General features: G+C 45.5%; 59 protein-coding genes, 1 CRISPR repeat array and 1 riboswitch (2 of these 61 only partly in view). Of the genes, 15 read left to right on the top strand and 44 right to left on the bottom strand.

Features of this window, described 5'->3' with window-relative positions:
* A CRISPR array of direct repeats spans window positions 1-1,853; the repeat unit is 30 nt; unit sequence GTTTCCATCCCTCATAGGAAGTTCAAAAAC; it reaches 657 nt to the left of the window's first position.
* A 170-nt stretch (window positions 1,854-2,023) separates the two neighbouring features.
* Genes cas2 through cas6 form a run of 9 tightly spaced genes read right to left on the bottom strand, consistent with a single transcriptional unit; the run spans window position 2,024 to window position 10,411 of the window.
* Entirely contained in the window at window positions 2,024-2,275 is a 252-nt protein-coding gene (gene cas2, locus BUQ78_RS07795; protein ID WP_200779726.1) for a CRISPR-associated endonuclease Cas2, read from the bottom strand.
* Between the two features lie 39 nt (window positions 2,276-2,314).
* Window positions 2,315-3,313 (bottom strand): type I-B CRISPR-associated endonuclease Cas1b, encoded by a 999-nt coding sequence (gene cas1b / locus BUQ78_RS07790; RefSeq protein ID WP_074199822.1) that lies wholly within the window; start codon window positions 3,311-3,313, stop codon window positions 2,315-2,317.
* 6 nt (window positions 3,314-3,319) lie between these two features.
* Entirely contained in the window at window positions 3,320-3,841 is a 522-nt protein-coding gene (cas4, locus tag BUQ78_RS07785; protein WP_074199821.1) for a CRISPR-associated protein Cas4, read from the bottom strand.
* Window positions 3,816-6,107 (bottom strand): CRISPR-associated helicase/endonuclease Cas3, encoded by a 2,292-nt coding sequence (locus BUQ78_RS07780; protein WP_084532297.1) that lies wholly within the window; start codon window positions 6,105-6,107, stop codon window positions 3,816-3,818. The genes cas4 and BUQ78_RS07780 overlap by 26 nt, the downstream gene beginning before the upstream one ends.
* Complete coding sequence (gene cas5b / locus BUQ78_RS07775) at window positions 6,058-6,768, bottom strand: type I-B CRISPR-associated protein Cas5b (RefSeq protein ID WP_014807423.1); 711 nt, start codon at window positions 6,766-6,768, stop codon at window positions 6,058-6,060. Before cas5b ends, BUQ78_RS07780 begins: the two co-directional genes overlap by 50 nt.
* 6 nt (window positions 6,769-6,774) lie before the next feature.
* Entirely contained in the window at window positions 6,775-7,683 is a 909-nt protein-coding gene (gene cas7b / locus BUQ78_RS07770; RefSeq protein WP_014807424.1) for a type I-B CRISPR-associated protein Cas7/Csh2, read from the bottom strand.
* Entirely contained in the window at window positions 7,673-8,134 is a 462-nt protein-coding gene (locus BUQ78_RS07765) for a TM1802 family CRISPR-associated protein (protein ID WP_014807425.1), read from the bottom strand. Before BUQ78_RS07765 ends, cas7b begins: the two co-directional genes overlap by 11 nt.
* An 8-nt stretch (window positions 8,135-8,142) precedes the next feature.
* Window positions 8,143-9,633, bottom strand: coding sequence for a TM1802 family CRISPR-associated protein (locus BUQ78_RS07760; protein ID WP_074199819.1), 1,491 nt, complete (start codon window positions 9,631-9,633; stop codon window positions 8,143-8,145).
* A gap of 4 nt (window positions 9,634-9,637) precedes the next feature.
* A complete protein-coding gene (cas6, locus tag BUQ78_RS07755) occupies window positions 9,638-10,411 on the bottom strand; it encodes a CRISPR-associated endoribonuclease Cas6 (protein ID WP_074199818.1) in 774 nt (257 codons plus the stop codon).
* A gap of 535 nt (window positions 10,412-10,946) precedes the next feature.
* Between cas6 and BUQ78_RS07750 the strand changes: the two genes are divergently transcribed.
* The 3 genes from BUQ78_RS07750 (at window position 10,947) to BUQ78_RS10075 (ending at window position 12,679) form a co-directional block, all read left to right on the top strand.
* On the top strand, window positions 10,947-12,110 hold the full coding sequence (locus tag BUQ78_RS07750; RefSeq protein WP_404792234.1) for a DUF3798 domain-containing protein: 1,164 nt from the start codon (window positions 10,947-10,949) through the stop codon (window positions 12,108-12,110).
* A gap of 90 nt (window positions 12,111-12,200) precedes the next feature.
* Window positions 12,201-12,392, top strand: a complete 192-nt coding sequence (locus BUQ78_RS07745; protein WP_052312713.1) for a rhodanese-like domain-containing protein — start codon at window positions 12,201-12,203, stop codon at window positions 12,390-12,392.
* A gap of 149 nt (window positions 12,393-12,541) precedes the next feature.
* The gene (locus BUQ78_RS10075) at window positions 12,542-12,679 is read left to right on the top strand and encodes a hypothetical protein (protein ID WP_200779701.1); all 138 of its coding nucleotides are present in this window, start codon (window positions 12,542-12,544) and stop codon (window positions 12,677-12,679) included.
* A gap of 83 nt (window positions 12,680-12,762) precedes the next feature.
* On the opposite strand, the gene guaA is transcribed toward BUQ78_RS10075, so the two are convergent.
* The gene (gene guaA / locus BUQ78_RS07740; RefSeq protein WP_074199816.1) at window positions 12,763-14,307 is read right to left on the bottom strand and encodes a glutamine-hydrolyzing GMP synthase; all 1,545 of its coding nucleotides are present in this window, start codon (window positions 14,305-14,307) and stop codon (window positions 12,763-12,765) included.
* Window positions 14,308-14,336: 29 nt separating this feature from the next.
* A complete protein-coding gene (locus BUQ78_RS07735; protein ID WP_014807431.1) occupies window positions 14,337-15,749 on the bottom strand; it encodes a DegQ family serine endoprotease in 1,413 nt (470 codons plus the stop codon).
* Between the two features lie 249 nt (window positions 15,750-15,998).
* Between BUQ78_RS07735 and BUQ78_RS07730 the strand changes: the two genes are divergently transcribed.
* Complete coding sequence (locus BUQ78_RS07730) at window positions 15,999-16,487, top strand: chemotaxis protein CheX (protein WP_074199815.1); 489 nt, start codon at window positions 15,999-16,001, stop codon at window positions 16,485-16,487.
* A 66-nt stretch (window positions 16,488-16,553) separates the two neighbouring features.
* On the opposite strand, the gene gltS is transcribed toward BUQ78_RS07730, so the two are convergent.
* The gene (gltS, locus tag BUQ78_RS07725) at window positions 16,554-17,792 is read right to left on the bottom strand and encodes a sodium/glutamate symporter (RefSeq protein WP_074199814.1); all 1,239 of its coding nucleotides are present in this window, start codon (window positions 17,790-17,792) and stop codon (window positions 16,554-16,556) included.
* 276 nt (window positions 17,793-18,068) lie between these two features.
* On the opposite strand from gltS, the gene BUQ78_RS07720 reads away from it, so the two are divergent.
* Together BUQ78_RS07720 and BUQ78_RS07715 are read left to right on the top strand one after the other, a co-directional pair.
* On the top strand, window positions 18,069-18,935 hold the full coding sequence (locus BUQ78_RS07720; RefSeq protein WP_014807445.1) for a MurR/RpiR family transcriptional regulator: 867 nt from the start codon (window positions 18,069-18,071) through the stop codon (window positions 18,933-18,935).
* Window positions 18,936-19,223: 288 nt separating this feature from the next.
* The gene (locus BUQ78_RS07715; RefSeq protein WP_074199813.1) at window positions 19,224-20,552 is read left to right on the top strand and encodes a B12-binding domain-containing radical SAM protein; all 1,329 of its coding nucleotides are present in this window, start codon (window positions 19,224-19,226) and stop codon (window positions 20,550-20,552) included.
* Window positions 20,553-20,668: 116 nt separating this feature from the next.
* On the opposite strand, the gene BUQ78_RS07710 is transcribed toward BUQ78_RS07715, so the two are convergent.
* The 6 genes from BUQ78_RS07710 to BUQ78_RS07685 form a co-directional block, all read right to left on the bottom strand.
* On the bottom strand, window positions 20,669-21,352 hold the full coding sequence (locus BUQ78_RS07710; protein ID WP_074199812.1) for a metal-dependent hydrolase: 684 nt from the start codon (window positions 21,350-21,352) through the stop codon (window positions 20,669-20,671).
* A 104-nt stretch (window positions 21,353-21,456) separates the two neighbouring features.
* Window positions 21,457-22,353, bottom strand: coding sequence for a glycosyltransferase family 9 protein (locus BUQ78_RS07705; RefSeq protein WP_074199811.1), 897 nt, complete (start codon window positions 22,351-22,353; stop codon window positions 21,457-21,459).
* Window positions 22,341-22,628: a hypothetical protein gene (locus BUQ78_RS07700; RefSeq protein WP_074199810.1), complete on the bottom strand. Its 288-nt coding sequence runs from the start codon at window positions 22,626-22,628 to the stop codon at window positions 22,341-22,343. Before BUQ78_RS07700 ends, BUQ78_RS07705 begins: the two co-directional genes overlap by 13 nt.
* The gene (gene aspS, locus BUQ78_RS07695) at window positions 22,606-24,423 is read right to left on the bottom strand and encodes an aspartate--tRNA ligase (protein ID WP_074199809.1); all 1,818 of its coding nucleotides are present in this window, start codon (window positions 24,421-24,423) and stop codon (window positions 22,606-22,608) included. The genes BUQ78_RS07700 and aspS overlap by 23 nt, the downstream gene beginning before the upstream one ends.
* A gap of 17 nt (window positions 24,424-24,440) precedes the next feature.
* Window positions 24,441-25,709 carry a histidine--tRNA ligase gene (gene hisS, locus BUQ78_RS07690; RefSeq protein WP_143228361.1) on the bottom strand — a complete coding sequence of 423 codons (1,269 nt, stop codon included), beginning with the start codon at window positions 25,707-25,709 and terminating at the stop codon, window positions 24,441-24,443.
* A 182-nt stretch (window positions 25,710-25,891) separates the two neighbouring features.
* A complete protein-coding gene (locus BUQ78_RS07685; RefSeq protein ID WP_009200339.1) occupies window positions 25,892-26,152 on the bottom strand; it encodes a stage V sporulation protein S in 261 nt (86 codons plus the stop codon).
* 405 nt (window positions 26,153-26,557) lie between these two features.
* Here BUQ78_RS07685 and BUQ78_RS07680 point away from each other — a divergent pair, with 405 nt between their 5' ends.
* The 3 genes from BUQ78_RS07680 to BUQ78_RS07670 all read left to right on the top strand — a co-directional run bounded on the left by BUQ78_RS07680 (window position 26,558) and on the right by BUQ78_RS07670 (window position 28,045).
* Complete coding sequence (locus tag BUQ78_RS07680; RefSeq protein ID WP_014807452.1) at window positions 26,558-27,259, top strand: DUF1538 domain-containing protein; 702 nt, start codon at window positions 26,558-26,560, stop codon at window positions 27,257-27,259.
* Window positions 27,260-27,308: 49 nt separating this feature from the next.
* A complete protein-coding gene (locus BUQ78_RS07675) occupies window positions 27,309-27,635 on the top strand; it encodes a P-II family nitrogen regulator (RefSeq protein ID WP_014807453.1) in 327 nt (108 codons plus the stop codon).
* A gap of 131 nt (window positions 27,636-27,766) precedes the next feature.
* Window positions 27,767-28,045, top strand: a complete 279-nt coding sequence (locus BUQ78_RS07670; RefSeq protein ID WP_014807454.1) for a hypothetical protein — start codon at window positions 27,767-27,769, stop codon at window positions 28,043-28,045.
* Window positions 28,046-28,111: 66 nt separating this feature from the next.
* On the opposite strand, the gene BUQ78_RS07665 is transcribed toward BUQ78_RS07670, so the two are convergent.
* Together BUQ78_RS07665 and BUQ78_RS07660 are read right to left on the bottom strand one after the other, a co-directional pair.
* The gene (locus tag BUQ78_RS07665) at window positions 28,112-28,315 is read right to left on the bottom strand and encodes a cold-shock protein (protein ID WP_014807455.1); all 204 of its coding nucleotides are present in this window, start codon (window positions 28,313-28,315) and stop codon (window positions 28,112-28,114) included.
* Between the two features lie 125 nt (window positions 28,316-28,440).
* Window positions 28,441-28,779, bottom strand: coding sequence for a tRNA-binding protein (locus BUQ78_RS07660; protein WP_041460000.1), 339 nt, complete (start codon window positions 28,777-28,779; stop codon window positions 28,441-28,443).
* A gap of 111 nt (window positions 28,780-28,890) precedes the next feature.
* Here BUQ78_RS07660 and BUQ78_RS07655 point away from each other — a divergent pair, with 111 nt between their 5' ends.
* Window positions 28,891-29,070, top strand: a complete 180-nt coding sequence (locus BUQ78_RS07655) for a hypothetical protein (RefSeq protein WP_014807457.1) — start codon at window positions 28,891-28,893, stop codon at window positions 29,068-29,070.
* A 1-nt stretch (window position 29,071) separates the two neighbouring features.
* Here the strand turns inward: BUQ78_RS07655 and hisD are convergent, their stop codons facing one another.
* Together hisD and BUQ78_RS07645 are read right to left on the bottom strand one after the other, a co-directional pair.
* Window positions 29,072-30,322 (bottom strand): histidinol dehydrogenase, encoded by a 1,251-nt coding sequence (gene hisD / locus BUQ78_RS07650; protein ID WP_014807458.1) that lies wholly within the window; start codon window positions 30,320-30,322, stop codon window positions 29,072-29,074.
* Window positions 30,323-30,363: 41 nt separating this feature from the next.
* Entirely contained in the window at window positions 30,364-31,053 is a 690-nt protein-coding gene (locus BUQ78_RS07645) for a vitamin B12 dependent methionine synthase (protein ID WP_014807459.1), read from the bottom strand.
* Between the two features lie 81 nt (window positions 31,054-31,134).
* Between BUQ78_RS07645 and BUQ78_RS07640 the strand changes: the two genes are divergently transcribed.
* Window positions 31,135-32,313 carry a M20 metallopeptidase family protein gene (locus BUQ78_RS07640; RefSeq protein WP_014807460.1) on the top strand — a complete coding sequence of 393 codons (1,179 nt, stop codon included), beginning with the start codon at window positions 31,135-31,137 and terminating at the stop codon, window positions 32,311-32,313.
* A gap of 24 nt (window positions 32,314-32,337) precedes the next feature.
* Here BUQ78_RS07640 and BUQ78_RS07635 read toward each other — a convergent pair whose 3' ends face one another.
* From BUQ78_RS07635 to BUQ78_RS07610, 6 genes are all read right to left on the bottom strand, one after another.
* The gene (locus BUQ78_RS07635; protein WP_318259651.1) at window positions 32,338-33,432 is read right to left on the bottom strand and encodes a M48 family metallopeptidase; all 1,095 of its coding nucleotides are present in this window, start codon (window positions 33,430-33,432) and stop codon (window positions 32,338-32,340) included.
* 133 nt (window positions 33,433-33,565) lie between these two features.
* Window positions 33,566-34,204, bottom strand: a complete 639-nt coding sequence (thiE, locus tag BUQ78_RS07630) for a thiamine phosphate synthase (RefSeq protein WP_245529538.1) — start codon at window positions 34,202-34,204, stop codon at window positions 33,566-33,568.
* A 10-nt stretch (window positions 34,205-34,214) separates the two neighbouring features.
* Complete coding sequence (gene thiM / locus BUQ78_RS07625; RefSeq protein ID WP_014807463.1) at window positions 34,215-35,027, bottom strand: hydroxyethylthiazole kinase; 813 nt, start codon at window positions 35,025-35,027, stop codon at window positions 34,215-34,217.
* A 38-nt stretch (window positions 35,028-35,065) separates the two neighbouring features.
* Window positions 35,066-35,857, bottom strand: a complete 792-nt coding sequence (gene thiD, locus BUQ78_RS07620; RefSeq protein WP_143228359.1) for a bifunctional hydroxymethylpyrimidine kinase/phosphomethylpyrimidine kinase — start codon at window positions 35,855-35,857, stop codon at window positions 35,066-35,068.
* A gap of 38 nt (window positions 35,858-35,895) precedes the next feature.
* Window positions 35,896-36,990: a redox-regulated ATPase YchF gene (gene ychF, locus BUQ78_RS07615; protein WP_074200207.1), complete on the bottom strand. Its 1,095-nt coding sequence runs from the start codon at window positions 36,988-36,990 to the stop codon at window positions 35,896-35,898.
* A gap of 34 nt (window positions 36,991-37,024) precedes the next feature.
* Entirely contained in the window at window positions 37,025-37,441 is a 417-nt protein-coding gene (locus tag BUQ78_RS07610; protein WP_014807466.1) for a bis(5'-nucleosyl)-tetraphosphatase, read from the bottom strand.
* A 159-nt stretch (window positions 37,442-37,600) separates the two neighbouring features.
* Between BUQ78_RS07610 and BUQ78_RS07605 the strand changes: the two genes are divergently transcribed.
* The 3 genes from BUQ78_RS07605 to BUQ78_RS07595 all read left to right on the top strand — a co-directional run bounded on the left by BUQ78_RS07605 (window position 37,601) and on the right by BUQ78_RS07595 (window position 41,456).
* Entirely contained in the window at window positions 37,601-39,109 is a 1,509-nt protein-coding gene (locus BUQ78_RS07605; protein WP_014807467.1) for a DUF4139 domain-containing protein, read from the top strand.
* A gap of 154 nt (window positions 39,110-39,263) precedes the next feature.
* The gene (locus BUQ78_RS07600; protein WP_014807468.1) at window positions 39,264-39,539 is read left to right on the top strand and encodes a FeoA family protein; all 276 of its coding nucleotides are present in this window, start codon (window positions 39,264-39,266) and stop codon (window positions 39,537-39,539) included.
* Between the two features lie 6 nt (window positions 39,540-39,545).
* Window positions 39,546-41,456, top strand: a complete 1,911-nt coding sequence (locus BUQ78_RS07595; protein WP_014807469.1) for a ferrous iron transporter B — start codon at window positions 39,546-39,548, stop codon at window positions 41,454-41,456.
* 7 nt (window positions 41,457-41,463) lie between these two features.
* Here BUQ78_RS07595 and BUQ78_RS07590 read toward each other — a convergent pair whose 3' ends face one another.
* The 4 genes from BUQ78_RS07590 to BUQ78_RS10070 form a co-directional block, all read right to left on the bottom strand.
* Window positions 41,464-42,228 (bottom strand): ABC transporter ATP-binding protein, encoded by a 765-nt coding sequence (locus BUQ78_RS07590; RefSeq protein ID WP_074199807.1) that lies wholly within the window; start codon window positions 42,226-42,228, stop codon window positions 41,464-41,466.
* A gap of 40 nt (window positions 42,229-42,268) precedes the next feature.
* Entirely contained in the window at window positions 42,269-43,252 is a 984-nt protein-coding gene (locus BUQ78_RS07585; RefSeq protein ID WP_318259580.1) for a FecCD family ABC transporter permease, read from the bottom strand.
* Between the two features lie 14 nt (window positions 43,253-43,266).
* The gene (locus BUQ78_RS07580) at window positions 43,267-44,115 is read right to left on the bottom strand and encodes a LacI family DNA-binding transcriptional regulator (RefSeq protein ID WP_074199806.1); all 849 of its coding nucleotides are present in this window, start codon (window positions 44,113-44,115) and stop codon (window positions 43,267-43,269) included.
* Window positions 44,116-44,234: 119 nt separating this feature from the next.
* Entirely contained in the window at window positions 44,235-44,399 is a 165-nt protein-coding gene (locus BUQ78_RS10070; RefSeq protein ID WP_014807473.1) for a hypothetical protein, read from the bottom strand.
* 197 nt (window positions 44,400-44,596) lie between these two features.
* Between BUQ78_RS10070 and BUQ78_RS07575 the strand changes: the two genes are divergently transcribed.
* Complete coding sequence (locus BUQ78_RS07575; protein ID WP_074199805.1) at window positions 44,597-46,540, top strand: oxidoreductase; 1,944 nt, start codon at window positions 44,597-44,599, stop codon at window positions 46,538-46,540.
* A gap of 99 nt (window positions 46,541-46,639) precedes the next feature.
* Here the strand turns inward: BUQ78_RS07575 and BUQ78_RS07570 are convergent, their stop codons facing one another.
* The 12 genes from BUQ78_RS07570 to typA all read right to left on the bottom strand — a co-directional run.
* Window positions 46,640-47,296: a L,D-transpeptidase gene (locus BUQ78_RS07570; RefSeq protein WP_074199804.1), complete on the bottom strand. Its 657-nt coding sequence runs from the start codon at window positions 47,294-47,296 to the stop codon at window positions 46,640-46,642.
* A gap of 26 nt (window positions 47,297-47,322) precedes the next feature.
* Window positions 47,323-48,978: a nucleoside kinase gene (locus tag BUQ78_RS07565; protein ID WP_014807476.1), complete on the bottom strand. Its 1,656-nt coding sequence runs from the start codon at window positions 48,976-48,978 to the stop codon at window positions 47,323-47,325.
* Window positions 48,979-49,040: 62 nt separating this feature from the next.
* On the bottom strand, window positions 49,041-50,063 hold the full coding sequence (locus BUQ78_RS07560; RefSeq protein ID WP_074200205.1) for an ATP-binding cassette domain-containing protein: 1,023 nt from the start codon (window positions 50,061-50,063) through the stop codon (window positions 49,041-49,043).
* A gap of 6 nt (window positions 50,064-50,069) precedes the next feature.
* A complete protein-coding gene (locus BUQ78_RS07555) occupies window positions 50,070-50,768 on the bottom strand; it encodes an ABC transporter permease (protein WP_014807478.1) in 699 nt (232 codons plus the stop codon).
* Between the two features lie 151 nt (window positions 50,769-50,919).
* Window positions 50,920-51,771, bottom strand: coding sequence for an ABC transporter substrate-binding protein (locus tag BUQ78_RS07550; RefSeq protein ID WP_014807479.1), 852 nt, complete (start codon window positions 51,769-51,771; stop codon window positions 50,920-50,922).
* A gap of 76 nt (window positions 51,772-51,847) precedes the next feature.
* A riboswitch (molybdenum cofactor riboswitch) is annotated at window positions 51,848-51,967 on the bottom strand.
* 75 nt (window positions 51,968-52,042) lie between these two features.
* Window positions 52,043-53,497, bottom strand: coding sequence for a sodium/pantothenate symporter (gene panF / locus BUQ78_RS07545; RefSeq protein ID WP_074199803.1), 1,455 nt, complete (start codon window positions 53,495-53,497; stop codon window positions 52,043-52,045).
* A complete protein-coding gene (locus BUQ78_RS07540; protein ID WP_014807481.1) occupies window positions 53,494-53,787 on the bottom strand; it encodes a YhdT family protein in 294 nt (97 codons plus the stop codon). The genes panF and BUQ78_RS07540 overlap by 4 nt, the downstream gene beginning before the upstream one ends.
* A gap of 1 nt (window position 53,788) precedes the next feature.
* Window positions 53,789-55,456 carry a dihydroxy-acid dehydratase gene (gene ilvD, locus BUQ78_RS07535; protein WP_074199802.1) on the bottom strand — a complete coding sequence of 556 codons (1,668 nt, stop codon included), beginning with the start codon at window positions 55,454-55,456 and terminating at the stop codon, window positions 53,789-53,791.
* Window positions 55,457-56,602 carry an aminotransferase gene (locus BUQ78_RS07530; RefSeq protein ID WP_074199801.1) on the bottom strand — a complete coding sequence of 382 codons (1,146 nt, stop codon included), beginning with the start codon at window positions 56,600-56,602 and terminating at the stop codon, window positions 55,457-55,459. It abuts the gene before it with no gap.
* Between the two features lie 19 nt (window positions 56,603-56,621).
* Entirely contained in the window at window positions 56,622-57,083 is a 462-nt protein-coding gene (locus BUQ78_RS07525; RefSeq protein ID WP_074199800.1) for a CRISPR-associated protein Cas4, read from the bottom strand.
* Entirely contained in the window at window positions 57,059-57,307 is a 249-nt protein-coding gene (locus tag BUQ78_RS07520) for a PD-(D/E)XK nuclease family protein (protein ID WP_014807485.1), read from the bottom strand. Before BUQ78_RS07520 ends, BUQ78_RS07525 begins: the two co-directional genes overlap by 25 nt.
* A 67-nt stretch (window positions 57,308-57,374) precedes the next feature.
* Window positions 57,375-57,671, bottom strand: partial view of a translational GTPase TypA gene (gene typA, locus BUQ78_RS07515; protein ID WP_074199799.1) — the 3' portion only. 1,575 nt of this gene lie beyond the right edge of the window; 297 of the gene's 1,872 nt are visible here — the last part of the coding sequence; the start codon falls outside the window, past its right edge; the stop codon is at window positions 57,375-57,377.

The raw sequence follows: 57,671 nt of genomic DNA, 5'->3' as shown, positions 1-57,671 counted from the left end.
GAAAATGAAAAGGAGTTTCCATCCCTCATAGGAAGTTCAAAAACAAGTCCCTACTGAGCCTGACGCTGTCGCTGATGCTCTGTTTCCATCCCTCATAGGAAGTTCAAAAACAAGTCCCTACTGAGCCTGACGCTGTCGCTGATGCTCTGTTTCCATCCCTCATAGGAAGTTCAAAAACCAGCAAAAGCGTGGGCGAGGGCGGAATGGCATGGGCCTGCGCGTTTCCATCCCTCATAGGAAGTTCAAAAACACGTTGGGCATATCGAAGTCTGCGGTCGAATACAAGCGGTTTCCATCCCTCATAGGAAGTTCAAAAACAAGGGATCGGCCTTGTGTATGCCTACGGGGATGAAGGTTTCCATCCCTCATAGGAAGTTCAAAAACACTTGATGGCGAGATGGACTATGTCAGAAAGGTAATGCGTTTCCATCCCTCATAGGAAGTTCAAAAACTCGCTTGTTGCGTAACTTCACACGTGTCGCCAACCCGTTTCCATCCCTCATAGGAAGTTCAAAAACATGTCTTGCCGCTTCTGACTGCCCCGGATAGTATGTTCGTTTCCATCCCTCATAGGAAGTTCAAAAACGTGCTTGGTGATGAAGACGCGGCAATCGAGGAGGAGGAGTTTCCATCCCTCATAGGAAGTTCAAAAACGAGGAACAGGCGAGGCTAAGGAGGACGTTGGAAGAGGGTTTCCATCCCTCATAGGAAGTTCAAAAACCAGGGTACTGGTCATAGATGACCTCGGGATTGAAGAGTTTCCATCCCTCATAGGAAGTTCAAAAACTCGCGCTCCAGCCCCTCACGGAGCGCTTTGTTTTCAGCCTGTTTCCATCCCTCATAGGAAGTTCAAAAACTTTACGGGTACAGCTGGGACGCGTGGAAGGCGGAAGTGGTTTCCATCCCTCATAGGAAGTTCAAAAACGAGTTAAAGGTCAAACCGTTTCGGCGCCTGTAACGTGTTTCCATCCCTCATAGGAAGTTCAAAAACGGGAGTGGGTAGAGGACGGAAGGATATTTGGGACGAGTTTCCATCCCTCATAGGAAGTTCAAAAACCCGCCCTCTATTTCAAGGATTAACTCAAAGCATTCGTGTTTCCATCCCTCATAGGAAGTTCAAAAACTGAAATGAAATGTTCTATTTTGTCTTTTAGAAGTTTGTTTCCATCCCTCATAGGAAGTTCAAAAACACGCACGGAAACACAGTGACAGAAACATTGAGGAGAGTTTCCATCCCTCATAGGAAGTTCAAAAACTTGTGGAACGGGCGCGAGGTCTCGCTTGCGATTTCGGTTTCCATCCCTCATAGGAAGTTCAAAAACCCTAGCCGCTAGGCACGGGCACGAGGCCACTTGTGAGTTTCCATCCCTCATAGGAAGTTCAAAAACGGAGGTACGGGCGGCACAACAGGGCGTCTACATTCCGTTTCCATCCCTCATAGGAAGTTCAAAAACTTGGAGCTTATTTTGCAAGCAGCTCATACGAAGCGGTGTTTCCATCCCTCATAGGAAGTTCAAAAACTATTTTCATATGACATGAATGGCATATCGACATAAGATGTTTCCATCCCTCATAGGAAGTTCAAAAACTACGATCCGCAGTATCTCGAAACGCTGTTCGCAGCGGTTTCCATCCCTCATAGGAAGTTCAAAAACGAGGAGGAAATAAAATGAAAAGACTTTGGCAGAAACAGTTTCCATCCCTCATAGGAAGTTCAAAAACTCCTGTACATGTCGGCCCATTCGCTCACTGTGATCGTTTCCATCCCTCATAGGAAGTTCAAAAACCTGCCATCATATATAATCCTTCGCTTTCCTTATAAAGTTTCCATCCCTCATAGGAAGTTCAAAAACCCGTCGCATACATTGATTCTACCGTATTTTAGCCATGTAGGCTATATTGTGTCCTATTTATTTTTCAAGGTTCCATGAACACCAACATTTATGATGGTAACGATAAAATAGCCATTTTGTTAGGTTGTGTCGATCTCCCGGGATTTATGCACTATTGAATGTCGACACAGCTAAATAAAAATTTCACTTGACCCTTTCTCTTTACCTATAACCTCTCGGGAGGTGTAACGCTCGGATCTCCATGTATAAAATATAACACTGTCATAATCATCTTTTATAACTTTGCAAACCTCACGTTTAAGGGATGCAAACGTAGCAGGGGTAAGGTCTCCTTCTAATACGGAATTTTGAATCCAACTAAGGTATTTACGACCAATCTTTAGCACTTTATTCACGCGCTCTTCCCCAACATCATAAATCATCAATACAAAAATAAATGGCACCCCCATTTTTAACAACAGTTACCATCGCATCGAGAAAGGCTCATATTCTTCGTCATCAAGTATATGCTTTTCTAATTTATAAGCCTCCATTCTAAGTAAACTGCGATAGCTTACGTTTCTATTTAACCTGGGATGTTGTATTGTCGCCATCAACCGTTCTTCCCAGGCTTGTAATACGATTTGCACCCCCTTTTCGGACAAAAATATACCTCCGCCAGCTTGACCCGCAAAATGTTTGGCTTGAATTTGTTTTTTATTTATCAAAGAAAATATCAATCGGTCTACCAAAATTGGTTTGAATATCTCCGCAATATCAAGATTTAAACTAAAACGCCTAAAATTAGTCTCATGAAGGAACCCTATACGAGGATCGAGGTGTGTTTTATAGATTTGCGCCAAGGTCGTCACATAACATAAGGAATTCAAAAAGCTTATGAGTGCGTTCAATCTATTCTGAGGAGGTCTTTTGCTTCTATTTTCCATCGTAAAAGTACCACCACCTGTTATTACATCAAATGCAGAATAATATCTGTCTCGTGCGTTGCCCTCTATGGCCATTAGCTCAAGTATTCCGTTTTGTCTCTGACTTAATTCGTTAAAATTATCCATAGCTTCTATTGTTTGACCCAACGCTAAATCTGCGTGTCTAAAATAATACAGCAAAACTATCTTCATATTATTAATAGCGCCTGCTACAAATTTTTTTGCTAAAACTAATCTTTTTTCAGCATCAAGGCAATTTCTTGCTTGCGCTAAAATAACAGCACCGGAATTCATGTGTTCTCTAGGATAGTATGTCCCCTGATAGTAATGGTGATGATTAAAGAAGTGTAACATAATCTTGTTTGAAGTACAAAATTCAAGAAAACGCTTATTTAAATCTACTTCGCCAAATATAAATATCTCATCGGTGGTTTCTACTGGTACAAATTTTCTTTCATTCTCATTTTCAATTACAATTGTATTATCCTTACGCTTAAGGTTACCCGAAGAAAGGATGTAGATACATTTACCCATTACTTATCAGCTCCAGCATAGTTCTTTATAAGCACAGTGCTTGCAATACTTGCACTCTTGCGCTTTAGGGGGACAGGGTGATACCACAATGTCTTTAATTTCGATATAAATTTCATCAAGTTTCGATTGTAAATCTTCGGTTATGGAGACATCCTCGCGTCTTCTTTCCTCCGGGAAAAGAAGCTCGCCTCTTGCTGCAATTCCAGATTTTGCAAGTTCATAAAGATAATGGGCTAGCTGCAATCGAGCGGCTTCTATAGAGCGACTGCTCTTTTTTATCTCGCCTATTACCAAAACACCCTTCTCTTCTTTAAGAAGGTCAAATTTACTGTCCCCAAAGCTAACGCTGTGACGAACCCTCTCGTAGGAAGATTCATCGATTAACCTTCCAAGCTTAAGGAATTCATCTTCCTTATCAGCCTCAACGCCATGAGATATCAACCAGACCTGACGTTTACATATAAGACAATACCATACCAAAGTTCCGCCTATCCTTGGTAACTCAGAGAAAACAGGCACCTTCCTCATCCTCGCTGTCTTTAGTCAAGTTAAACCCACTAATGTGATCGTATACATGTTTCCTGCCTTCCTTAGTAAGAAACCAACATTGAAACCTTGCATTGAAATCAAGCGGAGGTAATTCATCTTGAAACGCTATGGTAGCCAGCTTATTTCGCCACGATTCGAGTGCTTTTAGAGGTACTTCAATCATGTATTGAAGCAATTTACGATGCAGATGCCTTTTTTCATTTAAGTTTTCTAGTGTCCACTTAGTGTTTATAAGTTTTTCAAACATTGGACGCACAGTGTTGTTTTGTTCCACATACACTTCAGCCGACAAGGGATCATAATGTTTGTCTATAAGGTTTGGTCTATCTTGAGGTCCCCACCTGCCATCGCATAAATTTTTCCATATACCCTTATCTTGCAGCCTCTCCGTGATGTCTCTGTAGTAACTGTCAACTTTTATCGGCGCCATGTTTTCTTCGAAGATGTTTATTCTGTCTTCCTGGCGAAGCGTCGACCGTGAGCTATCTAAAAGTATGTCATCGTAAACCATATTAGAAAAAGATTTACCCTGTTCGTTCATGAGCTCCGCAACAAGCACTAAACCACCCCTTTCGGACCTGCTGTGTCTGTTGCATCTTCCGGCTACCTGAACGACACTATCCAAAGGCCCCAGATCGCGAAATACCCAGTCGAAATCCAAATCTACTCCTGCTTCGACAACCTGAGTCGATACTAAATAATGTTGTATTTTTTTCTTTTCCAGATACCTTAAAAGCCTCATCGTTAAACGTCTGTGATGCGGAGTCATCCAAGTTGATAAAAAGTAAACAGGTGCACCCATGGCGTTTTTGATCATCCTATAAACTTCAACTGCAGATTTTCTGGTATTAAGTACAATCAGTCCTGATTTTTCATACAACCTTTCGATATGATCCTCAAGAAGACTGGGTAATTCATTCAATTGATACTTGTGAGGAAGTATTTTATATGTATGTCTATTATAAGGAAATGACAGCCCCTTGGGAGATAATTCGATTCCCTTTATTATATAAGGTTGGGTTGCCGTCATAAGGATATAGCTGGTGTGTAGTTTATCGCTCAGGTATTGTAAGGTTTCCCCAAAACCGTGCCAATATCTTGGATTTATCGTCTGTGGCTCGTCCATGATTACAACTGCATCGCTCAAACGATGAAAGTCAATTGTATCGTTGGCCTTCGGGCTGTAGATACTCTCCCAGAGTTGAACCATTGTCGTTAATATCACCGGCGCATCCCAATACCTGAAAAATGTCTTCATGCGAGTCATGGGATCCTGGTTTTTTTCGCTCGTCTCTACAAGTGTAGATAGACTATGATCTTCCTGCACATCTTCTTCTCCAAAAAGACCTTTTGCCACCAAGGAGTTTTGTTCAACTATACTGATAAAAGGTAAGGCGTAAATGATGGTTTTGCTGCCCAGTTTATGTGCCATCCTACGAGCAATATCCAGGCCTGTAATTGTCTTACCTGCTCCTGTAGGCAAGGTTAAAGTGAAAAGGCCCGGATGTTCAATGTCGTCCACCGATCTAATGCAAGCTTCGCGAGTCTGTTGTCTCCATGCATCCAATGGGCTGCTTTCTCGTCCCGAAAAATCCGGCTCCTTAAAAAGAGGCAAATGATGCATCTTGAGACCTCTCACGCCTATCGCATCCATACGATCAGCAGTTATAAGAAGAGAGTAAAGTAACCGATAAAACAACCACGTCTGTGCGTTGAGTATCTTCTTACGCTTTAGCATTAATGCTTCTGCGTAATCTTCCCATTGTTCTTCACTTAAGAAAATGTTCCAGGTGGGGACCAATTTCTTCATCGCATCCTTTTGTTCCTTAAAGGCCTGCTTATTATGCTGCACCCAAAAATCTAAAGCTTCGCCCCCATCGACCATATATGTATGATGTCGTCTTACTGCCTCAGCCAACCAAATATCAGAGAAACTATCTTCATTCGTGTGGAACTTTGATAGGTTAAGAGCAAACCAGGCAGAGGGCAAGGCATGATCTATGCCATCACCTCTGCCATTAAGGTAATCCTGAAACAAGGGATGCGCTTTCCCAAGATCATGGGTAATACCCGCTATTTCAATGTCTATATCGGGAAGGATCGACTTTAATCCATGATATTGAGCCATATCGCTCATCAGGCGATATGTACCGTTAAGATGATCCTTTAAAGGTCTCTCAGGGTGGCTTTTAAGCTCACCATCGAGGAAACCAGGCGACCACATCGTTCCCGCACTTTGTAACATCTCCCGCTCCTTTGTTTATCAAAAGCTTTTTTTGCGGAGACGGAGAATATAGAACCTCGATGCTTTCAATAAATTTTCTAGTCACATCCATCTTAAAGGGCATCTCTTCCTTAAACGTTCCACCGACATCTAGGATATTTAAGATCCTTACTTTTTCGTTCCACGGCACAACGCTATCAACGAAAACCTCATCTTCTGTCAGCGATTGATTGCTAAACTGGCCAATATAGACGACATTGGCTATAGCATATGCCGTACCCAGATAAGGGGTAAATTTAAAGCTATCCTTCTCTAACATACACCGTAGCTTATCCTCAATTCCACCGTCAACGAATATACGATACTTGGGATTAATCACAAATTGATGTTTTACCTGGATATGCGGACTTTTTTGTGGCTGTTTTACGTTCCAAAAATTTATGGCATGCCACATCCATGATATATCGCTCAGTAATGCTACTGAAACCTTAGTGCCAATGAGAGATTCCCAATATTTGGCATTACAGCCATCATCGTTGCTACCATTAGATATTCCAACTATTCCGGAAATTAAACCGGCTATGGCTGTGGGAGGCGGGAAGGCAAAAGATATTGATGAGGTCGTAGTATACGGTTTTCGAAACATCGCCATTTGCCCCGAAACATCAAATACAACTGGCATGTCCTTTCACCTGACCTCTATTTTCAGTTTGCCCCCAAAAATCTCCTCCAACTTATCTAGCGGTTCAACCTGAACAGCTGCATCCTTAACGATTCTTACTGATTCTATTTTGTCCTCTATAAGAGATGCCTTGTCTGCAACCTCGCTAATGTCCAACTTAACTTCATCAATGGACCTCAAGGCCAACTGTTCATCATCAGTTAAAGGATCTCCTTTTAATGATTTGAGCACAACTCTTTCATCTAAAGACCCTAAGGCTCCATCAAAACCTGCAACGTATTTAAATTCGATGAGAAGTCTAGGGGTATGCCCTATTTTGCTTCTTGTTATCAAATTGGCCGTACCTTTCCAAAGGGCCTCAAACAGGGCATCGAGATCGTCATCGGACGCGTTGGTCTGGCTAGAGGCATACTGATTGGCGATGCCGTAAACAGCTATCAATGCAAATGGTACAATGTATTCGTTGCGAAATGAGCGCTGCTCGCTGGCTTCCTTTGTAGCAAAGGCCGCTGTACCTTGGACAAATTTTGCCTCAGCCCTATGTAGCGATCGACCCCACTTGAATTGTACCGGGCCAGTCCATGAAAATGCCTCTTTACCAAGAGCATAGGTTGCTCCAAACAACCTGGTATCGATGCATTGCGAAAGTATCTCTCTTCCTGTATCGCGATTAAACCTTTCTTTTAACTCGCTTACACGATTTGCAAGTGTCTTAGCTTCTCCGTCAACAAAGATGTCCTTACCTTCCCTAAGCCATTGATCTCGAACAGTACGTTTAATCCTTACATCTGAAACCATTATTTGACCGGACTCTTCATCATATCTTGGATGATTGGCATCCAAAGGATCGCCGTTGGGATTGGCATCTTTGACCGAGTAAACAAACAAATACTCCCGCCTGTTTTCAAATGACATCTTGAGTTTCCTCCTCCATCGTAGGTTCTATCTCAGAAACATCTTTCTTACCAAAAATCGTCCAGAAGTACTTGCGAGCGTTCAAAAAGGCCACGGAGAACACGAAGTTGCCGTCCACGCCTAAGTCACGCCCTTTGTCATCTTTTTGCAAGATTAACTCTCCAGCCTTTGCACATAGGGATTCAATCATATCGGCATAATCGAGATGATAAGCCCTTACGAGCTCAGGGACCCTCGCAAGATGCTTAAACAGATCTCTTTTGTTCATACGTCCAAAATTAAGTTGTTTGAAAAGCGGAGATGTACTTATATCTTCAGGCGAGCCTTGAAAATCCCCCTTGACCTGAGATCTTGCTATAAAGCCCAACACAACCCCAGCTAAAAAAACACCCCTACCACTTTTAGTCTTAAGGTATGGATCCGTGAATTCATCGAAGAAATCCAGCTTCATAAATTAACTCACCTCCTACCGTTCACCTTACCTAAAAACTCCAATACCGCCATCATCTTTCTAAGCTCCCAGTGTCCATATCTGATCCATTGAGTATCTGCAAATAACCCGGCAAATCTAGAGACCATCAGCTGTTTAACGAATTCTACATCCACTGTTTTGCCGCCAAGTAATTTGCTAATGATGTTTATTATCCGCTTGCGCATGATGTTTTTGTCAGCTTCGTCTTTTCCAGATAGGGATATTAAGGTAGAATAAATAGTTCTAAATGCCTGATCAAGATCGACACCTATGTCTCCGGGTCGAAATTCAGTCTTTCCAGCATCCTTCCAAAGCAATACCTTATAAGTCTCCTGCCACAGCCTTTCCAGGCATTTTAACCTCGATGGAGGCACATCTTCCACCATTACGTGCAATCGCTCCTGGGCTTGGTTCTTTTCCCAAAAAATAAAATGGTAAACTAAAATTTCATCCTGCTTTGCAAGGTAGCTAAACAATCTCTCGGCTTTCTTGAGGCCACTTTTAATGAAGTTCTCCACGTTGACTGCAACGTCATCAAGGTCTGTATTCCCGAAGATCAGTTCAGGGACTACATATATGTTCATCTTTGGGATGGTTTGCCTGTCAAGAAAACGTCCATTCAAAACCTCCCTTCCCATGGACATGACCGATATGCAGTCATCGCATAGTGGAAACACTTTTTCGCGGACGCCACGGCCATCTTTAATCCCCGGAAGAAAGCTTTCCTTGTCGAACGTTGAAAATTTAAAGATTTTATCCAGGTTTGCTCCAGATTCAGCCTTTGCGTGACACAAACTGCAAGTCGCAGACATCTTCCCGCCAATGTTTTGCTCTAATCTTGACTTGAAATGATTACGAAAAATCTCTAGCTCACCTGGATACAAAAAATTGCCGTTATCGTTAATTCCAAAGACTAAAATGTATAATCTTTTTTTGTCCTTCCAAAGTTCGGCAATTCTGTCCGCTTTTTCTTCAAGCTCCGACATTATAAGGTCTGCGCTCCCACTTGAAAACACGCCAATGTCTTCAAGTGGTTTTAATACTGTCTTGTAAATCTTATAATACCTGGAGTCGTTATCGTCCCTCCATGTTCCGCTTTTCCCAAGCAAAGCACCATTAGGGTTTGTAGTTGCCTTTCCCAACTTATATACAGGAGAGTATCTCCACTGGGTACTGGAACCAGGTGGTTCCCTGTAAAGCATTTTTTGTTTTGTCTCATTAATTTTGTCCGAATCGTTACTGTTCAAATAGTCTTTTAGGTCTATCTTCGCTATGCCAGTAACTTCCAAACATTTAGCATTCCTATCCCTTACATTCAGCCATATCCTTATTTCTCTGCCTTGTCTTTGATCGTCTTCTATTATCGGCATGGGAAGTTGCAGGAAACTGTCGATATCAGAAAAATAAGATTCTGCATTCTTATTTTTCGACCCTAATTCGACTTTGCCAAGTTCATAAACGGCCTTTAAAAATCCCATATCTTCACCTCCTTCCTCTCTCATTTGATAGAAGCTCTATACATCCAAACCCAGCGCTGTTTTTCGCGCCAAGTCCAGCATCCAAGGCTACTTGAAGCAAAACTTTCGGGCCATAAAGCCTAAATTTGCCACTCCACCCCTTTATAGGGCGATTATCCTCGGGGCTAAAAAACTTAACTTCCTCCTTTGCTCTGCTGGTAAATTCAATTTTTATTGTACCGTCCGGAATATCTTCTTGGGGGGCTATTATCTGAAATTTCTTAATCAGATTGGCATAAATTTGCTCGCTAAACTCTCTTTCTTTAGGGGAATAATAGTAGGTGAAATTGCTTCTATCATATTTTTTTAGTGTAGAATAACACACTATCGGGGAAAGAGTATGACACTCAATCTCTTCGCTATCAACACAAGGAGATTCAATTTTTACTTCTTTGCATGTAAGTAAATTATTTCCCAGCTTTATCTCGCCTAGCGATAAAGCATTGGTGGCCAGTTGTTTTAGAATTGAGTTAACAGGAGATGTAATCACTAACCTTATTGGAGGTTGAAAAAATACCAAGTCATCTTTTAGTTTTATAGGGACACTACTATAAAGCTTAGAGAAACTAAACAATTTAAAGTGGCGCTTACCTTCGTAAACGAACCCTTCATTATGGAGAAAATCAGCATATTCCGGATCCAACAAATTGTAAACCATAGCTTGAAGTAAATATTGATTTTTCCTCCCCAAAACCAAGCTATCACTTGAAGTTACATTAAATAAAAGTGTTAATTTCATATAATAAACCTCATTTTAAATATTTTTAATAATTGTTATATAGCGCATATGTTTTTTATTAAACAAATAACTTATAAAATAATATCTAAGACAAGTTAACACGACATATTTGCGTGGCAATGACTAAGATAAATTAACTTTATTTATATAGAACGCAATAACTGGGCATACTATACTAAATTGCTATCACAATGTCAAGCTCTATCCACGGTTACAAAATAATCCTGTATGATACCTGAAACTATATATGTGAACATATTTCTTAGCCACTCTGGCCGCTCTGCTTGGATGCTATCCAATCAAGATTACAATAAAGCGACTTTAGCCTCCACCTGGAGGCTGCACCAATCGCCATTTTTACTATTTTTATACTATTATGTTGACTTTAACAATGTTTATATTTGATATAGGTATCTCTGAACATGATGTTCATTGACAAAGCAAACTCAAAAAAGTAACATGTTCCATATACCAAATACCGTATGGTCATATGGAGGTAATAATGATGAGAAGAGCTGTATACGTCGTAATTGCAATGCTTTTTATGTTTCTTCTAACAACATGTGATATTGTTTATGCTGCAGCACCATATCATATCGGAATTGTTACGGGAACTGTGTCACAGGGTGAAGACGAACTTCGCGGCGCAGAGAGAGTCATACAAGAGTATGGAGATGCAGCATCCGGAGGCATGATAGTGCATGTGACCTACCCGGATAATTTTATGCAAGAAATGGAAACGGTAATAAGCCAGATCGTTGGCTTAGCCGACGATCCCCTTATGAAAGCAATTGTAGTAAACCAATCTATACCTGGAACGACAGAGGCCTTTAGGCGTGTGAAGGAAAGAAGACCAGACATTTTATGCTTTGCCGCCGAAGCTCAAGAGGATCCTGGCGTCATTAGCTCCGTGGCGGATCTGGTCACGAGCGTTAACGACATCTATAGAGGGTATCTCATTCCAGTAGCGGCAAAGATGATGGGAGCAACCGATTTTGTTCATATATCCTTTCCACGCCACATGAGCTATGAGCTGCTCTCCAGAAGGCGTAACATCATGGAAGCCACATGTAAAGATATTGGTTTGAAATTTCACTTCGAAACGGCGCCGGACCCGGTGAGCGATGTTGGGGTGGCAGGAGCCCAGCAGTTCATTCTGGAGAAAGTGCCCGCTTGGCTTAAGAAATACGGTCCTAATACAGCTTTCTTTAATACCAACGTCGCTCACGTTGAACCGCTTATCAGACAAATTGTTACTTACGGAGGATATTACGTGGAGTCATCCGTACCATCACCACTAAGAGGTTATCCCGGAGCATTGGGGTTGGATCTGACGGCTGAAAAGGGCAACTTCCCCGCGATCATGAAAAAAATTGAAAATGTGATTATACAAAAGGGAGCCAGTGGAAGGCTTGGCACTTGGGCTTATTCCTGCGGATATGCAGAATCTGCAGGTTTAGTCGAATTAGCCAAAAGGGTTATTGATGGTAAAGCAAAAGCATCTATTGGAGACCTTATTAAGGCATACGAAAAATACACGCCAGGATCGCAATGGAACGGTAGCTATTACGTCGATCTAAACACCGGCATCGAAAAGACAAATTACATACTCGTCTATCAGGATACCTATGTCTTCGGGAAGGGATATCTTGGTTTGACGAAGCTTCAGGTACCTCAAAAGTACCTTAAAATTAAATAAATCATTTTCAACGTTTGTGTAGCTAAAACAATTTGAATTTGATATAATTTAGGCGTGGCTAATATATAGGTTTTAAAGGAGGGGATAGCTATGGCGAAAAAAGTCAGCCCGCAAGAGGCAAGACAAGCGGTGCAGTCCGGCAAGGCCTTGTTAGTCTGCGCCTATGAGGATGACGAGCGTTTTAATAAGGTGCACCTCGAAGGCGCCATATCTTTCGGTGAATTTCGCAGCAAAGAAAAGGACATAAGCAAGGATCAGGAGATCATATTCTACTGCGCCTGACATGACGACGCTACGTCTGCCCGTGTGGCAGCGTCATACGAAAATAAGGGCTTCTCTAATGTTAAGGTCTTGGCCGGAGGTGTAAATGCCTGGAAACAGGCAGGGTACCCGCTCCTTTAAACCGTATCAAACAAAAAGGAGGCATAATAATGCCGGAAGAAAAGAAAGTCGTCAATCCAATCGATAAAAAGAAAGAGCTCACCGATGAGGAAAAGGAAAAGCTCATGATGGATGCTTTTGAGCAGCTGGATGGATGCGAAGGCCGTCCAGGCTGTTGCCATGAATAAACATTAAGGTACAAAAAAGAGGAGGAACTTTCCTCCTCTTTTTTGTTTTAAGTAAAGCTTCGCCCGTTACTAAGCTCCTACAGCTATTCCCATTCTATTGTTGCAGGTGGCTTGCTGGTCACATCTAAGACTACCCTATTGATGCCGTGAACCTCATTGCATATGCGTCGAGCGACCTTGTCGAGTAACTCGCGATTAAGATAGGTCCAATCTGCCGTCATGCCGTCCAAGGACTCAACCGCTCGCAGCGCAATGGTATAACCGTATGTGCGCTCGTCTCCCATAACGCCAACGCTTCTTACTGGGAGAAGAACGCAAAACGCCTGCCACACCTTTTCGTAAAACCCTGCCAAGTCCAGCTCTTCAATGAATATGGCATCCGCCCGCCTTAAGAGGTCCAGCTTTTCTCGCGTTACCTCTCCTAGACACCGTACGGACAAGCCAGGGCCGGGAAAGGGATGACGCCGTAATATGCTTCGAGGAACTCCCAAAATTGCCCCAATGGCTCGCACTTCATCCTTAAAGAGGTCCTTCAGCGGCTCCAAGAGTTTAAACTTCATCTTTTCCGGCAATCCGCCCACGTTGTGATGCGTCTTAATCACGGATGCGCCTTTGCCCTTATGGCCGCTTTCTATAACGTCGGGGTAAAGGGTACCTTGCAGCAGCCACTGAGCATCGCCAAACTTTTCGGCCTCCTCCTCGAAGACCTCTATGAAGGTCCTGCCCACAGCTTTGCGTTTTTCTTCGGGATCCGTTATGCCCTTTAATGCTGCCAAAAACTTGTCCGAGGCATCTACATAATGCACGTTAAGGTCTAATTTATCGCGGTAAACGGAAAGCACGCTTTCTGGCTCGTTGAGTCGCAAAAGGCCGTTATTTACAAAGACACAATGAAGGTTATCTCCTATTGCCCTTTTGGTGAGCACGGCAGCCACAGTAGAATCTACGCCGCCTGATACGGCTGAGATCACCTTGCCGTCGCCAACCGTTCTGGCAATTTCCTTGATTTGCTCGTCGACCCAATCGCCCAAGTTCCATGAAGGCTCGCATTGGCATATATCGAACACAAAGTTCTTTAATATTTCGACCCCATGCTCCGTATGGACAACCTCGGGGTGAAACTGCAGGCCAAATATTTGTTTACCCTCGACAGCCATGGCGGCTATAAGCCCACCTTCGCTTTTCGCCAAGACGCGCGCCTTTGGCGGAAGCTTTACGACCGTATCGCCATGGCTCATCCATACGTTAAATTGCTTTGGAAGGCCTTTAAAGAGGCCCTCTCCTTCCCCTTGAATCTCAATGCAAGCACGTCCGTATTCGGCCAGCCCAACCCTTCCCACTTGACCTCCTAAAATATGCGACAGTAACTGCATGCCATAGCAAATGCCCAATACAGGTATGCCTAACTCCAAAAGCTCCTTCGATATCATAGGAGACCCAGGCAACAATATGCTTTTAGGACTACCTGATATTATTATCCCCTTGGGATTTTTTGACCGTATTTCCTCCAACGAAGCATCCCAGGGAAGGATCTCGCTGTAAACCTTTAGTTCCCTGATCCTTCTTGCAATGAGCTGCGTATACTGAGAACCACAATCCAAAACCACTACGACGTCTTTTGCCCTCAAAGGATACACCTCCAGCTGCCTTTTACAGTCTATAGACGCAGAGAAACGAAGAATGTCCGTCCGTCACGCCAAATTAGAAGTACGATGGTATCAGAGCCTTTCTTCAGAGCCTTTTTCAGATCATCGACAGTGTTAACCGACAATCCATTGGCTTCTAAGATGACATCGCCTTCTTGAATGCCTATGGTATCGCTAACGGAACCAGGCTTGACTCCGGTTACCACCAAACCGTCACCTTGCGGTAGGCTATACTTCTCCCTCAAGGCAGGGGTAATGGAGGCAACCTTTAGGCCCAAATTTTCCAAATCGGTTCCCTCGGCGCGAGGAGCCTCAACCTGTCCCGGCAGGTCTCCAAGAGTAACTGTTATGGTCTTGCTACCACTTTGAGTTACCACTTCCAGTTTTACCTTTTCTCCTGCATTGCGCTTTCGGATCTGAAATACCAAATCTTGCGGATCTTCGATATCTACGCCTTCAACTTTCGTTATGACGTTTCCCCTCTTTATGCCTGCTTTATCGGCTGGAGAGTTGGGAACGACATCAGCTACGACGGCTCCCTTATTCACCTTTAGCCCATATGCCTGTATGAAGTCCGGCGTGAGAGGCTGAGTGTAAACCCCGAGCCAACCCCTTCGCACCTTACCATAGTTTACTAGGTCATCTATGACCCCTTTGGCCATATTGACCGGTATGGCAAAGCCTATGCCCTGAGCGTAAGGTATGATGGCAGTGTTTATGCCCACGACTTTACCGTTGAGATCCAAGAGCGGTCCGCCGCTGTTTCCCGGGTTTATTGCGGCGTCAGTCTGCAGAAAACCGTCAAAGCTGAGGTTGCCGGCACGAACAGAGCGATTTTTCGCCGAGATTACGCCTACCGTGACCGTGTGTTCCAAGCCGAAGGGGTTTCCTATGGCCACAACCCACTCTCCGACTTGGACCGCATCGGAATCGCCCAACGCAAGGACCGGCAAATTACTCGCTTTGACCTTGATCACTGCTAGGTCAAAGGTTGGATCTTTTCCGACAACTTTGGCATCGAACTGCCTGCCGTCGGCAAGGGTAACGGTTATCTTGTCTGCGCCCTCTATGACGTGGTTATTGGTCAATATATAGCCATCCTTTGAAACGATAAACCCTGAGCCCTTGCCTTTCATTGGGATAACCTGCGTAAACTGCTGCAAATCTTCCCCGAAAAATTGCTTAAAGAACGGATCATCAGCAAAAGGAAAAAGCGGCTGCTTTACTAAAGCCTCAGTATCGATATTTACTACGGCAGGAGAGGCAACTTGTGCAATCTTAACAATCGGGTTTCCGGTAAAAGGATCGCCCTTGTCGGAACTACCAGCATTGCTTGATTTTGCAACCCTCGTTTCCAGGGGAAGAACTATTAAAAGCAATCCCAGCAAAACTAATACGAAAACGTTAGAAAATTTTTTTAGCAATTTCACCACCTCCGAAGATCTTCATACATCAAATCTTTACGCACCAACGATGTTGTATATATACTTGCAATGGGTCGAATGCATCGTAAATTATACCTAAGGTAACCCTTCCGTTCCTAACGCTATGCCCAAATTGTATCACAGTAAGTGGAACGGTATTTACACACTTTAAAATTCATATTTGGCATGTTATACTGATAGCAGTTTCGCTTATCGTAATTATACAAATAAAATGAAGGGGGTCATAAAATGACGGATACTGCTGTAGTCGCAAAAATTGTGAACAGCTTTGGTAAAGCACTTATAGATGTATGCAAAAGCATGGGGATCGAGGTGTCCTTGGACAAAAGCAACATTTCATCCGATTCTCGTTTTCCAAATAATCGTGCCGCGGCACTGATAGGCTTCGTGACCCCTACCATAAAGGGAACGATAGGGTTGCTTGTAGAGGAACCATCTTTTAACGAAATAGTTACTGTCATGTCCGGCGGTAGTATTGTGCCAAGCCTTAGCGACTCTCTAGCTCTGAGCGTAATAGGCGAACTCGCAAATATGACCAGTGGCCGTGCTTTTATACAATCCAATACAAGCGAAATATCCATTACCCCTCCACAGCTATTAACTGGCGAGCTAATAATGGCCGTACCGTCAGCAGAGGACACAGTGCGAAGCTTTACCCTTCCCTTTACAATGCGCAGCGGAAATAAAATTTATTTGGTATTGACCATAAATGCGTAAATGAATTATGTCCCCGAAGCTGCCGCTCCAGGGACACAATTCATTTACTATCAAAATAATATTTGGCTATTTAGCAAAATAGTTAATGAACCATACAATGCTTGGAATGCCCACTAGGTCAATTAACACCGCACCGCATAAGGGAACGATAAGAAAGGCCTTATAGGACATCACCTTATAGTGCTCGCAAACGGCACCCATATTGGCAACGGCATTGGGAGTTGCTCCAAGACCATGTCCCATCAAACCTGCACACATGACTGCTGCATCATAGTCCCTGCCCAATAAGCGGAAGAGCAAGAAAACTGTCCCCAATAGTAAAGCTATTGTTTGCAGCACAAGAATCACAACAAGAGGTACTGCAAGATCGTAAAGCTCCCATATGCGCAAGCTCATCATAGCCATGGTTAAAAATATCCCTAAAGACACATCTGCTATGAGGTCTATGGCCTTCCCTCGAAGTTTTATAATTGAGATGTGGTCGTTTATATTGCGGAACACAACGGCAACGAACATCGCTGCCACGTAACCGGGAAGGCTGAAATTGTACAATTCTTTAATTTTAGTTGTTATCAAACTACCTAAAGCCATTATGACGAGCACAAGCGCAAGCATCTTCATAAAATCAAAGTTGGAAAACGTTTCTTCTTTTTCGTCCTTGCCTTCCGTAAGATGCTTGGTATATAAATCGTCCTCGCTTGCTTTAATCGTAACCTTGTAATGCTCAATGAGCCAGCGTGCGACAGGACCTCCAAGAAGGCCTCCGGCAATTAGGCCATATGTTGCTGAGGCAATAGCAACTACCTGTGCGCCAACAACACCAAGCTCCTCCGCGACTGGACCGAAAGCCGCAGCAGCACCGTGACCCCCCTCTAAGGAAACTGCCCCCGCCATTACGCCTAAAACTGGATGTATGCCAAGTAATCTTGCCAACGTAGTACCAAAGGCATTCTGGAATATTGCCACTCCCCAACAAAAAACAAGATAAACTATAAGCGCCCTTCCGCCCCGTTTCAACAGCCCGAAACTACCGCCTATTCCCACGGTAGTAAAAAAGGCTATCATCAAAGGAGATTGAAGAACCGTATTGAACTTAAGTGCACTCCCTCCTTGATGATGTAGGGCTAAAGCCAAAAGAGACATTAAAACTCCACCAATGACAGGTGCTGGTATACAAAAAGTTTCCAAGAAATTGACCCTCTTGCGCAATCCATATCCCAACAATAGCAAGAGCGCTGCTAATGCTGTAGTCCATATGCCATCAAGACTGATAGTAAAAATACCGTTAGCAGTTTCCCAGGACATTTTTGTAGCCTCCCTTATTCTCTTTCCTCTGGACAGCTTCATGAAAGCATCGAACTAATATGTAATATTCTTTCTGTAGCACCCCCTAAAGGTTCTTTATTGTTTGCGAAAGCCAAAATACCGCTAGCCCAACTATATTACAGGAAGGAAACCCTGAGGCGCAATGATCAACATAACGCGATCGCATCATTGACAATCGTACAGTTAACCTATAAACTCACTTTGTTAATTTTGAACAAAAATATCTTATTTGTCAGTTTGAAGGTGGTGCGCAAAATGACTCGAGAAGAGCTTGAATCCCTTTTGCGGGATAAGATACCAACTTTGCCAAAAAAGGCCAGAAGGGTGGCGGAATATTTACTGTCGAACATGCGAGAAGTGGCATTCAACTCGATCGGACAGGTAGCCCAAGAGCTTCAGGTATCAAAGGCTCAATTGGTACGAGTGGCCAGGATCCTTGGTTTTCAAGGGTATGCAGAGCTGAAATCGGCCTTCCAAAAGGCCATACTGGAGCAGATCAACCCTGTCACGATGCTGGTCAAAGCAAAAGAAAGCGGCGAAGGACTGGCTCCAAATATATTTGACACGGAACATGCAAACTTGGATAACACCTGGAGAATGATCAGCAAAGAAAAGATTAACGCCTTCATCGACCTGGTCAAAAAGGCAAATAACATTTATTGCATGGGGTGGGGCATATCTTCTCTCGTTGCGGAGACCTTTTACATGCGTTTAAGGGTCATGGGCCTACCCGGACACCTGATCAAAAGGGGATCCCTTGCGATTGTTGAACAGGTTCGTTGCATCAAAGAAGGAGACGTAGTAATCGTATGTGAACTTCCAAGTTACGTGGTGGAGGTAACGGAGGCAATCGCAAAGTGCGCAGCACAAAAGGCCAGCATAGTTACCATAACCGATACTGCTGCCGCTCCGGTTTGCCCCATGGCGACGCTTCAGTTTTACGTCAGTGCTCTAAGCCCTACATTCGGTAGCAGCATCATAGGGCCGTTGTTTTTGGCGCACATCTTAACCTCCATACTCTCTGTAGAGCTCGGGGAGGCTGCTCAACATGCCCTCGAGGACCAGGTGCAGTTTTTACACGATGAAAGGATATTTCACCCTGTCTTTGGTTTAAGATATTGAAATACTCACCAGCAGTTATAAATTTGAGGGCAATCAAAAGCACAAAATTACAGCATATATGAAATATTAAGAGTTATAATAAGAGTTGTAATAGGAAACACATAATAACAACACTTCAAAGGACTGAAACCTTTGGTAGTTTTACCGGGAAGGCAAATACATACGGTTGTTTCGGTTAGCCAAACAGCAGCTAGATTTCTACGCTAAATTGCAAACATTCTTAGAGGACTCGGTTAATACGCCTTCAGGTTTTATATGAATTTTTTGATGCAAAGGTGGTATTCTAATATGAAAGTAGCTTTGATATCTCCAGGCAAGGACGATTACTACGCCAAGCGGTTAAAAAGCGCGTTGAAACTCCCTCCCTTAACCTTAAGCACCATAGCCGCTTTAATTAAACCAGGCATAGAGGTCGCATTAGTCGATGAACATGTCGAACCCATAAACTATGATGACCCCTACGATCTGGTCGGCATAACAGTTATGACCTCCGTGGCCCCAAGGGCATACAAAATCGCCGACGAATTCAGAGCCCGAGGAGCCAAAGTCATATTGGGAGGCCCGCATCCTTCCGCGCTTCCTCAGGAAGCGATAAAACACTGCGATGCGGTAGTCATTGGAGAGGCCGAGGGTGCCTGGCAGAGGCTCATCGATGATTTTGAAAAGGGTGACCTAAAGCAATTTTATTCTAACGAACATCTTCCAAGCCTGGAAAATTTACCTGAACCACGAAGGGATCTGTACAAAAAAGGAGCCTACTACCTCGAAAACACAATCCAGATCAGCAGAGGTTGTCCCTTTGGATGCTCCTTTTGTTCTGTTTCGAACTTCTTTGGCAATACCTACCGCCACAGACCCGTAGGAGATGTTGTTCGGGAGATAAGCCACATGAAGGGAAAATTGATCGCATTCATGGACGACAACATCATCGGTGATCCCAAGCATAGCAAGGAGCTGTTCAAGGCCCTCATCCCCTACGGCAAAAAGTGGGTTGGGCAAAGTTCCTTTAACATCGTCGAGGATAAAGAATTGCTGGGGCTCGCACAAAAAAGCGGTTGCGTGGGGCTTTTCATCGGCCTTGAGAGCATTTCGGAAGCAAGCATGAAGGAGATAGGCAAACCTCAGAACAAAATTAAAAAATTTAAGGAAGGGTTAAAGATATTACATGATCACGGAATAATGGTCATGGGAGCCTTTATCTTTGGCTTCGACAGCGACGACAGGGACGTCTTTAAAAGGACACTGGATTTCGCACTTGATTCCAAGCTGGACTTAGCTCAATTCAGCGTCCTGACGCCCTTGCCCGGAACCAAACTATACGAGAAGCTGTCCCTCGAAAACCGCATCATCGACAAGGACTGGTCCAAATATGACTTTGGAAATGCTGTTTTCAGGCCCGCCCAGATGACGGCAGAGGAGCTTGAGAAGGGCAATGGATGGGCATGGAGACAATTTTATTCTCACGGCTCGATCTTAAAGAGAGTTTTTGGAATGAAGTATGAACTTCATAGATATTTACTCTATTTTGTACCGATTTTAACGCTCAACCTTAGCTTTAGAAAGGCCCTTAATTTTGAAGCAAAAATGTCCAAACTATCGCTTGGATCATTGAATTGATCATATGTTGCTAAGCCAACCAAGGTAAACCCCTCCCGATTGTCGTAAAACCATCGAGAGGGGTTTACCTCAAAAGAATAAACGGATAAGCTTACGTATTTTGCGTTTACGAATGGCTAAATTTCGTAGCTTTGGCCCGGCTCTAAGATTATAACCTCGGCCAAAGATCCAACTTTCGCCTTAAACTCCTGCGGATCTGCCTTTATCACCGGAAAAGTCCCGTAGTGCATCGGGATTACCTTTCTAGGTTTAATGAACTCGACGGCTCTGACGGCATCGTCTATGTCCATCACGTAGTTTCCGCCTATGGGCAACATGGCAAGGTCTACTTTTTCATGCTCAAGAAGCTTCATCTCCATGGTAAGACCTGTATCGCCCGCATGGTACAACTTTTTCCCCTCCACCTCTATCAGAAATCCGCAGGGAGTCCCCCCGTAAAGCATCTTATCGCCTTCGGCTATTCCGGAGCCATGCCATGCCGGAGTAAGCTTGACACGTCCAAATGGAAAGGCAAACCTGCCTCCTATGTGCATGCTGTGACACTTCAGTCCCTTCGAGGCTAAATAGGTCGATATTTCGGCGTTTGCTATAACGGTTGCACCGGTATTTTTCGCAATTTGAACGGTATCGCCTATATGATCATCATGACCATGGGTTACGAATATGTAATTTAAATCCGTGATGCTTGCCGGCTTCCACGCACTGGATGGATTACCGGACAGAAAAGGATCAATTAAAGCCTTAATGCCCTCTCCTTCTATATAAAAAGCAGCATGTCCTAAATATGTCACTCTGGCCACTTTAAACACCTCCTCTTCGATAAAGAAATTTCCTACCTACTATTATACTAAAATATATAAAATGACCATGCATCAAGTTGATCTATTCACGCTAAATGGGCATATTACTTGTTTGATAGTGATATATCATATTGCCCCTTTATATAACCGCCCCTGATAGCCCCCAGGTAGTTTCTCGCGACATTAAACACCCTATCTACGGAGTGAGCCATTTTACCGGAACGTTCCCACAGCCAAAGGCCCACTCCCCACCTAGGTATTTCCGTAGGGTATGTCGGACCAAAGAGCCCGATTACCGGGACTCTCCCCCCCAGTGCTATATGAAGGCCTAGAGTATCCACGCTTATCAGTAAATCCAAATCGTAAATCCAATCGACATAACTTTGCATGGTGCCACCCGGTTGCCACGTTACTTCATAACCTTGATTTTGAAGTTTTTTGGCTAAGCTCCACCATCGTTCCATAGGCCATGCCTTTTGGGACCACTTGAGCCCCACCCTTGGATTTAACCCTATAAGCGGAACCTTGCGCCTCTCGCCCACACCTATGCGCAGGTAAGACCAGTAAGGTTCCCCACTCCACGTCATGCCGCAAAGCTTGTAAAGCCAATGAGCATGGGAAAGGCGGACTTTTCTCCCCGTGGAGTAAATGATATCTTCCAGTTCTGGTACCCGTGGATTGGTGCGCCAATGGTCTCCATCCAAATAAAAGCCCCGCACTTTTGATTTCCACTTATCTGGAAGGGGTATATCTGTCCTTTCCAGATAAAATACAACATCTGGCTCCCCGATGTCTTCGAAGGAATCTACGAAGTGCAAGTTGTGTTGTGGAGGAAAGAGGGCTTGAAGTTTCTTGGGAGCCCCATACCAATATACATCATGTCGCTGCAGTAGGCGCGAAAGCAGCACCCCGCTCCTAAATACCTCCCCATCGGAGATGCCCTCGATCTTTGAATCCCGCAATAACTCCGTTTCCCCCGTCTTTACGATTAAACAACGCATTCCGCTATCACCTTTACCCGCGATGAGCTGTAATGTCCCGACTCATCGTATTCTATTCCAACAAGGCGTATCTTTAGATTGCAATTAAGAACCCTTACAAATACTGGATTACCCCGATTTCTTTCATACCATGCCCTCATAAATTTGGCCTCCTCCCATCCATCGACGAACAAATACCCGTTCATGACGGCGTCTCCCTCTAGATCGTAAAGCCAGCTTTCATATGTACCATCAATAGTAAGGCCACGACCTTTAAGATGTTTGAAGGCCATCATCCTCATCCTCTTCTTCCGTTGCCGTAACCTTGATGTGCAGCTCATCCAGCTGCTTTTCATCGACATAAGAAGGAGCGCCCGAAAGAAGGCATTGGGCCTTTTGTGTCTTAGGAAAAGCAATTACATCGCGAATGGACTTCGCCCCGGCTAGTAACATCACAAGCCTATCGAACCCAAGAGCTATTCCTCCATGAGGAGGTGTTCCATAAGAAAGGGCAGTTAACAAGAACCCAAAGCGATTCAAAGCTTCCTCTTCGTTTAAACCCAGGACCTTAAACACGCTTTCCTGAACCCTGGGATCGTGGATCCTTATCGAACCTCCCCCAACTTCATTTCCATTTAATACTATATCATAAGCGCGCGATCTGGCCTTCCACGGCTCGCTTTCAAGAAGATGGAGATCTTCGTTTTTAGGAGCGGTAAAGGGATGATGGACAGAAACGTAACGGTTCTCCGTATCGCTCCATTCGAACAAAGGAAAATCTACAACCCATAGGAAAGCCCACTTATCTCTTTCGATCAGGTCATATTTTTTTGCAAGCTCCAGGCGAAGTTGACCCATGACCTCACATACCTTGCGCTTATCTGTATCCGCCATGACGAAAAGAGCTTCGCCCTGCGATAGCTTTGAGCGCTCTATCAAAAGCTCCTTACCCGCTTCGTCCAAAAATTTGACTAAAGGACCCTTTAGATCTTCTCCCCTTTGGAAACAAGCCAACCCCTTAGCTCCAAGCTCTTTTGCCTTCGCCTCGATGTTGCCGACCTCTTGTCGCGACAGGTTAGCCCCGCCAGGTAGGACAAATCCCTTAATTGCTCCGCTATCTCCTACTTCGAAGGCTTTGATGCCCTTGCCAGAAAAGACCTCTTTTAAATCCATAAGCTCAAAGGGTATTCTCAAATCCGGCTTATCGGAACCGAATCGTTCCATGGCTTCCGCATAACTGAGCCTGGGAAAGGGTGTTTGAATATCCAGCCCAATCGTCTCCTTGAACAACCCTTTCATATAATCCTCGACCAACTCAAAAATATCTTCCTCCGTTAAAAAGCTCATCTCCACATCGATCTGGGTAAACTCAGGTTGCCTGTCAGCCCTTAAATCCTCATCGCGAAAACATCTGGCTATCTGAAAGTACCTATCCACTCCGGAGATCATGAGGATCTGTTTAAAGATCTGTGGCGACTGAGGAAGGGCATAAAATTTGCCGGGGTTTACCCTGCTTGGAACCAAGTAGTCCCTCGCACCCTCAGGCGTCGATTTTGTCAGCATTGGCGTTTCTACTTCAATGAAGCCCTCGCCGGTAAAAAACGATCTGGTGTACTGTGCAGCCTTGCTTCTAAGGCGCAAATTCCTTTGCATGGCCTCTCGCCTTAAGTCCAAATATCTGTATTTAAGCCTTATATTCTCATCGATCATGCCAGCATCGTTGGGATCGAAGGGAGGCAAAACAGCCGGTGAAAGCACTAAGAGGTCTTCGGCAATTAATTCAAAATTTCCCGTCGCAAGCGAGGGATTTTCTGTCCCAACAGGTCTTCTTTTGATCGTGCCCTTTATTGATACCACGTATTCGCTCCTAAGTTGCTTTGCCCTCTCATGTACGGAAGCGTTATTCTCCGGATTGATCACGACCTGAACCATGCCGGTGTGATCCCAAATTTCGAGGAATATTATCCCGCCTAAGTCCCTTCGCTTTCGTACCCATCCGTTAATCGTGACGGGTTTATCCGCATAGCTTTGATTTATATTGCCACAATAAACCGTCCTCTTCCAATTTTTGTCAAATACTGCGTCAAACAATTCCTTCGCCTCCAAATCTAATGTGCAATACTATGTCTAATGTAATCTACCAAAGAATCTCGGGAAACCTCCTCTTGCGAACCACTGGCTAAATCCTTCACGGTCACTACGCCCTTTTGCAATTCGGTGCCCCCCAAGATGCAGGCCAGCCTCGCTTCCTTATTTGATGCCATCTTAAGCTGGGATCCTAACGACTTGCCGGAATAATCCATATCAACGCTGATACGGTTTTGCCGTATTTCGTAAAGCAACTTCAATGCTGCCCGCTTGGCAGAATCATCTGCAGTTACCACAAACACGTCGATGGCGGGCTTGGGGCCAAAATCGCATCCCTGCCCCTCCATCGTCAAAACGATACGCTCGATACCGGCAGCAAAGCCGACGCCGGGGACGTGAGGACCTCCGATTGCTTCGGCCAGATTATCGTACCTTCCGCCTCCACAAACGGCATTCTGTGCCCCCAATTCACCGGAAAGGACCTCGAATGCGGTCTTTGTATAGTAATCTAATCCACGAACGAGGTTTTTGTCCTCTTTATAGTGGATGCCTAGCAGCGACATGCCCTCCTTGACCCTATGAAAGTGCTCTTTACACTCGTCACAAAGATAATCCGTCATGCCTGGAGCTTCCTTCATGATTTCCCTGCATCCCTCATTCTTGCAATCCAATATTCTCAGCGGGTTTCTATCGAACCTATTTTGACAGGTCGGACAAAGCAGCTCGAACTTTGATCCAACATAGTCCTTGAGAGCCTGTCTGTAAGTGGGCCTGCATTCCGGACAACCTACCGAGTTAACTACGACCTCTAAATTCGAAAGACCGAGCATGTCAAAAAGGTAGATGGCAAAGGAGATGATCTCCAGATCGACTTCCGGAGCATCGGAACCCAACGCTTCGACGTCTAGCTGCCAAAATTGGCGATACCTTCCCTTTTGCGGACGTTCATAGCGAAACATGGGGCCTGCGCTCCACATCTTAACTGGCTGCACCTTTTGCGACATACCGTGCTCCAAGTAGCATCTGACCATGGAGGCCGTGAGTTCAGGTCGCAAGGTTAAGCTTCTGCCGGATCGATCCTCAAAGGTATACATCTCTTTTTCAACTACGTCCGTAGAATCGCCTATCCCCCTGGCAAAAAGCTCCGTATGCTCAAAAATAGGCAGATGCACTTCGCTATATCCAAAAACGTTCGATACTTTCCTTGCCGCATCCATGACATAAGCCCATTTCCACGATTCATCGGGAAGAACATCCCTCACTCCTCTGGGTGCCTTGATGATATCCATGATGTATCGTTGCCTCCTGTTTTTACGATCTTATTATTTATTAATGATAGTTCACAAATAACGACAGCAAAAAATATGATATCAAAAGATCTGTATAGTAAAAAGCGCGGCCTTCCAAATGCCGCGCTTTCTGTTCTTGCCTGTCGGGGATTTGCCTATGAACGTCTACGAAAGATTATCCCTTATCTTGACTCTAGTTGAAACTTAATTGCCGTCCTTTCTTCACCGTCAATGCTGATCTTAGCGAAAGCAGGGATGCAGATCAAATCAATACCATTGGGTGCCACATAGCCCCGTGCAATCGCTATCGCCTTTACAGCTTGGTTAACCGCCCCTGCACCTACCGCTTGCACCTCCACTGCACCCTTCTCTCGCATGACTGCAGCTATAGCTCCTGCAACAGATTTTGGCTGAGAGTTTGCGGAGACCTTGAGAACTTCCATTCCATTCGACCTCCCTGTAAATTAGGCTCTACATTTTAATATATAATCCCCCGACCTTTAACTTACAACGCCAATCATAGTATAGCGACATATCCCAAGAATTTGCAAGCTCGAATTATCCCAAAAACCAATAATTAGTGTAGTTCGCTAATTCTTCTTCACGTCTTTGCTTGCTTCTTAAACCTTCTCCTATAGCCATTCTACGGAAATATGTGTTTTTCATTTCAATAGTGCAGGTTACCTTTATTTATTTTGCTTTAAATGATAGGATGTAAATGGATCAACTTGCATTTTAAGCGCACACCATGCTTTGTAAGATACACCTAAAAATAAAATATATTTTGCCGTCTTGCAACTTAAAGTCCCCTTTCCTAGACAAATATTATAGAGGAGGGTCATAGAATCGTGAGAATACTAGCAAGCTTAAATGACCTATTTGAAACAATCAGAAGCGTACTTCCATTAGCGATCATACTTGTCTTGTTTCAGCTTATAGTGCTTAAGAAGCCCCTAAGAAACACAAGGGAATTTGTAATAGGAATCTTGCTGTGTGTCTTTGGACTACACTTCTTCCTAAAGGGCGTTTTTATGAGCCTCCATCCTCTGGCCGATTCGGTAGGAGGCAATTTGGTAGTCCTAAAGCATAAATGGTCGATCATAGCTGCGGTATTTGCCATAGGATATTGCGGGACCCTTGTAGAGCCGGCATTAAAGACTTTGGCTTTAGAGGTCGAAGAGGTATCAATTGGAGCTATCCCGCATAAAACCCTAATTCATGCCGTTGCTATAGGTTTCGGCATTGGGATGGGCATAGGTATATATAAAATCTTAAACAACATATCCTATGCAAAGGTCATAATACCCTTGCTTTTGCTGATATTAACACTGATTTTCTTTACACCCGATGAGTTCATATCGATAGCCATGGATTCAGCCAGCGCTACTACCGGGCCTGTCAACATTCCAATCAATATGGCCATAGCAATAGGCTTGGCAAAAATGCTCGAAAATGTCGACCCGCTTGCATACGGTTTCGGCATCATAGGTCTCACTTCTACTGGAGCTGTAATTTCTGTATTAATATTAGGGATATTGACGAAATTATAGACTATCAATTACCGCCTTTTAAATAAAGCACAAAAGGAGAGACATTACTATGGATGTTAAATGTATCGTTGCCATCGTAGAAAGGGGAAAAGCTGACAAAGTAGTCGAAAAGGCAAAAAAGGCAGGTGCAAAGGGAGCGACCATTCTTTATGGGAGAGGCACGGGACAATCCGAAGCACTAAAATTTTTCAACTTACACATAGAAGCGTCCAAAGAGATAATTCTAATACTTAGCGATATTAACGAATACAAGTCAATATACGATGCCATCGTCGAGGCCGGCAAACTTAATGAACCTGGAACGGGCATAATATTCACATTTTTAGTATCCGAACTAACAGGCTTACGACATAGAGAGCACATAAAAAACAACTAAATTTCCCCTAGTTAAAAAAGTTCATATTGCATATAATATGATTTTTTTATATTTCAACAAAAACTAATGGATTTTAATGATTATTGATAGTATAATGAACTTCAAATTTGAGACGAAAGGAGGGAACTAAATTGCCAGAAAATAAGGGTAGACGAAGGAGAAGAAGCACAATAGAGGAAATGATACTTAAGACACAAGAAAAACTGGAAAAAACCAAGAAGAGATTCATCAATAAACATACTGACGAGATCATAGACATGTTTACTCAAATCGTAGAAACTGCCCGACTAGATACTTTTGATGTTCTTAATGATTATATAAATATTGCCAATGAAAATGAGCGTAAAAAATTTGTTCGTGATCTGATCATTAATGCCGCCCGCAACATCGATGCCAATACACCGCAGTAGACAAAATTTATGGGGCATCTCTAAGAGATGCCCCCCTCGATAGGCTATTAAGTATTATTCTCTAATTTATAGAGCCGTTACTTCAGAAGCCTGTGGCCCTTTGGTTCCCTGTACTATCTCGAAAGAAACCCTTTGACCTTCTGCCAATGTCTTAAATCCATCCTGCTGTATAGCGCTGTAATGAACGAAGACGTCCTTGCCGGTGTCTGCAGTGATGAAGCCATATCCCTTAGACTCGTTAAACCACTTGACTGTTCCCTGTGTTTTCACTAATGTTGCCTCCTAAATACTTGTTTTGTAAATTTTATTATTGTCGATGGCGCCTATCGACACAAGATATAATACACCATATTGTTCAAAAGTCAAGCACTTTTTATATTTCAAATCCAAAAAACTTAGAATACCCTACCCCCCAAAGGGGGATCATCGTCTACCGATAATAACACAACATCTCCGTCTTTGTTTGGCACTCCAAGAACTAAAACTTCACTTTTAAATCCGGCAACAGTCTTCGGCGGAAAGTTAAGTACGGCAATGATCAACTTGCCCTCTAGGGAACTTGGAGAATAAAGCTTCGTTATCTGAGCGCTCGATTGCTTTACTCCAATTTCATCGCCGAAATCGATCCAAAGCTTATAGGCTGGCTTCCTCGCCTTTTCGTTGATCTCTGCCTTTAAAATTTTTCCCACCCTCATGTCCACAGCATCAAACTGTTCGTAAGTTATAGTAGCCACCTTGAGCACCTCCGCCCATTCAAGTTTATCTATGGCCTTTCTATTTAGTTTTATACCTGCTATGCTGCAATTAATCTTATTAAATCCTTTTTTCAAACAGGAGGTCCGACCATGGGTAAAATGCTGAGGATATTCGGGATTATAGGCATCGTCCTTGGAATCATTATAATGATTCCCGTCGTGACAATCCCATCGGGGCTTGCGGTCACCATTAACGGGATTGTACTTTATGCCATAGGAAAAATTTACGACGACGTGCGGACGATAAAGGATAAACTGAATATCCCTTAAGTTACATGTGCCGCAATTTCATGGCAATTTCATGAGCAGCCAGACCTTCCGCCCTGGCTATCGTCGCCCCATGCAAGGCAAGCATCGCTGCGGCTTTAGGCGACAAATGCAGGTGTTGCATCGGACGAAGAAAAGTTCCTACCCCTAGGCCACCTTGAAATCTCGCAGACCCACCCGTGGGCAACACGTGATTTGTGCCAGCGATGTAATCTCCGAAGGGCACTGAGGAGTATTTCCCCAAAAAGGCAGCGCCGTAGCATGAGAAAAGTTGAAGCTTGCCTTGGGGATCCTTCAACGCCAATTCCAGATGCTCAGGGGCAAGCTTATCTGCATACTCTGCTATCTCCTGCAGGCTGCCCACTGCAATCGTCGCCCCTTTTTCCCATGAAATTGAAGCTATTGAGGCCGTCTCAAGATTTGAGAGAATGTTTAAGGCTTCTTTTATTGTCTTTTCTGCAATTGTCTCGTCGGTGGCAAGCAACGTAGCTTTGGCATTGGGATCATGTTCAAGCTGGGCAATCATATCAGCTGCAAGGAATTTCGGATCTGCGCTTTCGTCTGCCACGATCAAGACCTCACTTGGACCTGCTAAACCGTCAATGCCCACGGTACCAAAGACCTGCCTTTTCGCCTCCGTCACAAAGACATTTCCGGGCCCTGCTATAAAATCTACAGGCTTTATATCGCCCGCTCCAAAAGCCACAGCTGCAACGGCTTGTGCACCCCCGATCGCCCATGCCTCCTTAACGCCGAGCAGGCCCATTGCTGCAAGCGTAACCGGATTAGGGTTACCTTCCTTTCCCGGAGGAGTTAACACCACTACCCTTTCAACGCCGGCCTCCTGGGCGGGAATCACCCCCATCAAGACGCTGCTTGGCAACGGATATCTGCCCCCGGGAACGTAAATGGCGGTGCTTTTTACGGGGATAAATCGTATTCCAGCTTTTATGCCATCCGCTACGTCGCACTCAAAGGTCTTGAATATGTCCCTTTGCGCCCTATGAAAAGTTCGAATGTTTTTTTCAGCCATCTTTAATGCGTCCTTTAGATCTTGAGACAAATCTCGCCAGGCTTTCGTCATGTCTTTGGGGTTAATCCTAAATGGTGCTATGCCGTCAAGGGATTGGCATATATTTACCAAGCTCTCCCATCCCTTTTTCTTTATCTGACTTAAAATATCCTCAACCTTGTCAGACACTTCGCGCATTAAGTCCTCGCCAATTACAACTTCCGGACGTTTGATAAAACGCATGACAAATTTTCACTCCTTCATCGAAGTCTTAGAAAACCAAGCTATTTGTTCCTCCAGGCACAGCTGTCCTTTCTGGAACAACCGGGGCACTTTGGAAGCAGTTCGTCGCGAGCATAATTAGATCCCATGCCAACCATGAAGGTAACGGAATAGAAGGGCTTAATTATATCGTGCTCGTTTACGGTAATCCCATAAGCCCTCCCATTTAAACCCTCGACTATCAAAGGTTGCAGGGACAAGGGCAGGCCCGGCGTAGAACCTGGTATGTGGACCAAGCTTACGCCATATCCCCTTTGACGTGCTATATCAAGCAATAAATTCTTTATTTTTTTGATGACCTGTCCCATAACAGCCACGCTAAGCTCGCTTAAGATATAAGAGACGAGAAGTTCGTTTCTTGAGTTATATATTTCAATTTTTTCTTCTATGGCAGGTCCAATCGTGGCTAAACCAACGAAAACTTCATCCGCCGCTTTGAGGTCTGATAACCCATCCTCAGGGCTAAAGGCCAATTTTTTCCCGTCGAAGGTAAGAACTAAGCCGCGTTCATCAAAGCAGGGTTGGCAAAATTCGTATAAAAGCGTCGGCGTCACAAGTTCCTTTATGTCCAAAAGAAGCCTTCTTGCTTGCCCCTCAATCGTCTCTTGGTCAGGGTTTGACTTGGTTTGATGAGGGATCAGTGCATCTAGCTCAATTTCAGTTACGTCCAGCTTTAATTTTATAACTTCCATTATAAAAGAGCTCCTCCGTCATTAAAATATATAATATTCTAGCATTGATGATGATTGATCTAAAAAGGAGCGTAGAAAGTCATGTCGGAAATGACGGTAATTGAAAGGGCACTAAAGATAAGTGATTGGATGGTAAACATCAGAAGGGATTTTCACAGACATCCTGAGCTTTCTGGGCAGGAAAAGCGCACGCGCGACATGATAATAAAATATCTGGAGGAGCTAAAAATACCGTATAAAACATTTAATCATCACTACGGCGTAGTGGGGTTGATAGAAGGAAGCGGCAATTTAAGCGTAGCCCTGCGAGCCGATATGGATGCTCTCCCAATCCAGGACAAAAAAACAGTAGAATACGCGTCGCAAAACAAAGGCGTAATGCATGCCTGCGGACACGATGCCCACATGGTAGTGCTCCTTGGAGCTGCCAGGCTATTGGCCGAGGAAAGAAAATCGCTTAAGGGAAATGTCTTGTTGGTTTTCCAGCCTGCAGAAGAGACAACAGGTGGAGCCAAGCAGATGATAGAGGACGGTATCTTTGACGAAAACACGAAGGCCATCTTTGGCCTTCACGTATCGACCGAGTTAACTACAGGCAAAATAGGCATCAGATATGGTCAAATGAATGCAGCCTCAGACATGCTGACGCTAAAAGTTATGGGCAAAAGCACTCACGGAGCTTACCCACACGAGGGGATAGATGCCATAGTAATAGCAGGACAGCTTATCTCTGCCCTGCAAACGATAGTAAGCAGGGCTACGGACCCAAGGGACTCCGCAGTCTTGACCTTTGGCACCATAAAAGGCGGCAGCCAGAACAACATCGTCGCCGACGAAGTGACCATGACGGGAACTCTTCGAACCTTATCCCCCGACACTCGCGAAAAGCTCAACGAAAAGATAAGGCAATACGTCGAGTTAATTCCCAAGGGCATGGGAGGCCAAGGAATTTTAGAGAGGATAAAGGGATATCCTGCTCTGACTAATCACTCTCAATGGGTGGATTTTGTCATCAATACAGCAAATGAGCTTCTTGGTGAAAACTCAGTGGTCTTGCTTGAAAAACCCAGCCTTGGGGTGGAAGATTTTGCATACTTCCTTGAAAAAATACCAGGAGCATTTTATCAATTAGGCTGCCGCAATGAGGCAAAAGGAGCTATCCATCCTGGCCATAACGATTTGTTTGACATAGACGAGGATTGCCTTCCCATCGGAGCAGCCCTACAAGCCGCCTGTGCTCAAAAGGCTTTGTCAATGTGAAACAGGCTAGTACTTGACAAATTGCTATTGATTTAATATTGTTATGCGCTCAAGGATAGAGGGATGCGTTGAATACCACATAGCATATATTTTGCTGGAGGGCAACCAGCTCAAGTTGTCACTCGATATCTTGGATAAAGCCTGGATCACGCTTTCTCGATCCAGGCTTTCTGCAGCAAACCGGTCAGCCTCCAGCTCGTGTTTTCTAGAAACATGCAATATCAAGGGTTGAAACGCCAAGGTCATGAATGCGTTCAAGAACACGAAGACATACACGGCAAAGGCTTGAGGGCTTTGGATATGCAGAGCTTGGACGAACCCAAAGCTCCACATTAGATAGGCACAAAGGATCAAGGTGGCCTGTACAGCCCATAGAAGGACCAGGCGTTTCCCGATATGGCGAAGCTTCCAATGCCCTAACTCATGCGCTAAGACAGCACATACTTCATCGGCTTTCAAGCGCGACAACAACGTATCAAAGAGCACTATCCTCTTGACCTTTCCCATTCCCGCGATAAAGGCGTTGCCGTGTAAGGTTCTTCTCGATGCATCGGCGACATAAATGTTGAAATTCCTAATGCCTAACTTATCGAGCAAGCCCCTTATTTTAAACGCCAGATCTTCGTCCATAAGAGGTTGAAGTTTAAAAAATAACGGCAAGATGATCACGGGGACGACTAGCATAATAATGAATTCAAATAGAAATAAAGTAAGCATCAAATAAAGTGGCCATAATGGATATCGAAATATCAAGGCAAAGTAGAAAAGCGAAGCGAAGGAGACGGATGTCAATAAAATCAGCCCAATGAGCTTATCTCTGGCAAACGTCATTTTCGTAGTGAGGTTAAAGCCATATTTGCGCTCAACGCGGAACGTCCTCAACCATGCCCACGGCAAATTGCATGACCAAAATAGGAAGCATAATACAAGGCCCGATAACCCTGCTATCAGGCCCTGTGAATTTACAACATTGCCAATCAATTGGCTGATCCGGTCGGGAACCCCATATGCCGCGATTGCCACACACAGGATATAATTCGTCAACGTCTCTCCCAGGGATAGTTTCACGCGATTCCTTGCGTATGCAATGCTATTGTCTAAATTGCCGAAAGAAGGCATGGCTTGCGGTAAACCAGGAAATGGGAAAAGGCCTTTTTGCATTTTCCCTAAGTGTCTCAGCTCTAGTAAATGAAGGGAGACCTCCCACACCGCAGCCACATAGAGGGCTAACCAAAACAGGAATTCGCACATGCTATGGAATCAAAGCCCTCAAAGCTTTTGCTGCGGCAACTATGTCTTTCTGAGACACCACCGCAGATATGACGGCCACGCCCACGACCCCTGCCTGCAAGGCAATCCTAACATTACCTACGTTAATACCGCCAATGGCAACGCAGGGAAGGGGTGTACTTTGACACACCTCTCGCAATCCCACGACACCGATCGTTTTGGCATCAGGCTTGCTTGAGGTGCCAAAGACATCTCCTACGCCCAAATAATCAGCTCCTCCCGCTTGAGCCGCCTTAGCTTGAGCAGGAGTCCTCACCGAGATGCCTACTATGAAACCTGGCGGAATTATCTTTTTAGCAGCCTCTAAGGGCAAATCCTCCTGCCCCAAATGTACGCCGTCAGCCTCGGCAGCTAAGGCCACATCAAGCCTGTCGTTAACTATAAAAAGTACCCCTTGTTCCCTGCAAATTTCACCTACGGCCAAGGCGGCCCTGTAAAAGTCCCGGCCCTGCATCTTTTTATCGCGCAATTGGATGGCCGTTGCTCCGCCCATTATGGCAAGTCGGGCTTGTTCGCATAAAGGGACGCCCTTGCCAAGAAACCTGTCCAATATGACATAAAGCTTCAACTTATCTTTTAAGTTGGAAACCAACCGGTTCACCACCCAAAGGCTATATTTCAAGTTTTTCCCATATTGGCATATCAAAAGAGCTTGGATTTAGGGAAAAATCGTGAAGGATATCAAAAAGATTTGCACGAAATGTACCAGGACCGTCGGATTTCATGGCTGCCACTTCGGATGCGACGCTCATTAAGGCTAATGCAGTCATTGCTGCTATCAACGGCTCAGTTACGCTCATATATGCGGCCATCATGGTGCCAACATAACATCCAGAGCCAGACAGGAGCGTCAACCACTCGTGACCGCGCCTTAATGCATAAACATCCTTGCCGTCGGAGACGTAATCAGTAGGCCCCGTAGCCACTGCTATGCAATCGTGCTTTAGGGCCAATGTCTTAACTGCCAGGGCCGTCCGAGGAGAATCCATGGAATCGACGCCGCGCACTTGGGCTTCTTGACCACCAAGCAGAGAAATCTCTGCTCCGTTGCCCTTTATGACACGAAAGGCCTTTGTATCGAGCAATCTATTCACGAGATCTACTCTCATCTTCGTTGCCCCATATCCTACAGGGTCTAAAATGGCGGGCTTACCCAATTCACGGGCTTCTCTCACAGCGACGAACATCGCCTCGATTCCTTCTCTGGAAGGAGTACCTATGTTTACAAGCAAAACGTCGGCTACAGAAATCAACTCTGCTGCTTCTCCTGGATAAAGTGACATTACAGGAGAAGCCCCTATTGCCAAGGCCAGATGAGCCTGTTCGCTCATGGCAACACCGTTAGTCATGTGATATATCAAGGGCTTGCGGAGGGTCACGTCCTTCAAAACCTTTGAAAAATCAACCCGTTTGAGATCAAACATCACAATGCCTCCTAAAGAGCAATGAAAAATTAAAGGCCTCAATTAGCAGGCTTAAGCCACTCAATATCGAACACATGGCCTACGCACCCATAGCCTTTCCCGCCTTTAAACCTATGCTCTATGGCCAATCTGGTATAATCGTGAGCCCTTTTCACTGCCTCAAAAACGCCTGTCCCTGCAGCAAGTTCTGCGGCAATTGCAGCCGATAGAGTGCAACCTGTGCCGTGATGATCATTTGTGTCTATTCTATCCTGTTCAAGGACGGAGAATTTGCCTTCATAGTAGAACAAGTCAGTGACTTTGGGACCTTCCAAGTGCCCTCCCTTTATAAGAACACCCCTAGGCCCCAATTCGGCTATAATCTTTGCAGCCTCCTTCATTTCCTGCATCGACGTTATCTTCATGTCGCTCAGTTTTTCAGCCTCAGGAACGTTAGGAGTGACGATGAGGGCCAGTGGCAAAAGCTCGCATTTTAATGCATCTAAGGCTGCCCCGAACATCAAGGGATCGCCGCTTTGTGCGACCATCACCGGATCAACGACCAGTTTTGTGATCCTGTGGGCCTTTATCCCCTCAGCCACCTCGGAAATGGTCTCCCTCCGCGATAGCATGCCCGTCTTTACAGCTCCAACGGTAAAATCGGTCAACACCGCACGCATTTGCGCCCTTATGATCTCGGTCGGAACATCGAAGACCTCATGAACCCCTAAACTATTTTGGGCTGTAACGGCCGTAATTGCCACAGTGCCGAATACCCGCAGGTGTAAAAAAGTCGCCAGATCGGCCTCGATGCCGGCCCCTCCGCCAGAATCGCTACCAGCTATTGTCATCGCAATTCCCCTATAAGTCACAACCATCACCCCAAGTCTTATATGTTAAAGCGTATCTCTATAATGTCTCCGTCACGAACGATATAATCCTTGCCCTCCAACCTAAGAAGGCCCTTCTCTCTGACTGCTGCCATCGAAAAGCCGTGTTCTTTGAAATCATCGAAATGGACCACCTGGGCTCGCATAAAGCCCCTTGCCATATCCGTATGGATGGCTCCAGCTGCATCAATGGAAGTGGAATTTAAGGGTATCGTCCAGGCTCGCACTTCGTCATGCCCTACGGTAAAAAAGGTAATTAATCCAAGCATTTTATAGGCTTCACGTATGAGCCTTTCTCTGCCAAGCTCATCTATACCCAACTCTCTCATGAATTCCCTTTGATCTTCCGGGGAAAGGTCGCTCATTTCCATTTCTATCCTTCCGTACACCTTGACCAACGAAAGCCCTCCGCTGGAAGTCAGATGCAACATCTCTTCGTAGCCAGGAATGGCCTTATCCGACGTTTGGGTTTCATCTAAATTTAACACTATCAGCTCAGGCTTTAGGGTTAAAAAGGAAAAACCCTTGATCCTTCTAAGCTCCTCAGGCGGAAGCTGTAGCTCGCGTAAGGGTCGCTCCGAAAAAAGATGCGATCGATATTTCTCGAGCAGCTCCTTTTCTTCGCTCTCCTCCTTTTGTAAGACCTTCTTTTTGGAAAGCCTTTCCAAACGATTTTCTATGACCGACAGGTCTCGAAATATCAGCTCCATCTCCACAATGCCGAAGTCCCGCACTGGATCTATGCTTCCTTCCGGATGTGGAACCTCCGGGTTATCGAAGCATCTGATCACGTGTATCAACGCATCGGAATCCGCGACGAAGGACAAAAAGGCATTGCCCAACCCTGCGCCTTTGCTTGCATCCCTCGAAAGCCCTGCAAGGTCAACGAACTCGATTTGAGCAGGAGTTACTTTTTTAGGCTTATAGACTGCAGCTAGTTCCTCCAGCCTCCTGTCTGGAACATTTACGACGGCCCTGTTTGGCTCTGTCTTTCCGCTGGAATAAGATTTGACTTGAGCGCCTGCTCCGGTCAAGACATTAAAGATCGTCGTTTTTCCCGATAAAGGCAGGCCAATTATTCCGCAATTTAGCAAGGTCATCACCCCTTTCTCGCATGCCCCCTACATTTTAACCCATATTACAGATCTTGCGATGAGCCCAATCGAGGACAGATCTTAACCGATCGTTCAAGATTGCCCTTGCCTCGTCGTACATCATCCATCTGTATTCATGATGTTCAGGACGTCCGAGCTCGGGCGAAACAGGGAGAAAAACCTCCTTGCTCTTCGATTTGGCAATGTAAAACCTAGCGACCTTGCCCTTACCGTAAGGCGGCGTTTCGATGTAATCTTCAAAGAACTCCAGATCAGTCAAGCCTGTCTCCTCGGCTACTTCGCGCTTGGCAGCACTTAAAGGATCTTCTGTTGGTTCTATCTCCCCCTTAGGAAAGTCCCAATTCCTAAAAGCTCTAAGGACTAGGTATAAAGGCTTGCCATCCTCGATAAAGAAGACAACTGCGCCAGAACTTACGCTTTTCACCTTCACCTCTTAACCTGCCTCCATTCTCCATGGGCGCTGTATTTTTATTTTATATTTTAATATAATGTCATTGAATTAGCGACTACGCACGAAATGCCCCTTTTAATAGATTCTTTAAGACGAGAACGTTTTCGACAAAAACAATGCTTAAAGGAGCTGAATGGCATGACAAAAAGACGTGTTATTTTGCAACTGACGATGATAATGTTATTGGCATTCATGGGCGGATGGATATATGCTGCCTACGGAAACGAGCAATCCCCAACATCTCCCGTTAAAGTGGATGTATTTCCGGAAGGCGCTTACCTTTACTTTGAAGTGCCAGCTGGAGAGGCAAACGTAGTTCTTCCTCCGTCGCTGGACCCCAACAGCATATCCGTACACCCAGATCAAGGCGTGCAGATCACAAAAATAGAAAAGAGCATGGTCCTCTTGGACCAATGGTTGCCAGAGGAGTTAATTGCTCTAAATCGTCAGATCAATTCAAAAAAGGCCCAGATAGCGGAGATTCAATCCCAGATAAATACCCTCACACAATCTGCAAGGATACTCGAAAATACCATATTGCCTGCCGATACAACGAAGTCAAAGGAAATTCTTAGCGATCTACGGCAGGAAAGATATGCCATCGAACGCCAACTTCGCGATTTCGAACTCGATTTAGAAAAACAAAGGACAAGCTTAAAATCCCTACAAGATCAATGGAACGAGCTTTGCCCCAAAGAGAACTTCGCTACCAGCATCAACATGTCTTCTTCTGGAAAGGGAAAGATCAGAATTCGAGCCTTTAGCAAGAATGCCGGTTGGCAACCACTTTACTACGTCAACTACAGTTCCAAGAAGGGAGAACTTACCCTTGACCTAAAGGCTGAAATTACGCAGAAAACGGGGATACCATGGATGGGCGAAATCAAGCTCTACTCTAATGCAGCCCAAGGGGATGTGGCTATGCCCGAATTGCCACCTTTGGTCGTGGAGTTTAGGGAACCGGTCACCCTAAAGAGCTTTCCCGTCGAAGCGGCAAGACTCACCCTAGACGCTGGCGGAGCAAGAAGGATTGAGTCGCTTTCGGGGCTAACATATAGCGTAAAGGGTCAAGTTTCAGGGATTGGCATTCCCACTACACTGCCACTTGAAAGGAATGTTGAAAAAATCGATCTAGAGATAATTTGTTTGCCGCAAATAGACGTACAAGCCTGGGCAGTCGCTCGCACAAAACCCCTTGGCAAAGCTACCTTAAGCGGCAAGGCCCATGTATCCATTGACGATGTCCCTACGGGAACGACGACCATAGAAGAAAAAAGCCCAGGAGAAAGCCTTGTCATTTCCTTAGGTAGAGTGCCACTGGTGATGGCGACAAGAGAGGCATTAATACCCGCTAAATCCGAGGAAAAACCTGACAAGGGAATTTTTGTGGACGGATACAGCATTCGAGTAGCAAACGGACTTTCAAGCGAAGCTTCCGTAACCGTCATAGATAGGATACCCGTTAGCACCCACCAAGACATAAAGGTAAACACCATAACCCTGGATCCCAAGCCGGTGGAGATTACCCAAAAGGGACTGTGCACCTGGAAATTGAAATTAAAACGGGGAGAAGAGAAGGTCATATCGGTCAAATACGAGATAACCTATCCTAAAGATAGGGAAATCGTGATACATCCTATGTTTTAGCGCTTTTCTTTCCCGCTCTGCCTCGGTTTCCTTGACAAGTCGAGTGTTAGGGTATAAATTTGGTTAGGCTAACTTTTATGGTTATGTTTTAAGCGTTAAACATCAGGAAAAAACGAAGGCGCTACATTCATTATGAAGGGATGTATTTATTGAGATGATGGCAAAAAGGACGGACGGGGAAGCGCAACCCCTAATTTTCTTGGATAACAGCACCTTTGCAGAGGTCATTTCCCTGCCCCCTGGGCAGTGCGGGAAAAGGTTAGAGGCCCTTGGACTTAGGCCCGGCAAAATTATAAAAAAACTATACGGCATGCCCTTCTGTGGTCCTGTTACTTTAGAAATAGACGGAAGACAGATCGCCATAGGATATGGCGCTGCATCGCGAATTATTGTAAAGACCTTGAAACAAGAAAATGTGGCCTTGGAGTGATCACAAATGTCCTGTCACGGTCTGTTTGGTAAATTATTCGAAAAACACGGAAGAACAAAAGAAAATACTGTTCCTCGCGATAACGAGATTTTTCACTGCGGGGAATTTCATTGTAGCGAATGTCCTTTGGCATCGCGATGCAGCATGAAGAGCGAAGGAAACCCGCCGAATTCTACGTTAATGGACAAAAAACTCAAAAGAGTGCTTTTAATGGGCAACCCGAACGTGGGAAAGAGTGCAATATTTTCTCGTTTGACGGGACTTCATGCCATCTCTTCCAATTATCCCGGCACTACAGTGGGTTTTTTGGAAGGATCGGTCGTAATAAATGGCGAGACTTACAAGCTCATAGATGTACCTGGCGCTTACACCTTGGATCCGACAAACGAAGCCGAGGAGGTTGCCCTGCGCATTTTAAACGAGGGAGCAGATATAGTAATAATAATCTTAGATGCCACGGCGCTAGAGAGAAATTTATATTTGGCCCTTCAAGTACTGGAAAAGGGCTACCCTTCAGTGATAGTACTGAACATGATTGACGAGGCCAGACACAAGGGCATACAGATTGATCTAAAGGCCTTAGAAAGGGAGCTAGGCGTTCCCGTCGTGTCAACGGTAGCGCTTACCGGGGAAGGAATTGCAGCCCTCAAGGCAGCACTTCCCAAGGCACGCCCCTCATTTCTGCTTCCGATGACCAAGGACGAACGTTGGCGTTTCATAGGCGACATAGTGATGCGCGTCCAGATGGTGACGCATAGACACCACACGTTTAGAGATAGACTTGAAGACATAAGCGTTCATCCCCTGTCTGGGATGTTTTTAAGCCTTTTAGTGATAATTGCCAGCTTTTACGCCGTAAGGATTATAGGTGAAGGCCTGATAAATTACCTCCTCGATCCCTTTTTTAATTCAATATGGGGCCCTTTTTTGAACGTCATATCCAACGTCTTGGGCGGATCGGGTTTCATACATGACATTCTCATAGGTCATCTGATAGATGGGAGCATAAACTGGGAGCAAAGTTTCGGCATATTGTCGACGGGCATTTACGTGGAATTCGCCATGGTCTTTCCTTACATCATCTCTTTTTATCTGGTTTTATCGCTCCTTGAGGATATCGGCTATCTGCCAAGACTAGCCGTACTGTTCGACGCACTGCTTCACAAGATAGGCTTACACGGATTTGCCATAGTACCTACACTGCTGGGATTGGGATGTAACGTCCCGGGAATTCTGGCCACCAGGGTGTTGGAATCCGAGCGAGAACGCTTTATTGCCGCGACGCTGATCTCCGTTGCAGTGCCCTGTGCGGGGCTTCAGGCCATGATATTTGGCGTCATAGGTTCGCTTGGCCTGGTTTATATCGCGATCGTATATGCTTCGCTTTTAGGAGTATGGTTGATATTGGGTTACATGCTCAATAAAACTCTCTCCGGACAAAGCCCCGAGCTTATAGTGGAAATACCGCCCTACAGGCTGCCATCGCTTCGCAACTTGGGCTTCAAGCTATGGTTTCGCATATCTGGATTCCTGCTCGAGGCCACACCGCTAGTTTTGCTTGGAATACTGATAGCCAATTTACTATATTCCAGCTCGGTCTTGCCCTTTTTATCCAACATCTTAAGCCCTTTAGTCAAATTGCTTGGCCTTCCACCCCAGGCCATGGGTGCTATATTACTTGGATTTTTGAGGAAGGACGTGGCGGTGGGATTGCTTCTGCCTTTGGGGTTGACCCCACGTCAGCTTGTGGTAGCTACGGTAGTCCTGGCAATGACATTTCCATGCATAGCCACCTTCGTCGTGCTTTTCAAGGAATTGGGCTTAAAGAGGCTGATTCAAAGCGTTTTAATCATGATATCCATCTCGCTTATAACCGGCATTGCTCTCAACTATCTACTTTCATATTTAGCAATATGATCATAGGCTATAAAGGAAGAGCTATACGTCCGCCTTGCCACTCCTCTATATGCCACGGCACATCAAACACATCGCTTAGCATGCTTGCATCTACTTCGCTTGAACCACAAATGTATCTGATGGATCCCTCCTTCATAAGTGCTACTCTGTCGGCAAATCTAAGCGCCAGATTTACGTCGTGCATGACACAAAGAGCAGCCCTTCCGTTCTTGACGTAATTTCGCAGTATCCTCATTACAGCTATCGAATACTTTGGGTCCAACGCGCTCGTTGGCTCATCAAGCAACATGATGGCCGCGTCCTGCGTAAGACATTGGGCAATCATAACCCTTTGCACTTCGCCCCCCGACAGGGTAGTAATTATTCGATCCTCAAAGCCAGTCATGCCAACCTCATCTAAGTTATGTCGGGCAAGATTAAGGTCTTTATCGCTATAATCTCCAAGAAATGAAATCCATGGATATCGCCCGAGCAACACGACATCCATCACCTTGAAAGGCATGACCACCTGAACCTTTTGGGGCATATATGCTGCAGCCCTGGCTAATGTCTTGCGGGTAAAGCTCTCCATGGGCAAATTTAATATCCTTATATCTCCTTCTTTGTCCGCCAATCTGACGAAGGCCTTCACCATAGTGCTCTTTCCGCTGCCATTGGGGCCAAGCAGTGCAAACACTTCCCCGCTTCGCATGTCAAGCGAAACGTCATAAACGACCTTTTTACTGCCATAGTATACCGAAACGCCGATAGCGCTCAACAAAATAGGTCTCATGTTGCCCTCATGTGCCAAAGCCAAACACCATCCGTCTCGATCATGATTTCCAAAGAAACAAGCAAAATATTGGGCCTCCCACAAGGGCAGTCAATACCCCAACCGGCAGAGATCCTATAGCACGAGCCGTCACATCCGCCCAAAGCAGCATCAAACCTCCACCCATCCAGGAAGCAAAGAGCAACCTGCCATGGGAATGTCCGACCATCATCCGAAGCAAGTGAGGCACTATTAACCCCACGAAGCCTATGACACCACAATAGGACACAACTACCGACGTGATCAAGGAGGCCGCTAACAGCAAGATCCATCTCATGCGCACTATGTTCATTCCCAGGGTCTCGGCCTTCCCTTCTCCAAGGGATATGATGTCCAATTCCCTATGTAACAACAAAAATAAAAGGGCTATGCATGACGCAATAAGGCATCCCGGTAACCACCTCCAGCTTGCCGAATTAAAACTTCCCATGACCCAAAAAAAGAAAGCCCCTAATTTTTCGGGGAACAAGGTCTGAAGAAGCATCATCAAAGCTTGAAGGATGCTGCCGACAACCACTCCCGAAAGGATGAGCCGTGTAGGATCAACGGAACGGGATCTATGGCTTAAAGCCCACACCCCCAACAAAGTTAAGGCTCCTCCGAGGAATGCAAAGAGTCTGACTAAATTGACGTTGAAGGCGATGGCGATGGTTGCTCCCAAGGCTGCCCCTGAGGCAACTCCCAGGGTATAACTTTCGGCCAAGGGATTTAACAAAAGTCCCTGATAAACAGCTCCTGTAACTCCCAAAACCGATCCGACGAAAAAGACCATGAGAGTCCTTGGAAGCCTTACGAATAAAAGAATCGTGTCATAAACACCTGAGGCACCTGCCCCCGAAGAAGGAAATCCCACCTTGCCCAGAATGATATTCGCCACTTCCGGCAGGGGGATGCGCACCTCTCCAACTGCAAGCGACAAACATGCGCTGAAAAAAGCCAAAAATAGGCTTACCGCAACGAAAAGCATGTAACCCTTTCTATTCACCAGATTCTTCCCCTCTAAAGTTCTATGGTAAGGCGAACCAAATTTTTCTGTGGCACCTCACGGTTTTTGAGCATGTTAACCAACAACCTGGCAGCCAACACTCCCATTTCAAAGGAGGGCAAATATATGCAACCACCGCCCAAGGCCTTGGCATAGTTTATGTCGTTAAATAATAATAACATATCGCCCATCGAAAATTCCTGGTCCGAATTTATGGAGTCCCTTGATTCCTTATCTTGATAAATAAGCCTCTTTATTCCATCCGGCAGTGAGCCGTCGCAGATCCAGAGGGTATTTTTACCGTCAGCGTCATATTCGATAAGTTCCTGTTTGAGCATCGAATTTGCCTTAGTATCGCCTATGAAGGCTATATGCCTTCCATCAGCGATTTTTTTGATCTCCCTTGCGATATCAGACCAAAAGGGCGACACGCAAACATATTGATCGGTCGTATCTCCTACAGCGACGGTGGGCACTTTCATATCCGGCGGTGGATTTCCAACCCATATAATGCCCTCTACCTCATGGGCCATCGAGCGCGATTTTATAAAATCGGCATCAAAGTAGTCAGCCACATACACTATTGGCTCCTTATCCATGGCAGCAAGTATGCGGCCCAGGCCTTTAAGAAACTTGTTCATCTGAGGTACATCCTGCTCCTCGAACACTATGTAGACGAGGCCGGACTTTCTTGCTGATAAGCCGCGCGCAAGAGCGTTGGGCTTGTATCCCAAGCGCTTTATGACCTCCCACACCCTCTCCCTTGTCTTTGGAGATATTCGGGGATCACCCCTTAAGACGCGGCTTACAGTAGCTTTATCAACTCCCGCCTCTTTTGCAACATCAGCCATTGTAACGGACATCAACTTCACCTCTAAGCATAACCTACCATACCCAGTTATTTTATCTCAATAAAACCGTCACCTGGACAAAATAAACAGCAAGACGGAAGATAATAAATCTTCCGTCTTGCCTGAGGGCATTAGGCTAATAAGTCTACATTACGACTTATCCCCATGCTTTGAAACAGTTCTTGCAACATCACTTGCTGCAGCTCGAGGTTTTTCTTCAGCATCGTCGTTGCTACAACGCCTTGTACATCGTTAAGCATTTCTTGAGAAATGGCGCTGACCTGCCCTGTCTCCATGGGCATCACCTCCCATAACAGCCCCCTCAATATTATCGACATTATCCAGCGATAAGACCAACTGTTTGCCCTAAAATTGGACCAAGAGCATGTCTTTCTTGCCGGAAACCCCACCTCGCAGTTTGATATTTGCAATCCAGCGCAAGGGCAATGATATAATATTGTCTAGGAAGAAGGATAAAAGGAGGTGTTTTTAGATGACGGTAAAGTATAGCCATTTGTTTTCGGAAGGAAAAATCGGCAACTTGAGGCTTAGAAACCGCATTGTAATGCCTCCAATGGGAACTAACTTTGCAAATGCAGATGGCTCTGTCAGTCAGACTCTCATCGATTATTACACCGAGAGGGCCCGCGGCGGAGTCGGTCTCATCATCGTAGAGATAGTATGTGTCGATAGTCCGGTAGGCAAGGCCATAACCAACCAGCTGTGCCTCGATGACGATAAATACATTGGCGGATTTGCCGACCTGGCAGAGTCAGTACACTTAGAAGGAGCCAAGATATTTGTTCAACTTCATCATGCAGGAAGACAAACTACTCCGGACATTACCGGAGGAATTCAGCCGGTGTGTCCCTCTGCAACCCATGAAGGATTTTTGAACGTCACACCCAGAGAACTGTCAAACGAGGAGATAGAAGATCTGGTACAAAAATTCGTAAGCGCTGCCGTTCGGGCCAAGATGGCCGGAATTGATGGCGTAGAGCTCCATGGAGCTCATGGTTACCTCATCGGCCAGTTTATGTCACCTCATATAAACAAACGCACCGACAAGTGGGGAGGAAGCACTGAAAGGCGCATGCGCTTTCCCCTTGAGATCATAAGGGGCATACGCGAAAAACTTGGCCCCAATTTTCCGATATGTTTCCGTTTCAATGCGGATGATTTCGTAGAAGACGGCATCGACATCGAGGAGGCCAAGAAGATCGCTCGAATCCTCGAGGATGCTGGTGTGGATGTATTAAACGTCAGCGTCGGCATATATGAAGCGATGCCAACGCTCTTGGAGCCCTTCCATTTCGAGGAAGGTTGGCGGGTTTACACTGCGGAAGCCATTAAAAAGGTGGTAAATATCCCCGTCATCACGGTTGGAGTCATACGTGACCCCGTCCTTGCCGACTCCATTATAGCGGAAGGCAAAGCCGACTTCGTGGCCATTGGACGGGGACTGATAGCAGACCCGGAGTGGCCAAAGAAGGCATACGAAGGTCGCGACGAGGAGATCCGCAAATGCATTTCGTGCAACACCTGCATCGGCTTAAAGGTCTTCTCTGGGCAAAGGATGAGATGTTCCGTCAATCCCAGGGTGGGATATGAATGGAAATATCCCTATTTGCCATGTGCCTGCGAGAAGAAAAAGGTCGTGGTGATCGGTGGCGGGCCCGCGGGAGCCTATGCGGCCATAACTGCAGCTAGTAGGGGTCACGAGGTCGTTCTCTTCGAAAAGGAAAATAAAATAGGGGGACAGCTGAACATTTCATGCCTGCCGCCCGGCAAGGAGAAGATCTCATGGTTTACCGAATGGCTTGAAGGAGAGCTGAAGCGTCAGAATGTTACACTGCGCCTTGGAGAATGCGCAACCCCCGAAAAGATATCTGCCCTCAGGCCGGATATAGTTATCCTTGCAACAGGTGCTGAACCCATAGTGCCCAATATCCCCGGCATCGAAAGGGCATATCTGTCCTGGGATGTGCTAAAGGGCAAGGTTAACGTACCTTCCGGAGAGGAAGTGGTAGTGATTGGAGGCGGATTGGTAGGCTGCGAAACGGCTCATTATCTCCTGGATAAGGGATGCAAGGTCACAATCGTTGAGATGTTGGACGACATAGCATTGGATATGGAGCCTATCGGGCGATTCGATCTTCTTAATACATTCGTTTCTAAAGGAGTCAAGATGCTGACGAAAAGCCTGGTTACGGCCATAACGCCTGAAGCCATCCAAATCGTGGATGCCTATAAGAGGGTTCGTGAGGTTCCTGCAAAGCATGTCGTCTTAGCCGTCGGACAAAAGCCTGCAGGCTGCGATCTGGCAAAAGCCCTGTGCGATATGGGCATCCCGGTGATCACCGTGGGCGATGCCCGAGCCGTAGGGAAAATTGTAGATGCTGTGCTATTTGGCTTTGATGCGGGCGTTAAGGTATAAGCCTATATTCGAAGTTGCAGTTGCATATTAAACTAATACCCCTAACTCCTGTCTTTCAATCAGGAGTTAGGGGTATTAGTTGCCTGCCATCCTACGAGCTCAAAGAGAAGGCAAAATAACTACCTTTTGTCCGATCTTTGCCATTCTTACAACCTCTAGGAGATCGTCATTTGCCATCCTGATACAACCGTGGCTAGCATTTGTTCCTATTTCATGGAGATGATTTTCATCGGTTCCATGAATGCCAATCCCCTTCCATCTGTTAGTCTCGAGACGAACGAAATAAGGACCGTAGCCAATTAACTGTTTAGTTGCTTTATCTTCGTAAAATCCCCAGTTACTTGCATCCTCAATGGACTTTATATGAAATATGCCCTCAGGTGTACGCATATCTCCAACTTTAGTTTTCTGGCCCGGACTTCTTCCAGTTGCCACTGACCATCCTCCGTAGACCTCTTTATCAATCTCGGAAACAGCTATCAACACATGATCTTCTTTGACACATACCCATGATATCTTCTTAAGCTTATCGGCTTTTATATCCCTCGCAAGCTTAACAGTGACCAGATCATCGGAATGTAAGTGCAGTTGGGTGCTGAAGTACCTTCTTGCAATCTGAAGCAGCCTTTCTTCATCGAGCCTGAAGCTACCATAGGCAGAACCAGTGTAAAATACCGAAAACACTAAGATCACTGATACCAGCACAAAGGATAAACGCCCCAAATTTAATTTCATATTAAGCTTAAACCTTTTCATTTCGCTCGGATATCCCCTTGCCGTTTTTAGACAGACTCAAAACAGCTTCCGCCTATAAACTCACGAATTATCGAATTATTTGGTACCTCATCTGCCGGCATAAATGGCACATAGTGCAAAAAGGTCAATAGTCGTTGGGCCTCGCCAAACATTGGAGAATCTTCATGGATGTTTCTAAGCAACGGCTCTGCATATCCCTTAAGGACAGCCAATTCGTAAACCGTCGCTGAATTAAACATCACATGAGCCCTTTCCTGGTAGGGGAAAATATGCCTTTGCGCTCCCCTGATCACTGAAGGCCACTGAAGCAAGGTATCCTCAGGGCTTTTTCCTCGAGTGCGATGATCTCGAACCAGACGTCGTATTAATCTATTATCCGTGGTGCTGGTCCTATTGTGTCGATCCAAGTTGATGCCCGTCAAGGGGGACACATACAAACGCCACTTCTGAGCCTCCGGAACGCTTTGGCTTATGGATTCATTCAGGCCGTGTATGCCCTCCACTATTATGATGGTATCTTTGCCCAAACGCACCGTGCGCCCCCTTTCCCTGCTGCCGGTGAAGAAGTTAAAACGGGGCAGTTCGACCTCAAAACCCTCGATCAGCTTTATTAGGTTATCGTTAATAAGATCCAGATCTAAAGCTTCCAGAGCTTCAAAATCGTAATTTCCCTTTTCGTCCCTAGGGGTTCTTTCCCTCTCTACAAAATAGTCATCTAAGGAGATCATAAAAGCTCGCTTGCCGAAGACCTGAATTTGTATGCGCAACCTCTGGGCCGTCGTCGTCTTGCCGGATGCTGAAGGTCCGGCTATGCAAATAAGCCTGATGTCGTCATTGGTCGCAATCATTTCCGCTAAATGAGACAGCCATTGAGAGTGCAATGCCTCAGATATCTGAATCACATCGTTGGATTCTCCCCGCGACACCAAGCCGTGAAGGCTTTCCATGGTGCTCACGCCCAAGATGTCGAGCCATTTGGCATATTGCGTAAATACTTCGGACAAACGTTTCGAGGGCATAAAAGGCGGAAGCCCCTGAGGATAGGCCACAGTCGGGAAACGCAGGACCATCCCCTGCTCATATGGCACCAGATCAAACACTTTCATGTAACCGGTAGATGGGGCCAGGGGAGCGTAAAAATAGCCGTACATATCGTTACATCTATAGACCTCTATGGGATCTACTGCTGCCCATCGAAATAAGTTAGCCTTATCCACATTGCCCTGGCGGGTAAATATCCTTATCGCCTTATCACCGGAGATAATTTCTCGCTTCAGTGGAATATCCGAAGCTACTAATCTCTTGAGTTCTTCTTTGATCGCCCAGACCTTGTCTTCAGAAACTGATCCCGATTCAAGCTCACAGTAATATCCGTCGCTTATGGAATGCCTTATAAAGACGTCCTCGGACAAGGCCCTTTTAGAGGCAAGCACCAACAAAAAGCTGAGGCTTCTTCTGTATACCTCCATCCCTTCAAAGCTGGAGGTATCGACAAACTCCACAAAACAATCATCATCTACCGTCCAGTCTAGGGACCGCAAATAATTATTTACCCTCCAGGCAACTATATTGGATTCGCCATCTTTCCCGCAGGCCAAGAGAACTTCTTGCCCCTTTAAGGGCCTTTCTGACGTCAAACTGCCATTATCCTTAATGTGAACCGTAAAGCTCGTCTTTTGCAACCCTTAACCCCCAAAACTGGAAATGTATGATTTCTATGATGGTTATACATTTACAGCTTAAATTATAGCCACTGAGCTGCCGAAGGCTTAAATGAGGCATATACCTCCATCCCTGGATATATATCGAGACTTTTGATATAGTCTTTGTCGACCAAAGACACCAAATTTAATTCGCCAAGGGCAATGGAAACCCTAAGTAGCCCGTCGTTAGAATAAACCATCTGCGTTACGAGGCCGCGAAGTAAATTGCATGCTGACCCTCCATCATCGTTGATGGCATTGCTCAGCAGGGATATGTCACCGGGGCTTACAGTCACGGCATTTGAAGAAGATGGAATGCCTGAGACATAAATTTTCTGTCCATCCTTTAGCTTCTTGCAGTAAAGACCGTCGCCAACCTTTTCCCATGGTCCGAGGATGACGTTTTCTGGGCCATGGCTTGCGACGCGGCCTCCCCACAGAGAAATGGTTTCGTCGGCTGAGTTGTAAAGCCACAACAAATCGTGGCTGACCATTATTATAGTAGTCTTCCACTCTTCCTTTGCCCTTACCACAGCCTCATTTATGAGGGTCTCAGAGACAGTATCTACGTTGGCCGTTGGTTCATCCAAAAGTAGGACCTTCGGTCTCAGTGCCAATCTAGCAGCCAATGCAACCCTCTGTGCTTCTCCTCCTGAAAGCTCATACCATTGCCTATTGGCAAAATCCTTTACGGGTAAGCCCACCATTTCCAAGGCCTCTTTAACACGATGTTTTATTGTGTTCAAATCCATATGCCTCATCTTTAAACCAAATGCTACGTTATCCTTCACCCTGCGGGTTAATAGCCGTGTGTTTTGCAAAAGCATGGTCACCTCTCGGCGCAAAGAGGGCACAAGCTGAGGCGATACTAAAGATCCGTTATAATAAATGTTTCCAGCATCAGGCTCATCCAAGAAGGCTAAAATCCTCAGTAATGTTGTCTTCCCGCTGCCATTGGGGCCAACTAAGCCATATATCTTGCCCTCCTCTATCACCAGATGGTCTATGGAAAGGGCACATCTTTCGTTATAGTAGCGTTTGATCCCAGTTAATCTGTAAAGCATCATAGCTCACCGCGATTGTCGTCTTCTTTTAGCAAAGGCCAGGGTACCATTGACTAAAAAGGCTATTAGAAGAAGTATTAAGCCTAAGGCTATACCCATGGCAAATTGTCCTTTATTGGTCTCAAATGCCATGGCTGTCGTAATGGTCCTTGTTCTCCATTTGATGTTTCCGCCAAGCATAGAAGCGGAACCAACTTCGGATATGATGCGACCGTATGCCGTTACTGCCGCCATCAAGATTCCATAGCGAGCTTCCCATAACATATCCAATACTAATCTTTTTCCTGTAGCCCCCAAAGTAAGAAGTGTATCCCTTACTGACAGATCTAATTCTTCCACTGCCTGAGCCGATAAGGCAATTATGATAGGAAGTGCAAGGACAACTTCGCCAACGATGACACCCTTGATGGTAAAAAGTAAATTCAAATTGCCAAGCGGACCCCGGCTCGAGATGAAAGCGTATACCCATAACCCAACCAGAACCGTTGGAAGAGCAAGCAATGTATCTGCAACCGATCTTATGAACCGCTTCCCGGGGAAATCGGAGTATCCTAAAAAGAAGCCGAGCGGAAAACCGATCAACAAAGCAATCAATATGGCCAACGAAGACGCTTTGAGCGTAGCGTAAACGGCGGAATAGACTTCCTCGTTTCCGCTAAATAACAAAACAAAAGCCTCTCTTATCCCGTCGAATATATAATCCACAAAGTTCGACCCCCTTAAACGTACCTTATCAAGCAATAAATAATAATGCAAGTATGATATATAATATAAAGACAGGCCGTCGCAGGGGGATGCAACGGCCTCATTGGGGGATTGGAGCATTCTATTATCAACTTAAAATGCGTAGGATGTCTTATTTGGATGTGGCGTCAGCATTTGGGAAAAACAGCTGCTTTCCCATGAGCCTGAAGTCTGCTATTGCTTTTTGCCCTTCTGGACCTGCCATCCACTCTATAAACTTCTTTGCCAAATCATATTTGACTTTCGGGCAATGCTCCGGGTTAACGGCTATTACGCTGTATTGGTTTATCAGATATTTATCGCCCTCGCAAAGGATCACTAAAGGCGGATTGCCCTGATGATCGGCTTCGTATTTTATATAGGTTCCTCTATCGGTGAGGGTATAACCCTTCTTTTCGGCAGCGACATTGATGGTTACCAACATGCCCTGACCCGTTTGTACATACCATTCTTCCTTATCGGGAACAGGTAATCCCGCCGTCTTCCAAATGAACTTTTCTTTCATGTGAGTGCCGGACTCGTCTGCCCTACTGACGAAAACGGCCTTTTTCTCGGCAATCTTTTTGAATGCCTCGGTCGATGTTAATCCCTTTATTCCAGCTGGATCCTCTTTGGGACCGATGATGATGAAGTCGTTATACATCACCTGAGTTCTGTCGATGCCAAATCCCGCCTCCACAAACTTCTTTTCAGAATCTGGATCGTGAACCAGCAAGACATCTACGTCGCAATTCTCGCCCAATTTCAAAGCCTTACCCGTACCGGTTGCAGTCCACTGAAGGGTTATGCCGGTATCGGCCTTGAAAAGCGGTGCCAGGTAATCGAGCAACCCCGTATCATCAGTGCTCGTGGTGGTGGCCATTAAAAGCACCTGTTCATCTGCGCGAGCTATACCCTGAACGAAAGATAGGCACAGCAAGGATATGATAAAAATTGGCAATATCCTTTTGACGAACGTCTTCATGCAAATCCCTCCTTAGCCTGGTATAGTAGATTTTTGGTAAATCCTCATAAATAAAACCCCTTCCCGTTAGGAAAGAGGTTTTAAAGCTCTTCCTCCTTTCCAGACGGGAGGCCTTTTCGTTTCCAAAAAGACCCTATCGATCAATGCTCATAGGCAATATGCCCTTAGATACATTGATTCGGAGGCATTTAATTTTTACATCTCAAATTACGATGACGCACTGCTAAAACTAATAATACTAAGCAGCCTCTTAAATGTCAAATCGATCTACTTACTCCCACACCTTCTTCACGGCATCGACAGACGGACGAGACATGTAACTCCCAATCACAAAGGCTACGAAAGTCACAACAAAGGTGGGAACAATTGGGTGTACACCATGAAGTATTGAAGAATATTGGCTGAGCAATATAAAAAAGACAACCCCGACTATCATTGAAGCCAATGCGCCGGAAGCGGTGGCACGTTTCCAATATAGACCCATCACTATGGGCCAGAAAAAGACAGCCTCGAGACCACCGAAGGCAAAAAGGTTTATCCATACTATCAAACTGGGCGGATTTAATGCAACCAGAAATACGATGACCCCTATTAAGGCAGTGACTATAAAACTAATGCGCCTAACCTTAGAGTCGTTATGCGCTGCATCGGGGTTGATATATCCCACATATAAGTCGTTGATAATTGCCGCTGACGCCAACAGCAGTTGAGAATCTACAGTAGACATGATCGAGACCATGGGTCCGGCCAAAAATATGCCTGCAAAGATTGGAGGCAAAATTTTAATCGTCAGCGTCGGAATGACGGAATCTACAACCTCAATGCCCGGCAAGGCCCCCCTGCCGAGAGCGCCGGCCAGATGCATGCCCAACATCAAAAAGCCGGTCACGAACGTACCTATTACAATGGCCCTATGCATAGATCTCGAATCCTTATACCCCATACATCGCACCGCCGTATGGGGTAGCCCTATTACCCCAAGACATACCAATATCCAGAAGGACAATATGAAGGGTTTTGTCACAAAACCCCCCGCTCCAAAGGGGGTAAGCAATGCAGGATCTTGTGCCATTATCCTCGCGCTAATGGCCTCCATGCCTCCTCCGGCCCTTATTATCCCAAAGAGCAAGGCAAAGGTTCCGCATACCATCACTATCCCTTGAAATGCATCGGTCAATACGACAGCCCTAAATCCGCCAATGGCGGTATAAAATACGACTGTTAAGGCAAAAATAAAGAGGCCGACCTTATACGGAACACCTATTGCCTCAAAAAGCCTTGCGCCTCCTATAAATTGGGCCACTATAGCAGCGGTAAAAAATATTAGCAGGCTAACCGAAGCTATCACCACGACTGCAGCATTTTCATACCTGACCCTCAAAAAATCGTTAATGGTAATGGCATTAATCTTTCGAGCTACTATGGCAAACTTCTTGCCCAAAAAACCCAATGTAAGATAAGCAGTAGGTACCTGTACCATTGCAAGCAAGACCCAGCCCAAGCCAACCTTGTAAGCCATGCCAGGCCCGCCAATGAAGCTGCTTGCGCTGACATAAGTGGCAACCAACGTCATGGCCAATACAAACCCACCCATGGAGCGATTGCCTATGAAGTATTCGTTCAAAAAGGATGCCTTTGTCTTTGCAATGCTTCTGTTGGCCAAGTAACCAATATAAAATACTATAGCAAGATATAGAACTATGGGGATTGCTACCTGGAAGTTCATCCTTCTTCACCTTCCGGGACTGTGCCTTTTCCATCGCTATCCAACGGTATGTCCTTAAAGAAAAACTTCACCATGGCCCAGGAGGCGAAAGAAAACACCACAAACCCCATGATACAACTCCAGAAAAACCAACTTGGAAATCCCATAATAAATGAGTAACTTGTTACGGGCTTTGAACCCAACCCATAGGCAAAACCGTACCACCAAAAAAAGTACAACAGCGTCAGCAGCAGAGAGTAAAAAGCTTCCTTGTTGGCTAACTTATACCGTGGATCTTCATTGATATCCACTTCATTTCACCTCCAAGACTGCTCCTTTTGCTCCGGAAGTCACAAATGCCCGATATCTTTCCAGAAACGGGCTATCGAGCTTCCGCAAGATCGGCTTCCACTGCTTCCTTCTCAATGAAAGCTCTTCGTCACTAACCTCGACATCAAGCTTACGGGCTGGAATGTCTATTACGATCAGATCACCATCCTTGAGCAATCCTATGGGCCCACCCTCAGCAGCCTCGGGCGAGACATGGCCTATGGACGCTCCCCTGGTCGCTCCACTGAACCTGCCATCCGTTATCAAAGCGACGCATTTATCGAGTCCCATTCCTGCCAAGGCTGAGGTCGGACCAAGCATCTCGCGCATACCAGGCCCTCCCTTGGGACCTTCGTATCTTATGATAACCACATCGCCCGCCTTGATCTTGCCGGAAAAAATGGCTTCAGTAGCTTCCTCTTCAGAGTCAAAGATCCTAGCAGGGCCAGTGTGTATCATCATCTCCGGGGATACAGCAGACTGTTTTACGACAGCCCCGTCCGGAGCAAGCCGTCCGTAAAGAACTGCCAAGCCCCCTTCTGCATGATAGGGCCTGTCAACGGGTCGTATTACTTCATCATCTAAAACCCTAACTTCCGCCAGGTTTTCAGCCACTGTTTTGCCAGTCACGGTGATCAAATCTCCGTCAATTAACCCAGCCTCAAGCAATCTGCTCATGACGCCCTGCACTCCTCCTGCAAAGAAAAGGTCTTCGATATGATAACGACCGCCAGGGCTCATGCTGCATATATGGGGGCACCGTCGACTCATTTGGTCAAAAAGCGAAAGGGGAAGGTCTAAACCGGCTGCCCACGCGATGGCTGGAAGATGCAGGGCAGTATTCGTCGAACCGCCAAGGGCCATGTCTACTGCAATAGCATTGATGAAGGCCACCTTAGTCAATATAGTACGTGGAGTTATTCCTTTATCGAGAAGCTGCATAATTGCCCGACCTGTCGCTTTGGCTAAGCGAATTCTCTCGGAAAAGACTGCCGGAATAGTTCCATTGCCTGGAAGCGCCAACCCTAAGGCTTCCATCATGCAGTTCATCGTGTTTGCCGTAAACATTCCAGAACAGGACCCGCATGTGGGACAGGCAATACTTTCCAATTTGCCAAGCTCATCTTCCGTTATTACCCCGGCAGCGCACTTACCAACAGCCTCAAACATCGAAGATAGATCTACAACGTTTTTATCGACATCTCTGCCGGCCAACATGGGCCCTCCACTTAGGATAATAGCAGGAATATTCAACCGAGCTGCTGCCATTGCCATACCGGGCACAATCTTATCGCAATTAGGCACCAGGACAAGGGCATCAAATCCGTGTGCTTTAGCCATTATCTCGATGGAATCCATTATATGTTCCCTGCTTGCAAGAGAATACCTCATCCCTTCATGATTCATGGCCAGACCGTCGCATACCCCTATGGTGGGAAATTCAAGCGGTAGTCCCCCGGCAGCATAAATCCCCGCCTTAACGGCCTCCACCAAGGATCTAAGGTGCATATGGCCTGGAATTATCGAATTATAAGCGTTAGCTATGCCAACCCATGGCCTCTCTATTTCCCATTTCTCATATCCATCGGCCATGAGCAATGACCTATGGGGAGCCCTGGAGATGCCTTTTTTTATCTTATCGCTTCTCATTTAATATTCTCCTTCAAGTTTTCTCAGAAAGGCGGATATACAATCCAGCCCCTTCCTTAAAACTTCAGAGTCACATGCAAAGCCAATCCTCGCCCAGCCTTCGAACTCCGGACCGAAGGCGCTTCCCGGGACCAAAAAAGCTCCCGTTTCATTCAACAATCTTCTACAAAAGTCTCTTGAGGAAATGTCATATTCGCCGAAGTTTAGAAAAGCCGTAGTTCCCGCCTTTGGAGGAACCCAGCTGACGTGATCCTCTTTTTCGATCCACGAGGTCAATATGGCCAAGTTCTCTTGGATGATTTTTCGGTTTCTTTCCAATATTCGATCTCGATTTTTAAGGGCAACGACGCCAAGATAATCATCGATACGTCCGCAACTTATGGTGGTGTAGTCCCTATGAAGAAAGCATTCTCTTATGACTTCAATAGGTCCCGCTATCCATCCCAACCTAAGTCCGGCAAGCGAAAAGACTTTAGACATGCTTCCAGTGCTTATGCCCCTTTCGTAGAGGTCAACTATGGAAGGGGTAATATTACCTGTTTCATGTTCAAGACCACGATATACCTCATCGCAGAGCACGTAGGCACCAAAGCTATCGGCGATCTCTATAACCTCTTTTATAAACTTTTCATCCATCAAAGCACCCGTGGGGTTATTGGGGTTGTTCAGGCAAATCATCTTGAGGTTCTTTGCGGACTTAGCTATAGCTTTAAGCTCTTCCACATCGGGCAGAAATCCATTTTCCGGCCTTAACTGCCACAAGTAAACCTGCGCCCCAAATGCCTTGGGAACGCTATAAAGCTGTTGATAAGTAGGGTATACGGAAATCACGCTGTCTTGTGGTTCTATCAAAGAAAACTGCGCTAAAAAGTTTGCGCCTATTCCTCCCTGAGTTACCAATATATGTTCTTCATTCATGCGTCCGTAAAGTGAGGCAATATATCTACGCAACTCAGCCGACCCAGGAATCTCCCCATATGTCAGCTTGATGCTACATATCTCATCCAAAGAACCTTCGATATTGCCCGATAAGCTCAGAAGTTCCTCGACTGTGAGCGATTCCACGCACGTCTCGGCAATGTTGTACTTTGCCGTCATCTCGTAGGCATTCATCCACTCCTCTACGCCAAACTGTTCTATGCGCAACTAAATCATCCCCCTCATCTTATTGTTTACAGATAAAGCGATAAGGACATTTATAACATCTATTATCGTTTTCCGCTAGAGGAAGTGGAGGCTCATTCTTGGAGAGGCTCTGGATCGCTTCTTCGGCTATCTTCATTAAATATCGCTTTGCTTTGCTATTCCAATGTATTTTGAACTTTTTTCCTCGATATCGTAATATTCCATAAGGTACGTTATAACCATTTTCTTCCAAAAGGAAACAGTAACACAAAAGCTGTACTTTATGACTTTCCATAGGTTCTTCGTGATTGGCGCTCTTAAACTCAACCGGTATGATCCGGGGGCCTTTTTTTATCACTGCATCTGGCCTGCCCGTAAACAGCTTGCCGCTCCATACTTTTGAGTCTATGCTCATCGGAATCTCCCTCATCCACCAAACATAAACCCCAATGCCGCAGAGCACCAACATTAAAAGTATCATTTCAATCTTTGATACACCCAAAGCGCTATTCCTCCAACCAGTGCGAGAAAAGCGGCCCTCCATATCAAGCTCCATAAGCCGTAAAATCTTTCAAAAATTCCAAAAAACTTATGCGCCCTCTTCCCCTTTTTTAAAAGCTTGCTGCTTCCATTGCCCTTTGGCACAATACCGTGCGCACGATACCATGCCGACCTTGGACAATAAGCATACTGGGCAAGAAGGGAAGCACTGATTTTACCCTTCATACGCACATAGCCTCCAAACATCTAACAAATTATCTGCCCGGCTTTATCCAAACATATCCAACGGTATTTAACAGTTAGCTAGAACTTTTTTAGCGGCTTTCTTGCGCTCATCCTGACGTAGGATGCTCTTTCTCACCCTCACGGAAAGAGGAGTAACCTCGACCAACTCGTCTTCGGCTATCCATTCAAGTGCGGCATCTAACGTCAGTTTCCTAGGAACATCAAGGATGATGGGTGTATCCTTAGATGCGGAGCGATGATTGGTCACATGCTTCTTCTTCGTTGGATTGCAGGGCAGGTCATTTGGGCGAGAATGCTCGCCTATTACCATGCCCTCGTAAACTTCGTCCATTGGAGATATAAA

It is taken from the genome of Acetomicrobium flavidum (assembly GCF_900129645.1).
Taxonomy (GTDB): Bacteria; Synergistota; Synergistia; order Synergistales; family Acetomicrobiaceae; genus Acetomicrobium; species Acetomicrobium flavidum.
The sequence above is the reverse complement of the archived record's forward strand: the minus strand, read 5'-3'. Positions and strand labels throughout refer to the sequence as shown.

Bases quoted from the DNA above. Each gene is read 5' to 3' on its own strand.
- cas2 (WP_200779726.1), bottom strand. From the start codon at position 2,275: ATGATTTATGATGTTGGGGAAGAGCGCGTGAATAAAGTGCTAAAGATT.
- cas1b (WP_074199822.1), bottom strand. From the start codon at position 3,313: ATGGGTAAATGTATCTACATCCTTTCTTCGGGTAACCTTAAGCGTAAG.
- cas4 (WP_074199821.1), bottom strand. From the start codon at position 3,841: ATGAGGAAGGTGCCTGTTTTCTCTGAGTTACCAAGGATAGGCGGAACT.
- BUQ78_RS07780 (WP_084532297.1), bottom strand. From the start codon at position 6,107: ATGTTACAAAGTGCGGGAACGATGTGGTCGCCTGGTTTCCTCGATGGT.
- cas5b (WP_014807423.1), bottom strand. From the start codon at position 6,768: ATGCCAGTTGTATTTGATGTTTCGGGGCAAATGGCGATGTTTCGAAAA.
- cas7b (WP_014807424.1), bottom strand. From the start codon at position 7,683: ATGTCATTTGAAAACAGGCGGGAGTATTTGTTTGTTTACTCGGTCAAA.
- BUQ78_RS07765 (WP_014807425.1), bottom strand. From the start codon at position 8,134: ATGAAGCTGGATTTCTTCGATGAATTCACGGATCCATACCTTAAGACT.
- BUQ78_RS07760 (WP_074199819.1), bottom strand. From the start codon at position 9,633: ATGGGATTTTTAAAGGCCGTTTATGAACTTGGCAAAGTCGAATTAGGG.
- cas6 (WP_074199818.1), bottom strand. From the start codon at position 10,411: ATGAAATTAACACTTTTATTTAATGTAACTTCAAGTGATAGCTTGGTT.
- BUQ78_RS07750 (WP_404792234.1), top strand. From the start codon at position 10,947: ATGCTTTTTATGTTTCTTCTAACAACATGTGATATTGTTTATGCTGCA.
- BUQ78_RS07745 (WP_052312713.1), top strand. From the start codon at position 12,201: ATGGCGAAAAAAGTCAGCCCGCAAGAGGCAAGACAAGCGGTGCAGTCC.
- BUQ78_RS10075 (WP_200779701.1), top strand. From the start codon at position 12,542: ATGCCGGAAGAAAAGAAAGTCGTCAATCCAATCGATAAAAAGAAAGAG.
- BUQ78_RS07730 (WP_074199815.1), top strand. From the start codon at position 15,999: ATGACGGATACTGCTGTAGTCGCAAAAATTGTGAACAGCTTTGGTAAA.
- gltS (WP_074199814.1), bottom strand. From the start codon at position 17,792: ATGTCCTGGGAAACTGCTAACGGTATTTTTACTATCAGTCTTGATGGC.
- BUQ78_RS07720 (WP_014807445.1), top strand. From the start codon at position 18,069: ATGACTCGAGAAGAGCTTGAATCCCTTTTGCGGGATAAGATACCAACT.
- BUQ78_RS07715 (WP_074199813.1), top strand. From the start codon at position 19,224: ATGAAAGTAGCTTTGATATCTCCAGGCAAGGACGATTACTACGCCAAG.
- BUQ78_RS07705 (WP_074199811.1), bottom strand. From the start codon at position 22,353: ATGCGTTGTTTAATCGTAAAGACGGGGGAAACGGAGTTATTGCGGGAT.
- BUQ78_RS07700 (WP_074199810.1), bottom strand. From the start codon at position 22,628: ATGATGGCCTTCAAACATCTTAAAGGTCGTGGCCTTACTATTGATGGT.
- hisS (WP_143228361.1), bottom strand. From the start codon at position 25,709: ATGGATATCATCAAGGCACCCAGAGGAGTGAGGGATGTTCTTCCCGAT.
- BUQ78_RS07685 (WP_009200339.1), bottom strand. From the start codon at position 26,152: ATGGAAGTTCTCAAGGTCTCCGCAAACTCTCAGCCAAAATCTGTTGCA.
- BUQ78_RS07675 (WP_014807453.1), top strand. From the start codon at position 27,309: ATGGATGTTAAATGTATCGTTGCCATCGTAGAAAGGGGAAAAGCTGAC.
- BUQ78_RS07655 (WP_014807457.1), top strand. From the start codon at position 28,891: ATGGGTAAAATGCTGAGGATATTCGGGATTATAGGCATCGTCCTTGGA.
- hisD (WP_014807458.1), bottom strand. From the start codon at position 30,322: ATGCGTTTTATCAAACGTCCGGAAGTTGTAATTGGCGAGGACTTAATG.
- BUQ78_RS07645 (WP_014807459.1), bottom strand. From the start codon at position 31,053: ATGGAAGTTATAAAATTAAAGCTGGACGTAACTGAAATTGAGCTAGAT.
- BUQ78_RS07640 (WP_014807460.1), top strand. From the start codon at position 31,135: ATGTCGGAAATGACGGTAATTGAAAGGGCACTAAAGATAAGTGATTGG.
- BUQ78_RS07635 (WP_318259651.1), bottom strand. From the start codon at position 33,432: ATGCCTTCTTTCGGCAATTTAGACAATAGCATTGCATACGCAAGGAAT.
- thiM (WP_014807463.1), bottom strand. From the start codon at position 35,027: ATGTTTGATCTCAAACGGGTTGATTTTTCAAAGGTTTTGAAGGACGTG.
- thiD (WP_143228359.1), bottom strand. From the start codon at position 35,857: ATGACAATAGCTGGTAGCGATTCTGGCGGAGGGGCCGGCATCGAGGCC.
- BUQ78_RS07605 (WP_014807467.1), top strand. From the start codon at position 37,601: ATGACAAAAAGACGTGTTATTTTGCAACTGACGATGATAATGTTATTG.
- BUQ78_RS07600 (WP_014807468.1), top strand. From the start codon at position 39,264: ATGATGGCAAAAAGGACGGACGGGGAAGCGCAACCCCTAATTTTCTTG.
- BUQ78_RS07595 (WP_014807469.1), top strand. From the start codon at position 39,546: ATGTCCTGTCACGGTCTGTTTGGTAAATTATTCGAAAAACACGGAAGA.
- BUQ78_RS07590 (WP_074199807.1), bottom strand. From the start codon at position 42,228: ATGAGACCTATTTTGTTGAGCGCTATCGGCGTTTCGGTATACTATGGC.
- BUQ78_RS07580 (WP_074199806.1), bottom strand. From the start codon at position 44,115: ATGTCCGTTACAATGGCTGATGTTGCAAAAGAGGCGGGAGTTGATAAA.
- BUQ78_RS10070 (WP_014807473.1), bottom strand. From the start codon at position 44,399: ATGGAGACAGGGCAGGTCAGCGCCATTTCTCAAGAAATGCTTAACGAT.
- BUQ78_RS07575 (WP_074199805.1), top strand. From the start codon at position 44,597: ATGACGGTAAAGTATAGCCATTTGTTTTCGGAAGGAAAAATCGGCAAC.
- BUQ78_RS07570 (WP_074199804.1), bottom strand. From the start codon at position 47,296: ATGAAAAGGTTTAAGCTTAATATGAAATTAAATTTGGGGCGTTTATCC.
- BUQ78_RS07560 (WP_074200205.1), bottom strand. From the start codon at position 50,063: ATGCTTTACAGATTAACTGGGATCAAACGCTACTATAACGAAAGATGT.
- BUQ78_RS07550 (WP_014807479.1), bottom strand. From the start codon at position 51,771: ATGAAGACGTTCGTCAAAAGGATATTGCCAATTTTTATCATATCCTTG.
- panF (WP_074199803.1), bottom strand. From the start codon at position 53,497: ATGAACTTCCAGGTAGCAATCCCCATAGTTCTATATCTTGCTATAGTA.
- ilvD (WP_074199802.1), bottom strand. From the start codon at position 55,456: ATGAGAAGCGATAAGATAAAAAAAGGCATCTCCAGGGCTCCCCATAGG.
- BUQ78_RS07520 (WP_014807485.1), bottom strand. From the start codon at position 57,307: ATGAAGGGTAAAATCAGTGCTTCCCTTCTTGCCCAGTATGCTTATTGT.